Genomic DNA, 57,671 nt, shown 5'->3' with positions numbered 1-57,671 from the left:
TCCAGAACATGCGCAGCTACTTCCGCTACGGCGTCGGCGAGGGCATCGCCCAGGAGACCGGTGTCTTCACCACCCCCGCCGTACCCGTGCTGTGGCGGCTGTACGAGGCGTCTCGCACGCTCGTCGGATGCGCCCGGCACAAGGGGATCGGAGCCGCCGCCTACTACGCCCTGCTCAAGGCGGCCTTCCACACCGGCACCCTCTATCACCTGGCGCGCGACCCCTACGGCGTGCGGCCCCGCTATCCGGCGACCGCCGCCCGCGCCCGGATGCTGCGCGCGATCCCGCAGCACTGCGCCGAGCTGACGCCCGCCCAGCGCGAGCGACTGCGCCGAGCGCACCTTCGGGCCGGGCGGCGGATCGTGCGGCTCAGCGACCTCACCGTGCTCCGGCCCGACAGCGACCCGAAACCCGAACCGTCGTCTCAGGCGGCGTCGTGAGCGTCCGGGAGGCCGGGACGGACCGGGAGCAGCAGCCGCGAAGGCCGGCCCGGTCCGTGATGGACCCGGTTGACGGCCGTGACCACCGGGGCGTCCGCCAGGGTCAGCGGGGTTCCGCCGGTGTTGGGATTGGGGTCGAAACGCGGGAAGTTGCTGCTGGAGACCTCCAGCCGGACCCGGTGGCCGGGCCGGAAGACGTGCACGACGGTCCCCGCCTCCACGGGCAGCGCGTGCACCGTGTCCGGGAGCGGCGGCCGCACTCCGTCCAGCCGGGCTCGGTGCCCGGTCCGGACGATGCCGTCGCAGAGGATCTCCGCGCGGCCGTCCGGATGCACGTCGACCAGCTTGGCGGTGAAGTCGGTGTCCGGAGCGGACGAGGAGACGTACAACTCGGCGACCACCCGTCCGGACACCACGAGGGGCGCGTCCAGCCCGGGGCCGGTGTAGCAGAGCACGTCCGGGCGGTCCTCCACCGCGCGCTGATCCAGGGGGCCGCAGTCGGCGCCGACAAGCATGCCGGTCATGCAGGTGGCCCCGCCGGCGGTCGGGACGGGGTCGCGGGGAGCGTAGTGGTAGATGTCCGTGACCTCCCGGCACGGCGGGCCGGGGCGCAGCGCGCCCGAGCCGTGCCGGGTACGGGCGTCGCCGTCGCTGTCCAGGTGCAGTGCGAGCGGGACGCTGTCCGCGCCGGGCGGACCGTTGGGGGCGACCCAACTGTCCGCCCCGCTCGCGAACACCTCCACCGGGAGCCCGGCTTCCTCCCCCACGCCCTTGAGGTGCCTGTCGAAGAAGGCGAGATGGGCTGCTGTCATGTCGAACTCCGCCTCGTCGGCGGCGAGTCCGTAACGCCGCTCGGGGAACACGCCGCCGGTCACGCAGTGCGACCAGGGGCCGATCAGCAGGCGGTCGCCGGACCGGGGCGAAGGGATGCGCAGGCTGCCCGGCAGGAAGATGTCGTACCAGCCGCCGACCACCAGCGCCGGGGGACGTTCCCTGTCCGGGGCGGCGGTCAGCCCGCGCCAGTAGGCGCCGGGGCCGGGGTGCTCCAGCCACTCGCGGTAGTAGGGCGCGAGCCGGTCCAGCAGGGGCAGTGCCCGCCAGGGCGCCCGGTAGAGTTCGTCGATGCCGTCCAGCGCCTCGGCCACCGCGCGGACGTCCGCGGTGGTGCCGCCGGCCCGCTCGACCTGTCCGTGCAGCAGGTCGCCGAGCACCCAGTGCAGACAGAACCCGAGCTGGAAGGCGCCGCCCAGGTACGTCCAGCCCTCGCGGGGGTCGGCAGTGGCCACGTGCGGGGCGAGGGCCCGCAGCGCGGGCGGGGCGGCTGCCGCCGCGTGCCATTGCGCGAGACCCTCGTAGGACCGCCCGATCATGCCGACGGTTCCGTCGCACCAGTCCTGGCCTGCGGCCCACCCGACGGTGTCCCGGCCGTCCGCGGCGTCGTCGGCGAACGGCCGGAAGACACCGTCGGAGGCGTACCGGCCACGCACGTCCTGGACCACGAGGCAGTAACCGCCCTCCACCAGCCGCATCCAGTCCAGGGAGCGACCCCCGGCCGAGGGCCCCTTGCCGTACGGGGTCCGCTGCAGGAGAGCCGGCAGCGGGCGGGAGGTGTCCGGGCGGTACACGTCCGTCCGGAGCACCACGCCGTCGCTCATGGGCACCGGCACGTCGCGTTCGATCACGAGTCGCACGGGCATCTCCTCTCAGCCGGCGGACCGGGTGTAGGTGGGGTAGTGCAGGACCTCGCCGCCGAACCCGAGCTTGAACCGGTTGATCCCGGCCGTCTTCTCGTCCGCCTCACCGGTGGATATGCCACTCAGGTCGAAATGCTCCAGTCCCTCGGCGGCCGCCCGCCTGATGGTCTCGAAATGCACGAGATTCATCGAGCCGTCGACGCGGTGGTCCGGATGTGTGGCCACGAAGCGGGCCTCCAGCGAATTCCGGTTGCGGAAACATATGGAACCCGCCGCCACTCGATCCTCGTGCAGCGCGGTGAAGAGGTGGACCGACGAATGCTCCAGCAGATCGTGCAGCAGGTCGAGGGGGGCGAGGTCGGGTGAATCAGCGCGGATCATCGCCGGTGCATAGAAATCGTAGAACTCGTCGATCCGGCCGGGATCGTCGACGAATTCCAGTCCGCTGCGCAGCGCCCGGCGCACCCGGCTGCGGGTGCTTGGGCGCATACGGGCGAGGATCGCCTCGTCGCCGCCGCCGGTGGGTACGAGAGCGGTGGCGTAGGGCGGGCCGGGCCGGTACCCGGCTGCTGCCAGGACCTCGGGGTAGTCCCATTCCGGGAGCAACACCAGGGTGGCCGAGCCGAGCTGGGCGATGCCCGTGAGCAGGGCGGACAGCAGTTCTGGGTCCGGGTGTCCGGCCGGTCCCTTCCACATGAACCAGCCGTCCTGACCGCCGTCCTCCAACAGCGTCGCGGCCCACCGGCCGCCCGGGCGGCCCGCACGCAGCAGCCGTACGGGATCGCCGCGCCCCGACAGCAGCCGGTATCGGCCGGCGCTCTGGTGGAAGTCCTCGGCCGGGACGTCGGCCTCGTCCGTATCGTCGGCGGTGCTTTCCGGATGCATGATCAGACGAAGCATGGCGTGCCCTTTCTTCTGGTTTCTCGCGCGTGGAAATCAGAGATGTCCAGCGGTTTTCGAGGCATGCAGAAAAGCGGGTGACGGCTGAGAGTCGAACGAGCTGACCGGCGGGTTTCCGCCCGGTGTGGCATCGGAGAAGGAAAGAGGCCGACGCCTATTTCTTCGGCGCGGTATCGCTGCTAATTTCTAGCGCACAGGTCGTCGTCCGTCAATTACTGGGCCCACGGTCCGTACGAAGGGAATGACTTGCCATGCGAATTCTTGGTGTGAATGGCTGGCCGGGCGCGAGCCACGACGGGTCCGCCTGCCTCCTGGTCGACGGGAAGGTGGTCGCGTTCGCCGAGGAGGAACGCTTCACCCGGCACAAGCACGGCTACGGCGAGGCCCCGCTGCACGCCGCCGCCTTCTGCCTTCAGGAGGGCGGTCTCACCCTGGAGGACATCGACGTCATCGCCCACGGCTGGGACATGCCCTCGCTGCTCACCCGGCGCGGCCTGGACTGGTTCCCCGACAGCGCGCGGGCTCTGGACTTCCTCTTCCCGCGCGCGTACTTCCCCCGCGGCCGCGACCCCGAGCTGGTCTTCGTCCCGCACCACACCGCCCACGCGGCCAGCGCGTACTACTTCTCCGGCCGCGACCAGGGCGCTGTCCTGGTCCTCGACGGCCAGGGCGAGTGCGAGAGCGCCACGCTCGCCTCGGCCGCCGACGGGGAACTCAAGGTCCTGGAGTCCGTCCCGCCCGGCTGGTCCCTCGGATACTTCTACGCCGCCGTCTGCCAGTACGCGGGCCTCGGCGCCGACGCCGCCGGCAAGACCATGGGCCTCGCCCCCTACGGCACCCCCGGCGACCTGACCTTCGGCGGCGGCCTGCGCTTCCTCGACGACGGCTACGCCGTCGGACCGGTGTCGCGCACCCTGCTGTCCACCGGCAGCACCGACGAGGAGGCGGACACCCTCCGGCTGTGGCTCGCCCACCTGGAGAAGACCAGCGCGCTGCCGCCCAACCGCACCAGCCGCCACTACGACCGGGGGAGCGGACGCTACGTCCGGCGCACGGAACGCGACCCCTACGAGTACCGGGACCTCGCGGCCACCGCCCAGGAGGCCGTGGAGCGCTCGGTGGTCGCCATGGCCCGCCGGCTGCTGCGCGAGACCGGCCAGGACACCCTGCTGGTCGCCGGCGGTGTCGGCTTCAACGCCACCCTCAACGGCAAGCTCGCCCGGCTGCCCGAGGTACGCGACCTGTTCGTGCAGCCGCTCGCCGGCGACCAGGGCGTCAGCCTCGGCGCGGCCGGCTGGGTGGCCGCCCAGCACGGCGAGGCCATCACGCCGATGACCGGCACCCTCGCCTGGGGCGAGCAGTGGGACGCCGACGCCGTTCGCCGGGTGCTGCACAAGCAGGGCGTCCGCCACACCGAGCACGAGGACATAGCCGACACGGTGGCCGGGCTGCTGGGCCGCGGCCAGATCGTCGGCTGGCACCAGGGACGCGGCGAGGGCGGTCCCCGGGCCCTGGGCCACCGCTCCATCGTGACCGCGCCGTTCCCGGTGGCCAAACGGGACCGTATCAACCTCACGGTCAAGGACCGGGAGTGGTGGCGGCCGTTCGCGCCGAGCATGCGGCTGGAGGAGGCCCCCGCTCTGCTCGGTGACGGCACACCGCTGCCCTACATGATCGTCACCACCCCCGTGCCCGACGCGGGGCGGGCCGCGATGCCCGCCGTGATCCACGTCGACGGCACCACCCGCCCGCAGACCGTCACCGCCGAGGACGCCCCGCTCTACCACCGGTTGCTGGGCCGGGTCGCCGAGCACACCGGACACGCCGTCGTGCTCAACACCTCGTTCAACGGCCGCGACGAGCCGGTCGTGTGGACCCCCGCCGACGCTCTCGCCACCTTCGCCCGCAGCCCCCTGGACGCGCTGGCCCTCGGCCCGTTCCTGATCCGCCGCACCGGCTGAACACCGATGGCGCACGCACCCGACCGTCCTGCGGGCCGGGCACCTTCGTGCCGGCGTCTTCCGACACCTCGGCAGGTCCGCTTGCCCCGGCCGCCGTCCGTGGCCCTTCCCGGGCCGGTCCGGTGTACCTGTACACGGCGGCGGTTCACCGCGACGGCGATGATCGACAGGACGCGCGCCTTCCGGACCCGAGAGCCGGGGTGCTCGGCTACCGGACGGCCGCAGGTACTCCAAGGGCCGCGACGACGATCAGGCGGGGATCCGCGGTCACCGTGTGCGGCTCGGCGGACGCGAGCAGCGGCTGCCGGCCCTGCGGGGCGCCCGGGAGCGCCACGAGGGCCGGGGCCCCGCCCTCTTCGACCCGGCGGTGGCCCGGGCGGCGGTCGGTGGACGAGGTCCCGGAGGCGCTTGCTGCCCGCCGGACTCGTCGTCCTGGATGCCCTGCCGCGGCTGACCGGCGGCGAGACGGACCGGCGCGCCGTGCGGGCCGCGTGCGAGGTCGCCGCCGACGGGGTGGACGGGCCGGCCGGCGGGCCGCTGCGTGGACGTGACTCAGGTCCGGCGACTGCTGGACACGAGCGGTGAAAGCCCCGAGCACACCGGCGACACGCGACACGCGACACGCGACACGTGACGCGGGCTGCGGGCTGCGGGCTGCGGCGAGGACCGCCGTACAGGAGCTGCCGAGTCGGCACGTGCCACGGTCGCGGCCGTGGCCGTGGCCTACCGGGCCGGGTCGCGCAGGTCGCTGTTCCCGATGTCACCGGTCGGCGATCGCTCCGTCAGCCGGGCGCGGGCGGCGAGCACTCCCGCCTGGAAGCGGCTGTCGGCGCCGAGCTCCTCCATGATGTCGGCTATGTGCCGGCGGGCGGTGCGCAGCGACATGCCGAGGCGGCGGGCTATCGACTCGTCCTTCAGTCCGGCGGCGAGCAGGTGCACGATGGTCTGGTGGATCTCCTTGGCCACCCGTTCCAGGCCGTCCTGGGCGGCATCGGAGAACGGGGTCGCCCGGATCCAGTGCTGTTCGAAGATTGAGTGCAGGTAGCCCACGATGGTGGGTTCGCGCACCGCGACCGCTCCCCAACTGCCGGTCCGCTCGGGGAGGAAGGCAAGGTTCTTGTCGTAGATGATGACGCGCCCTATGGGTTCGTGCGAGGTCCGGTACTCGGCGCCGAGCGCCGTCGCCGCCGCCACGTACGCCTGGCTGGGGGCGTTGAACCGGGCCGTGTGGTGGTAGAGGGTGCGCATGCGCACGTTCCTGGAGAGCAGGGCGTGGTCGCGGCCCAGGGCCTCCTCCATCGCCTCCGGGACCCGCCCGCTGCCGCCGGGCTGACTGCTGACCACTTCCTCCCGGCACTCGCTCGACGCCCGGTTCAGGGCGGCCCTGACTTCCTGGAGCGTGGGGATCACCTCGACAGTGACGTCGCGGTTCCCGGTGCGGCCGGTGAAGAAGTGATCGCGTAAGCGGTCTATCTTCCCGTGAATCAGATCGAGTTGTTCCTCCTGGTGCCGGATGGCGGCCCGTAACGGCGCGGTCAGCGTGGCTGCCACCGCGTCCGGGTTCACGGCCGCCACCTCGTGCGGTGCGTTCCGCACGAACCTCACAAGACCGAGGACGGCCAGCCGCCTCAGTGCGGCAGTTGCTCTTTCCCGGGGGAGTCCGAGCTCCGAGGCCGCCTGTTCGGCCTGACCTGTGCCTCCGTCGACAATCCATCCGTAGACGAGGATGTCGTCCTCGTCGATGGAGGCGGACCTCGGTGAACTTTTCTGCTCGTTCATTCGTTCAGTATTTGCATAGCCAGGGCGGAATCCAGGGTCGACCGGGTGTGGTTCTTTCCGAGGTTGAGTGATCTTCCACACACGGGTCTATGCGTGTAGAGGCATCGTTGTCACTCGATGATCTCCGGCGGCTGCTCCCTGCGGGCGTGGATCCTCCTTGCGGAGATGCCCGCCAAGGGCCGGGAAGTGACCGACCGTGAATCGGCCGGCGTCGAAGTCGACACGGTGAACACCGGCCGAATGCGCCAGTGGTGGCATGCGGCAGCCGTTCCTCGTGCCGCCGGACGCTCCGGTGCGAGTTCTCCGAATGTCGCCGGTCCGGCGCGAAGCCGGGGAGAAGATGGCGATGGTGGCGGGATGTGATGATGAGTCCGAATATACTTTTCGCCGAGCGTGCCCCGGATCTTGTCGTTCGACGATCTTCTTGCCCCACGCCTGCCAGGTAATCCCCTGCAAGATCTCTTTCCTGGACCATGGGACTGGAGCGGGCCGCGGCGGGTGCGGTCCCGACGGGTATTCGTTTCGCTGAGCTGAATTCGGCCACATCGAGGTTCGCCGCGGCACGCCACCGGAGTCGGTCCCGGTTGACCTCGCCCGCCTGCGCTCAGCCTGTCGTGGCGCCTTCCAGGTCCGGGGCGCCGCTTCCCCGCCGGCCTTGTGTCACGCGATCGCGTGACTGTCCTCTGATCCGGATCGACCCTAAGCTGAAGGACGCAGAAAGTCGCGGAGGGTTCACGTCCGCGGCGACAGCCGAAGACGGGGCCCGCGGAAGGTGTGGCATGGGGAGTCCTCCGCCGCACGGCGGAGACCGCCGGCTCCTTCGCGGTCCGGGCCGTGGCGCGAACCGGGCTCGAGCGCCCCGGCGCCTCTGTTCCGTGCGCTCCCCCGTATGTCCCCGTGACTCCCCGCCGGCCGTGCGGAGAGCGGTCCAGCAGCGGAACACGGGTGCCCGGCGGCTGTTCCGCGGGCGCGTCGGATCCGGAAGCGGTACGGCTCGGACCGTGGCGCCGTCGGCGAACCGGTCACCACGGCCGTCCCGCCCCGGCCCCTTCGCCACGCGTGTGCTGCCGGCGGTCGCCTGGACCGCCGGCAGCCGGGCACCGGCAGGGGAATCACTCCGCCGGGGGGTGTTCCGGGTGGGCCGACAGGCCGCTCGACGGGGGAGCGTAGTAGTAGCGTCGGCACGCCCGGACCAGGGTCTGCCCGGACAGGGTGAACACGTCCGCGAAGTCCACGCCGTACGCCGCCCCTCGGACAGCGCCCGGCGCCTGGCGCACCACCCGGCCGAGAACCACCACACGGCCCTCGTCGGCCACGACGGTGTCCAACTCGTGCCGCCTGAGCAGGGTCGCCTGCGCCGCCTGCGCGCTGAGCACCGCGTCCCGGCCCCGGTACGGGGGCGCGCCGGGGTGGTCCAGTGTCACGTTCTGCTCCGTCAGGGAGGCGTACCCGTCGATGTCCCCGATGTCCAGGTAGTGATAAGTGAGCATCGCATGTTTCACACCGGCTGCCATCACCTTCGAATCGGTTGGGGACATACGGAATCTGTCGTTGTTCATCACTGGATGACTGACCTCTCGCTCTCGGTGGACGGGCCTGGCCGCGCCGACGGCTTCCACCAGGCGATCGTCCGGCCAGTCGCTGTCCCGCCGCTATCACCGCGTTATCCCGCCCCGGTGACCTGGTCACCCGTCGCTCGGAAGGGTGGCCACCACCGGCCGCCCCGGGACGCCGCGGCGGGCGCTCCGGTGGCGGCCCGGGCGGTGTCGGGCGGGTCGTGTCACACCCCCGATCAGGGCCCTGGTCCACCCCCTGGTCACCGCTGTTCAGCTACCCCTCGGGACGGTGGGCAGCTGAGTTCGGGCCGTAGACTTGGCGGTCAGGCGAGCTGTGGCCTGCCGTATGTGATGGGGAGGGTTCATGGCCGGAGTGCACCTGGAGCCGCGTGAGCGGGCAGTGGGATTCACCTTTCAAGTGCTGGGCGAGCTGAAGGTGTTCGACGGTCAACGCGCGGTGCCGGTCACGGCGGGCAGACAGCAGGTCGTCCTCGCCGCCCTGCTCCTGGAGAGCGGACGGCTCCAGAACCGGGACCACCTCATCCGACTGCTGTGGGCCGAGGACCCCCCGGAGACAGCCCGCACCCAGGTGCAGATCTGTGTGTCCAGGTTGCGCAAGACCCTGGCCGCCGCCGGCGTCGAGGCCACCATCGAGACCCGGTCACCCGGCTACGTCCTCCAGATCGACGACGCGGCGCTCGACCTGAACGTCTTCCGGCGCAACGTCGTCGAGGCCGCCGCGCTCGGCGGCGGGGGCCGCACCGCCGAGGCTGCCGCCCTGATGCGCGCGGCGGTCAGCCTGTGGTGCGGCCCCTGCCTGAACGGCGTCCCCAGCGACGAGCTCGCCCGGATCGCCGAACACATCGACGAGGAACGCCTCGCGGCCACCGAGTCCTTCATCGAGCTCGAGCTCGCGCTCGGTCGCCATCACCAACTGACCGCCGAGATAGCCCGGCTGGTGGGGGAGAATCCCTTACGGGAACGTTTCCGCGGGCAGTTGATGCTCGCCCTGTACCGCTCCGGCCGGCAGGCAGAGGCCCTTGAGTCCTACCGGCAGGGCCGCACACTGCTGATGGACGAACTGGGCCTCCAGCCCGGCGAGGACCTGCGCCGACTGGAACAGGCCGTCCTGACGGAGGACCCCTCCCTGCGGCTGGTGCACACGGCCGGCATTCACCTGCCCAGTGCCGAGCCGGCGCAGGGCGCCCCCGCTACGGACCTCGAGCCCGACGCTGCCGCGGACGAGGACGCCCGCACGCAGGCCAACGCAGTCGTTCCACGCCAACTCCCGGTAGATACCGCGGACTTCGTCGGTCACCAGCAACTCGTCGCCGACGTCGAGGGCGTCCTCACGAACACCTCGCGGGTAGGGGCTCCAGGCATCGTGGTCGTCACCGGCCGCTCCGGCATCGGCAAGAGCACCTTCGCGGCCCGGGTCGCGCACCGGCTCGCCGAGTCCCACTTTCCCGACGGTCAGCTCTACTGCCAGCTGCGCGGTGGCCGGGCCGATCCCGTCGACCCCCGTGAGATCCTCGGCCGGTTCCTGCGCGCCCTGGGGCTGCCCGGTCCCGCCATCCCGGACTCCCTGGAGGAGCGGAGCGAGATCTACCGCAGCATGCTCGCCGACCGGCGCATTCTGGTCGTCCTGGACGACGCCGTCGGTGAGGAGCAGATTTTTCCGCTGCTGCCCGGCGGCCACTCCTGCGGAGTGCTCGTCACGACCAGGGCCCGGCTGACCGCTCTCCCCGGAGCCCACCGGGTCACTCTGGACATACTCGATGAACAGCGTTCACTCGAACTCATCGGCAACGTTGTCGGTGCCGACCGGGTCCGCGGCGAACCCGAGGCCGCCAGGGCGCTGGCCGCCGCTGTCGGCGGGCTGCCGCTGGCCCTGCGCATCATCGCCGCCCGGCTGGCCGCCCGCCCGCACTGGCCGCTCGCCTCGATGGTGCAGCGGCTCGCGGACGAACGCCGCCGTCTGGACGAACTGACCCACGGCGAGATGACCGTGCGGGCCAGTCTCGCCCTCACCTACGACGGACTGGCCGAGAGGGACCGCACCCTGCTGCGGCTGCTCAGCCTCACCAAGGGCTCCACCTTCCCCAGCTGGATCGGTGGCGCCCTGCTCGACGTGCCGGACGCCTACCCTTACCCGTCCGACCTCATGGAATCCCTGGTCGACGTACAGATGCTGGACGTCGCCGGCGTCGACGCCACCGGGGAACTGCGCTACGGCTTCCACGACATCATCCGGCTGTTCGCCCGGGACCGGCTGGCCGCCGAATCGGACGAGACCGAGCGGCGGTCCGCGACCCGCCGGGTGGGCGGCGCCTGGCTCACGCTGGTCGGCGAGGCGCAGGAGCGGGTCCTCGGCACCCGCTACATCGAGGGGCCCGCCGTCCGCTGGAACCCGCCGGCCGACCATGTCGAGACCGTCCTCGGCCGTCCCCTGGAATGGCTCGACACCGAGCGCGAGAACCTCAGCCTGACCGTGGAGAGCCTCGCCCAGGGGGGCGAGGACGGCTACGCCTGGGAACTCGCCGTCAACCTCGCCCCGTTCTACGAGGCCCGCGGCTATCTCGACCACTGGGCCCGTACTCACCGCAAGGCGTTGACCGCGGTACGCCGCAGCGGCAACCTGCTCGGCCAGGCCGCCCTGCTCGCCTCGCTGGGCTCACTGCACCTGAACCGCCGTAACCTGCCCGAGGCCCGTCGGTCGCTGACCACCGCCGTCGGACTCTTCGAGGAACTCGGGCACACCAAGGGCCTCGGGCTGTGCCGCCGCGACCTCGGCCTGCTGGAACGGCTGGCCGGCCACGACACCGCCGCGACGGAGCTGTTCGAGCGGGCAGAACGTGACTTCGGTGACGACGACCCCTGGGCCCGTGCCTCCGTCCTCGTCCAGCACTCGGTCATCCTGCTGCGGCGCGGCGACGTCCGCCGGGTGGAGGCCGAACTCGACGAGGCGCTGGAGATCTGGCGCGACGTCGGATACCTCGGTGGGCAGGCCCGGGTGCTGCAGCGCGCGGGTCAGATGCACCTGTACCGGGGGCAGCCCGCCGACGCCCGCAAGGCGCTCACCGAAAGTCTCACCATGGTCCGGGACGACGGCGACGTGATCGGTGAGGGGTACATCCTCCACGATCTCGGCCGGGTCCACGTCCGCCTCGGCGAACTCACCGAGGCCGCCTCGTACTTCGCCCGAGCCCTCTCCGTGCGTGAGGACATCCTCGACCAGGGCGGCGCCGCCTCCGTACGCGTGGACCTCGCCGACCTGTCCCTGCGCGACGACGACACCGCGAAGGCCGGCGTGCTGCTCACCGACGCTCTGGAGGTGTTCGGCCGGCTCGGCATGGCCGAGGAGGAAGGCCGGGCCACCGGACTGCTCGCTCGGATAACCACCGACGGCGCCGCCGAGAGCCGATGACGCGGACTCCGTAGCCGTACGCGTGCCCAGGAAGGGGTCCTGACCAGAGGTACCGGTCATCACATGAACCCGTACAGCGCTCGGGCGCCCCGGCGGCCGGACCCCGACGCTCCCGCCCGCGGCCGAGAAGAGACATCCCCGCGCCTCTTCGTCGGCCGGAAGAGCGAACTGGCCCGGTTCCCGACGCCCTGCTCCGGCCAGGCCCCGGCCCTCCGTGCGCAATGCCCCGAAGGCCACCGAGGACCCGCTGCGGGCCCTTGTGCCGGAACAGGCCACGATCGTCGACTGGCCGCGCCGCCAGTGCTACGCCACCGGCGGCCGCTCCGGACCGCGGCTGCCGTCCGTGTGGTCGCCGGGGCTCTGACGCGCGGCTCGTGAATCCACCACGGCGTCCGCACTGGCGATCGACCGGAACCCCCGGTGAAAAGCCGGCGAGCCGCCGTGAGGGGAACGCAGGTCCGGGAGGCGACGTACGCCGCACAGGCTGCCGTACCCTCCCACGCGGCCGCCGAGAACCCCGGCCTGATAGCTGCGGAAGCGAGAACCCGCAGGCCACGGCGGCTATCCACGAGGGATAGCGGCGGCAAAGTGGCGTGATTGCAGCGCTCCCTAACTTTCCTTCCAGAAGCCCGGCAGAAAGCTGGAGGAGAGGAAGGAAACCACCATGAACAGCAGTCTCGCACCGGTCGTGAAGCCCGTGAGGGCCACCGTCGTCATCATCACCGCGGCCGCCGTCCTCCTGGGCGCGGTAGCGGCCGAGACCGCGACGCACCCGCAGCGGACGGTGAGCGTACTGGCCGACGACGGCTCCTCCACGGACGACACCAACCCCTGGAGCTGACGACGCGACGGCCGGGGGCGGGCGCCGACGCGGAAGACACCGCGAGTGCCCCGCCCCGGCCGCGTCCGGGGAGCACCCGGCAGCCACCGGCGATGTTCCGCACGACACCGGGTAACGGCACCGGGCGACCAGTTCGGACGGCGTCCCGCCCACCGGCTCCACCAGCACCTCGTAACGGCCCACCGGAGCAAGTCATGAACGACATCCGAACTCGGCAGGACCTCGGCCTCCGACTGAGGGACCACCGCCAGCGTGCCGGACTCACCCAGCGGCAACTCGCGGACCTCACCACCGTGAGCGTGCGCGCCATACGCAACCTGGAGCAGGGCAAGGTCCTGTCCCCCCGGCCGGACACGGTCCGGCTGCTGGCAGACGGACTGCGGCTCGGCTCCGCCCAGCGTGAGGCACTGCTGGACGCGGTCCGGCGCCGGCCCGGCACCGCCGACCACCGCGATGAATACGACTGCGTCCCCGTGCCGTGGCTCGCCCGGGGGCCGCTGATCGGCCGGGACGCCGAACTCACCGCCCTCATCGACCTGTTGGTACGACCGGGCGGACGGCTGGTGTCCGTCGTCGGCGTAGGAGGAGTCGGGAAGTCACACCTGGCCGCCGAGGCCGTGCGCCGGGCCGCGGCCAACGGCACCCGGGCGCTGTGGCGGGCGCGCGGCGAGGGGATACCGGTTGATGAACTGGCAGACCGTCTACCGCGGGAGACGACCGTCCTGGTGCTGGACGACGTCGAGCCCGCGGACGGCGCCGACCGGCTCGGCGCGTTGATACGCGCCCACCCGCAGCTGCGCATCCTGGTCACCGCCTGTGCGCCGTGCGGGGTGTCCGGCGAGCAGATCCTGCGCCTCGCCCCGCTGCCGGTGCCCGCCCCTGGCGCCGAGTCGGTCCCGGAACTGTTGGCCCAGGTGCCGTCCGTACGACTGCTGTGCGAGCACATCCGCGCAGGCAACCCCCTGTTCCGGCTCGACGACTTTGATGCGGCGGTCGTCGCCGAACTGTGCCGGAGCCTCGACGGACTGCCCCGGGCGCTGGAGTTCGCCGGCCGCTGGACTGTGGTGCGGGCGTTGGCGGAGCTGCTGGACGAAGTGAAACGCAGCCCGTTCGCCCTGACCGCGCCGCCCATGACCGCCGAACCCTCACGCCACCTGATGGTCCGCCTGCGCCGCACCCTGGGCCGGCTCAGCCCGGCAGGGGTGTCCTTCCTCGCCACCGTCGCCCGCGACCACCGCAGCTGGTCGGTGGCCGAAGCGGCCAAGGCCGTCGGGACCTCCGGTGCCGAGGCCGCCGTCATCGTCTTCACCCTGGTGACGTACGGCCTGGTACGGCCGGAGAGCCCCGGCGGTGAGGAGCCCCGTTTCTCGGTGCTCAACCACGTCCGCCATCTGTACCCCGAGGCGCGCCGAGACCCCCGGCGCTGGGGCGCGACGGTGGTGCACCGCGTCGCGCCCGAGGACCGCGTCCACACGGTGGCGGTGGGCGAGAGCTGACGAGTGGCCGTGGACTGTGACCCGCCGGTGGCATCCGGCGGGTCACAGTCCACGGCCACTCGTCGGTCCGGCTCGGGCCGGGCACCGGGGCTCACGAAGAAGTCCACGGAGTCGTAGCTGTGATGGTCGGGCGCGGTACGGGGGTGCCGGCGGACCGAGGTCCGCCGGCACCCCCGTACCGGTGTCAGGCGGCGGTGGAGCGCAGGCTCAGCGGGCGCATGTCGGTCCAGGTGCGCTCGATGTGGTCGAGGCAGTCCTCCTTCGGACCGCTGACCCCGACCGCGCGCCAGCCCTGCGGGATGTCCCGGTCGGCGGTCCAGACGGAGTACTGCTCCTCGTCGTTGACGACGACGAGCCACTGCTGGGAGTTCTGCTGCATGACGGTTCTCCGATCGTGTGGTGGAACGGTTTCAGGGACGGGTTCGAACGGGTGGAGCGGGTGAAGCGGGTGGTCGCGGTGGTACGGACGGGACCTGAACAGCCCACAGGAAGCAGGCCGTCGGCAGGTGACGGTCGGTGTCGGGGACGGGGTCAGGCGGCGACGGTCCGCGGCAGCAGGAGCTCTCGGAAGACCGCCAGGGCGCGGTCGACGTCGGCATCGTCCACCCCCGCGTGGGTGACGGCCCGGATCCGGCCATGGCCCAGCTCGGCGAGGCGTACGCCCTCCTCCCAGGCCCGTTCGATGAACCGGGCCTGGGGCAGACCGGGGGCGTCGACCCGGAAGAAGACCATGTTGGTCTCGACCGGCTCCACCACCACCCCAGGCAGCGCGGCCAGTCCCTCAGCCAGCCGGCGCGCGGTGGCGTGGTCGTCGCCGAGCCGCAGTGTCATCTCGCGCAGCGCGACCAGCCCGGCCGCGGCCAGGACCCCGGCCTGCCGCATTCCGCCGCCGAGCATCTTGCGGATGCGCCGGACCGACCGGACGAACTCGGCGCTGCCCGCGACCATTGAGCCGACCGGCGCGGACAGCCCCTTGGACAGACAGAACTGCACCGAGTCCGCGTAACCGGCGATGACGTGCACCGGCACGCCGAGAGCGAGCGCGGCGTTGAAGAGACGGGCCCCGTCCAGATGGACCGCCACGCCGCGGGAGCGGGCCAGCGCCCGGACCTCCGCCAGATACTCCAGCGGCAGCACCCGCCCCCCACAGCGGTTCTGCGGGTTCTCCACGCAGAGCACGGCGGGCAGCGCGAACTGCGGGTCATCGGAATCCTCCGGGAAGCCGGCCTCGATGTCCGCGAGCGCCATGGTGCCGTCGGTCCGGTTGGGCACCGGCTCGACGATCACGCCGCCGCAGTAGGAGGCCCCGCCGGCCTCGTAGACGTAGATGTCGGACTCGGCTCCCGCGAGGGCCTTGGTGCCGCGCGGGCAGTGGGCCAGCAGAGCCGCCAGGTTGCCCATGGTGCCGCTGGGCATGAAGCAGGCGTCCTCCATGCCCACCAGCCGGGCGGCCAGCTCCTCCAGCTGACGCGCGGTGGGATCCTCTCCGTACACGTCGTCACCAAGTGGAGCCCTGGTCATCTCCGCCAGCATCCGGGGTGTCGGCAGGGTGAAGGTGTCGCTGCGCAGTTCGACGACGGGCGCCCGGGCGGCGTCGCGGTCAGTGCTCGTCATGAAAAGTCCTCCTCGGAATCGGGTGCGGCGACCGCGGCGGTGCCCCGCGTCCTGCTGTGCACCTGGGCCACGGCGTCCCACAGGCGCTCGTCGGCGTCGCCCCAGCAGGCGGCCTCCTTGGCCGGCCGGGCGCGATGCTCCTCCCAGCGCAAGGCGAGCGGTTCGTGGCAGCGGCGGAACGAGGCCGGGCCGGGGCCGCCTCCGAACTCCGCCGCCCACCACACGGCCTCCGGCCTGAGGCCGGCGGACTCGCCGGCCGGCAGCCGGCCGTTCGCCACCAGGGCCGCGCCGAGGGAGGAGGACCGTCCCTCCGCGACGGCGAGCGCGGCCTCCCCGACCTGGTAGTGGGCCCGTCGGAACGGCACCCCCTGGCGCACCAGCTGTTCGGCGGTGGCGGTCGCGTGGGTCAGCCCCGCCGTCGCCCGGTCCGCCATGGCCCGGGGTACGGGCCGGGCCCCGTCGTAGGCCAGCCGCAGGATCTTCACCGCGTCGATCGTCGCGTCCAGCGCCGGCATCACATGGGTCATCGCCTCGGTGCCGACCGCGATGGAGTTGGTGAACGGAGTACCCCGCATCGCGCTCGCCGCGCCCATCAGCCCGCCGAGGGCGGCGGCCGACTTCCCCTGCACGTGCTCCAGGACGAACGCGTTGCGTTTCTGCGGCATCATCGAGCTGGATCCGACCAGCCCGTCCGGGATCGTCAGCAGCCCGAACTCCGCGCTGGACCACATCAACAGGTCAAGGGCGGCCCGGTCGAGGGTGACGCCGAGGACCACGGCCGTCGACAGCAGCCGCAGCGCGGTGTCCCGACTGGCGATGGCGTCCACCGAGTTGCGCACCGGCTCGCCGAAACCGAGGAGGTCGGCCGTGCGCCCCGGGTTGATCGGCACGGTCGTCCCGCCGATCGACCCGGCGCCCAGCGGGCACCGCTTCAGCAGTTCCCCGGCCTGGGCCAGGGCGCGGGCGTCCCGCTCGAAGGCCTGCGCCAGCCCGAGCAGGTAGTGGCCGTAGGTGACCGGCACGGCCGCCTGGAAGTGGGTGTAGGCGGGCATCAGCACCTCGCGGTACTCATGGGCGCGCTCCAGCAGCACCCGGCCCAGTTCGGCCAGCTCCTCCGACAGCCGCCGGTACGGCTCGCGCAGCGCCAGGTGGAGGCAGGTGACGCCGAGGTCGTTGCGGGAGCGGCCGGTTTGCAGGACACCGCCCGTCTCCTCGCCGAGAAGATCAATCAGATAGGACTCGTAGGCCAGGTAGAGGCCGCGCGGGGCGGGCAAGGCCTCCAGGGCCTCGTAGTCTCGCTCGCGCAGTTCGGTGATGGCCGCGAGCAGGGTGGAGGCGGTCCCGGCCCCGACGATCCGGCGCTCGGCGAGCATCACGACGTGGGCGAGGTCGACATGGGTGATCCGGTCGAGTTCGGCCTTCCAGGGGGGCCTTGGCGGTTCCCGCCGCTCCAGGAGCATGCGGCGGATCTCGGGGGACGCGGCGTTGCGCAGGCGGCCTGAATCCGTCATGCCGGCACCCCCTCCCGACGGACCACCAGGGACGGGGTGATGCGGCCCACGCCCTCCTCGGCGGCGGCGGCCGCCTCGGCGGCAGTCGCGCCCCGGGCCAGCACGTGCCCGATCCGGTCGCGGAAGTCACCGCTCACGGTGATCTCCGTGCCCGGCTCCCGGTAGGTCTCCACGTCGACCACACCGGGTACCGCGCAGGCCCGCGCCACCCCGTCGATACGGCGCAGCCGGCCGCTCTCGGCCGGTACCACGAACCGGATCGCCGCTCCCCTTGCCGCGGTCACGGCCACCGGGGACGGGAGTCCACTGAACGCGGCGACCGTCCCCAGGATCAGGTCGGTGCCGGTGGCCTCCTGCACCAGCCGGGGGATCCAACCACCCGCCAGCCGCGGGTTGACCTCGATCAGGACCGGGCCCGCGGGGCCGAGGCGCAGCTCCACGTGGGCCGGGCCGAGGACGATGCCGAGCGCCCGTACGGCCGCCTCGGCCGCCTTGGTGACCGCCTCCCGCACGGCCGGGGCCAGGGCGGCGGGGAAGTCGTGCCCGGTCTCGACGAACAGGGGCTGTGCGCCGAGGTGCTTGGCGGTGATCCCGGCCGCGGTGCCGTCGAGGACCTCGACCGAGTACTCCCCGCCGCTCACGAACTCCTCGACCGTGACCCGGCGCGGCACCGGCCGGCCGCGTTCGTCGGACTCGCGGAAGAGCACGGCCCGGGCGTGTCGGGCCGTCTGCTCGGGGTCCGCGCACAGCCGCACGCCGAGGCTGCCGCTGCCGGTGACGGGTTTGACGACCACGGGGTAGCCGATCTCCGCCGCTGCGGCCAGGACCTCCTCGACCGTGTCGGCCACAGTGAACCGGGGCACCCTCACTCCGGCCGAGGCGAGCCGGGCCCGCTGCGTGCCCTTGTCGCGGACCGCGGCCAGGTCGGCGGGGGAGTTGGCCGGCAGGCCGAGCGCGGCGGCCGCCGCGGCGGCCGTCTCCACGTAGTAGTCGGAGCTGGTGGCGACGCCCGCGACGCGCCGCCCGACGGCCAGGCCGCGGCAGGCGTCGACCACCGCCCGCACGTCGTCGGTCTCGGTACGGACCACCTCGGCGCCGCCGACCGACGCGTACCGGGACGGGTCGGCGGCCAGCAGCACCGGGTGCAGGCCGAGCGCACGGGCCGCCGCGGGGAAAAGCCGGCCCGTTCCGGTGGTGTTGCTCTCGACAAGGACGAACACGTCCCGGGTCATATCACCGCTCCTTCCGCGAGGGCGACGACCTCGTCGCGGGTGCGCCGCTGCCAGGAGTACCGGGACCAGCTTCCGGCGGTCTGGGCGGGGTGGTCCAGGGTGCGTGGCGCCGAAGGCGGCGGTGTCAGGAAGCCGCCGCGGCGCAGCCACACGTCGTTGTGCACGGTGTTGGTGTAGCGGTGGCCCTCGTCCGGGAAGAGCGCCATCACCCGCAGCTCCGGATGCCGTTCGGCGTACCACCGGGCCACGTGGTGAGCGGCGCCGCTGGTCGGCCCCATGTACAGGGCGTGCTCGGCGTGCAGCCGCCGGGTCGCGGTGAACGCTGTCCCCGCGTCCAGCCAGTGGATCTCGTCGAACAGCTTGTGCTCCAGGACCGGCGGTACCAGCCCGTTTCCGAGACCGCGCAGCTGTCGGGGGCCGGCCGGGGCGCCGAAGAGCACGCTGCCGGGCGTGTCCACCCCGATCAGCTTCAGCTGCGGGTTCAGCGCCCGCAGGAACGAGCCGATCCCGGAGGAGGATCCGCCCGAGCCGACCGGACAGACCAGCGCGTCGAACGTGCCCATGGTCTCCAGCAGGAGTTCGGCGACCGCTCCGTACGACACCGGGTTCAGCGGATTGTCGTATTGGCCGGGGGTGTAGTAGGAGCCGAGCCGGGACTGGATGCGGGCCACCCGATCCAGACGGGCCTGCTGCACCCCGCGGGTGCGCAGTTCGGGACCCGAGACGATGCTCACCTGGGCACCGAGCGCCGTCAGCCGACGGCGCAGCGGCGGCTCGATCGCAGGGTCGCCGACGAGGACCAGGGGGATGCCCTTGAGCCGGCACACCATCGCCAGACCGAGCCCGAAGGTGCCGGACGTGGTCTCCACGACCGTGGTGCCCTCGGTGAGCTCGCCGGTCTCGATGGCACTGGTGAGCATGAACTGCGCGGGCAGCAACTTCATCAGATGGAAGGCGGCCCCGTACACGTTGGGCCCGACCTGGATGACCTTGGGCAGGACGTGGCCGTCGACCACGCTCGTGAACGCCCTACGACTGGTGTGCGTACGGGACATGTGTCTCGCTCCCGGCTGTGTAGCGCCAGTGGTCGGTGATGCGCAGTTCCGCGAGCCGGCGGGCAGCCAGCGCCGTGCGCTGTTCCAGTTCCGGCTGGTGGGGTGCGAACAGGAGGGCGGCGACCGTGCCGCTGTGGGCCACCTGCACGCCCAGTGCCTCGGTTTCCTCGGCGATCTCCAGCACTCGGTCGAAACGGGGCACCGGCAGGAATCGCTGATTGATGCGGGCGCTCGCGGTGGAGACCCGGCCGAGTTCCTGGTGGTCGCCCCGGGCCACGGCCCGGCGCATCAGGCCGCGCAGCGCCCGGAAGCATTCGATCTCCCAGGCGTTGTACCGGGCGCGCGGCAGCGCCAGGGTGTCGATCTCCTTGCTCGTCGAGGAGAAGCCGAGCACCTCGAGCGGCGGCACCGGCCGGTGGAAGTCCTCGATGACCGCACCCTCGCGGTGGGCGAACAGCAGCATCCGGTCGAAGTAGATCAGGGGGTCGGTGGCCATCTCGGCGGCGACCGCGATACGGGCTATCCGCTCCGGCGCGAGGCTGCGGCCGGCCGCGGCCAGCACCGCCAGGATCGCCGCGGTCACGTCGCTGGTCGACGAGCCGAGGCCGCAGCCGACGGCGACATCGCCCCGCATCTCCAGCTCCCCGCCGTAGTCGCCCATGCCGAGCACCTGCAGGGTGGTGCGGGCGGCGTCGAGGGCCTTCGTCTTCCACCGCGGGGTGACCGTGAGTTCCGGCTCCCAACGGCTCAGCCGCACGGTCGCGTTGCTGGCGAACAGCGGGCAGGGCAGCGTCACCAGACCGCGGCGGAGCCTGCCGTCGTCCTCGAACACCCCCTGGAGCAGTTCACCGTGGTGGCTGGGGGCTGTTCCGGTGCCGATGAGCACGCCGTGCTCCAGGTGCGGGGGCACCGGCCTCATCTGTACCTGGTCGTGCGTGCCCTGTACGGACAGCACGTCCTGGCCTTGCACGTCGATCTTCACCTACGCCTCCTCGGACGTTCGGGTAACGGAGGTCACGCGTTGCGCCGCGTGGGCGGCGGGGACCGGGAGAGCGAGGCCGTGCGGGCCCCGCTCCGGGCCGGCTTCGTACCTGGTCAGGTGTCCGCGCGACCGGCAGGGCGGCCCGCGGCCTGATACGGGCGGACGATCTCGGTGATCCGCGCGGCCAGTTCAGCGACGTGTGGCGGGTGCACCATGTCGTGGTGGTTGCCCGGCACCGGGACGGTGGAGACCCGGCCGCGGGTCAAAGCCCGCCAGGCGTCAGGATCGACGTCGGGACTCTTCAGGGTCGGGTGGGACTCGGAGACGGTGAGCAGGTGGACGTCCGCGTGGACCACCGCGTCGGGCCGGTAGCGGCCGGCGGCCTCCCCGTTGGCACGGGCGACCTCGACCATGCGGCGCACGGCAGTCGACTCGATCCGGTCCGGCAGACGTCCGTGTCGATGGGAATGGCGGACCAGAGCGGCGATGAGCGCGCTGTCGTCGAGCTCGTCCATCTCGTCGGACGACAGTCCGGCGTCGGCCCCCAACCGGGACAGCACGTCCTCGTCGCCGACCAGGTCCGCCGAGCCGGGCACCGGCGAGTCCAGCAACACCAGCGCGCCGACCTCGAGGCCCGCCCGCTCCAGGCGCACCGCCATCTCGAACGCCACCACACCACCGAACGACCAGCCGCCCAGCAGCACCGGGCCCTCGGGAGCCAGTTCCGCCATCTCCGCGAGATAACGCTCGGCGATCTCCTCGACGGTGCGCAGCGGCGCCGCGTCCGTGTTGTAGCCGACCGCCTCGACGCCGTACAGGTCCACACCGCCCTCCAGCTCCCGCGCCAGGCCCATGTAGGAGCTGACACCGCCGCCGTGCGGATGGACGAGGAACAGCGGCGAGCGGCCGGCGGGTGAGGCCGTCGACAGCGGGACCAGCAGTCGCTCGGACACCGCGGTCAGTCCGGGCAGCGCGCCGCACAGCGCCTCGATGGTGGGCGCCCGGAAGAACGTGCTGAGCGGCACGCTCACACCGAGCTCCCGCCGTACCGCCTCGACCAGTTCGAACGCGCTGAGCGAGTTGCCGCCGGCGGCGAAGAAGTCGTCCCGCACACCCACCGGGGACCGGCCGAGGACCCGCTCGCAGATCGAGGTGACCCGCAGCTCCAACGAGTCGCGGGGAGCGACGGAGCCTGCGACGGCCTCGGCGGCCGGCTCGGGCAACTGCTTGCGGTCCACCTTGCCGTTCGGCGTCATCGGCATCCGCTCCATGCCCACCAGCACGGCCGGGACCATGTACTGCGGCAGGTGCTCCCGCAGGAAGGCGCGCAGTCCGGGCTCGTCGGGCTCGTCCCGCCAGGAGACGTAACCGACGACCCGCCGTGCCATGTCCTCGCCCGTGGTGACCACGGCGACCCGGTCCACCGCGGGGTACCGCTGCAGAACCGACTCGATCTCGCCGAGCTCGATGCGGTAGCCGCGGATCTTGACCTGGGTGTCCTCCCGGCCGATGAACTCCAGCCTGCCGTCGGGCCGCCTGCGGGCCAGATCACCGGTGCGGTAGAGCCGGCCGCCGTCCCCGAACGGGTCCGGGACGAACCGTTCCGCCGTGAGGGCGGGCCGCCCGGCGTAGCCGCGGGTGACACCCGCGCCGCCGATGACCAGTTCGCCGACGGCGCCGATCGGCATCAGCCGCATCCGGTCGTCCACCACGTGCACCTGGGTGTTGGCGATCGGCAGACCGATCGACACCGGCTCCCCGGGAGCCTCGGGGGCGATCAGCTCAACGGTCGAGTAGACACTGGTCTCGGTGGGGCCGTACGCGTTCCACAGCCGGGACACCCGCGGCGCCAGCTCCTGGGCGAGTTGCGCGGAGAGCGCCTCGCCGCCGGTGACGGCCTGGACGGCGCCGCCCTGCCAGCCGCTGAGCAGCAGCAGATGCCAGGTGGCCGGCGTCGCCGCCATGACCGTCGCCCCCGACTCCGACATGACCCGGGCCAGGGCGGCGCCGTCCGCGGAGGTCTCCCGATCCACCAGCACCACCTTGGCGCCCCGGACGAGCGGCACGAAGAGTTCCAGCACCGACGCGTCGAACGCCACGGTGGTCACCGCGCACAGCACGTCGTCGGCGGAAAGGCCGAGGGTACGGCCGAAGTCCGCGGCGAAGTTCACCAGGCCGCGGTGCGGGACCATCACGCCCTTGGGTCGGCCGGTCGAGCCGGACGTGTAGATCACGTACGCCAGGTCGTCGGCACGGACCTGTGCCGTCGGCCCGTGCTCGGCGGGCACCTTCGCGGACCGGCCCACGTCGATGAGCCGCACGTTCGGGGCCGGATCCAGCCGGGCCGCCAGCTCCGGGCGGCACAGGAGCAGCCGGGCGCCGCTGTCGGCCAGCACGTACGCCAGCCGCTCCGGCGGATAGCCGGGCTCCAGGGGCAGATAGGCCGCGCCGGACTTGAGGACCGCCAGCAGTGCCACCAACAGGTCAGGGGAACGCTCGACCATCACGCCCACCGGGGCGTCCCGGCCCGCACCCTCCGCGCGCAGCACGGCGGCCAGGGCTGAGGCCCGCCGCACCAGTTCGGCGTAGGTGAGCCGCGCGCCGTCGAGCCCTTCCACGGCGACCGCGTCCGGGGTCAGGACGGCGTGCCGGTCCACCAGGTCCGGCAGGAGCAGTGGAGGCTCGGAGTCGGCCGGGTTGTTCCAGTCCGACAGCAGCAGCCGCTCCTCCTCGGGCGCCAGCAGGGCGAGGTCGCCGATCCGGATGTCGGGCCGCTCGACCGCGTGCGCCAGGATGCGGCGGTAGTGATCGGCGAACCGGGCTACGGTGCCGGCCTCGAACAGCTCGGTCGCATAGGCGATCAGCACCTCCATCTGCCGGTCCCGGGTCACCACGGTGACGTCCAGGTCGAAGCGGGCGGTGTCCGCCTCGACCGGCAGCGACACGGCCGAGACCTGGGGCAGCCGCAGATGCGAGGCCTGCTCCTCGACCAGGTTGAACAGCAGCTGGAACAGCGGGTTGCGGCTCAGGTCACGCTCAGGCCGCAGCTCGTCCACGAGCACGTCGAACGGCACGCCCTGATGCTCGTACGCCTCCAGGGTGGTGTTCCGGACCCGGGACAGCAGCTCGGCGAAGGTCGGGTTGCCCTCCAGGTCGGTGCGGAGCAACACCGTGTTGACGAAGAACCCGATCAGGCCCTCGGTCTCCTGGAGCGTACGGCCGGACATCGGCACGCCGATGGTGACGTCCCGGCTGCCGGAGTGCCGTGACACCAGCGCGGCGAAGGCCGCGAACAGCACCATGAACGGCGAGACACGATACCTCTGCGCGAGCTCCCGCACCCCGTCGGCCACCGCGGGGTCGATCACGTACGAGACCCGGGCACCCGCACTGCTGCGGACCGCGGGCCGGGCGCGGTCGCCGCGCAACTCGGTCGGGGTCGCCCCGGTCAGGGTCCGCTTCCAGTACTCGACCTCGGCGGCCGCCTCGGGCGTCTCCAGCTGCCGGGCCGCCAGCTTCGCGTAGTCCTCGTACTGGATCGGCAGCGCGGGCAGCTCCGGACGGCTGCCCGCGGTGAACGCCGCGTAGGCCTGGGAGAGTTCCTGCCAGAAGATCTGCATGGACGTGGCGTCCACGGCGATGTGGTGCACGACCACGGTGAACAGGTAGCACTTCTCCGGCAGTTCTGTCAGCCGGGCGCGCAGCCAGGGGCCGGCGGCCAGGTCGAACCGACCGTTGATGTCAGCGTCCCGCAGCCGGTACGCCTCCTCGTAGGCCGGCCCGACCGCCAGATAGCTCAGATCGGTCCGCTGGAGCCGTACCGCCGACGCCGGTTCCACACGCAGCCGCGGTCCGCCGGTGGCGTCCTGGACCACACGGGAGCGCAGGATGGTGTGCCGTTCCACGACCAGCCTGAGGGCGGCGGAGAGGGCGTGCGCGTCGAGCAGCCCGTCCAGTTTGAAGACCTGCGCCATGTTGTACTCGACGAGGTCGGGACGGAGGTGCTCCAGGAGCCACACCCGGCGTTGCGCCGCCGACAGCGGCGCGTCCATGGCGGGACCGGAGCCGGTTCCCCGCGGTGCGGTTTCCACCGCGCGTTCCACGATCGGACTTGTCGTCACAGGGACGTCCTCCCGTCGGCCGTACCGGACGCGGGCATGAGGTGTCCGATCGCTGTGGCCATGGTGTGGATGGTGGGGTTGTCGAAGATGAGTGCGAGGGGGATGTCGGGGGAGAGGGTGGTGCGGAGTCGGGAGATGATGCGGGTGGCGAGGAGTGAGTGTCCGCCGAGGGCGAAGAAGTTGGCGTGGATGTCGAGGTCGGGGCGGTTGAGGACGTCGGACCAGGTTCTGGCGATGAGTTCTTCGGCTGGTCCGTTGGCTCGGGTGGTTGGTGTGTGGGTGTCGGTGGTGGGTCGGGGGAGTGCGTGGTGGTCGGTCTTGCCGTTGGCGTTGACGGGGATGTGGTCGAGGACGGTGAGGGTGGAGGGGATCATGTAGAGGGGGAGGCGGTCGGCGAGGTGGGTGTTGATGTCGGTGGTGAGTGTGTTGTTGTCGGTGGTGGGGTGGTGGAGGGTGATGTAGGCGGCGAGGCGTTGGTCGCCGGGGGTGGGTTCCCATTTGGTGACGACGGCGTCGCGGATGGCGGGGTGGCGGCGGAGGGTGTGTTCGATCTCGGCGGGTTCGATGCGGATGCCGCGGATCTTGACCTGGCTGTCGGTGCGTCCGAGGAAGGTGAGTCGGCCGTCGTGTCGTCGTATGCCGCGGTCGCCGGTGCGGTAGAGCCGTTCGCCGTGGTGGTAGGGGTGGGGGAGGAAGGCCGCGGCGGTTTTGCGGGGGTCGTGGAGGTAGCCGCGGGCCAGGCCCGTGCCGCCGAGGTAGAGCTCGCCGGGGACGCCGTCGGGTACGGGGTTGAGGTGTTCGTCGAGGATGAGTACCTGGTTGTTGGCGATGGCGTTGCCGAGGGATACGTCGGGGGCCTGCTCGTCCTGTGGGGTGCAGGTGTGGCTGGTGGAGTCGATGGAGACTTCGGTGGCGCCCCATTGGTTGTGGAGGTGGGCGGGGGTGTGGGCGAGTCGTTGGTGGAATTTGGTGACGAGGTCGGGGCGGAGGGCTTCGCCGCTGGAGATGACGTGGCGCAGGTGGGTGAGGGGTTGGCGGGTGGGGGTGATCTCGTCGAGGAAGAGGTTGAGCATGGAGGGGACGAAGTGGAGGGCGGTGATGTGGTGGTTGTTGCTCCAGTCGGCGATGGCGCGGGGGTCGCGGTGGAGGCCGGGGGGGAGCATGACGACGGTGGCGCCGGCGATGAGGGGCCAGAATATTTCGACGGCTGAGTCGTCGAAGCTGAGGACGGTTTTGTGCAGGACGGTGTCGCCGGGGGTGAGGGGGTACTGGGCCTGCATCCATTGCATGCGGTTGGTCCAGCCGGTGTGGGTGGAGGCGACGCCTTTGGGGGTGCCGGTGGAGCCGGAGGTGTAGTAGACGGAGATCAGGTTGTCTCCGGTGATGGTGTTGTCCGGTGGGGTGGGTGAGGATTTGGTGAGGGTGCCCGGGCCGCAGTCCAGGACGGTCGGTGCCCCGGTTGCTTCGGTGGGTGTGGTGGTCAGGGCTTGGGCGCGGTGGCTGTCGACGCAGATCAGGGGGGCGCCCGCGTCGGTGAGGAGGGTTTTCACCCGGCCGACGGGGAGGTCGGGGTCGAGGGGGAGGAAGGCGCCGCCTGCTTTGAGGATGGCCAGCAGGGTGATGGTCATCTCGGCGGAGCGGTCCATCCAGAGGCCGACCGGGGTGTCGGGGGTGACTTTGGCGTCACGCAGCCGGGTGGCCAGGTGGTTGGCCCGGCCGGTGAGTTCGGCGTAGGTGAGGGTGGACCGGGAATCGGTGACCGCGGGTGCGTGCGGGGCCCTCGCCGCGACCGCGTCGACCAGATCTGTCAGCAGACCACCGGAGAACTCCACACGCTCACCCGACCCCGCCGCCAGCAGTCGATCGCGTTCGGCCGCGTCGACCATGCCGACACCGGAGACCGGACGGTCCGGCTCGGCCAGCGCGTTGCGCAGGAAGGTCACGAAGTGCCGCATGAGCCGGCTGATCGTCGCCTGCTCGAACAGGTCCGCCTCGTAGTAGGCGATCCCCGAGAACGTGTCGCCGGAGCGGGTGAGCGCCACGTTCAGGTCGAACCGCGACTTTCCGTCGACCAGCTCCACGCGCTCGGTCGTCAGACCGGGCAGCACCAGGTCATCGGTCTCCTCGTCGCCCAGCGCGAAGAGCACCTGGAACAGCGGGTTGCGACTCGGGTCCCGCTCCGGCTGGAGCTCTGCCAGCAGGGCTTCGAAGGGGAGTTCCTGATGCTCGTAGGAGGCGAGGGTGTTCGCGCGGGTGCGGACCAGCAGCTCCTCGAACGACGGGTCGTCGGCCAGCTCGGTACGGATCAGCAGGGTATTGACGAAGTAGCCGATCAGTCCGTCCAGTTCGGGACGCCCCCGGCCGGCGATCGGCGTGCCCAGGGTGACGTCCCGGGTCGCCGAGTGCCTGGCGAGGACCACGCTGAACGCGGCCGTCAGCGTCATGAAGGCGGTCGCGTTGTGCTCCCGCGAGAAGCGGTTGACCGCCGCCCCCAGCTCGCCGTCCACGGTGAAGGAGAACTGGGAGCCGTTGCCGGTCCGCACAGCCGGCCGGGGTCGGTCCGTCGGCAGTTCGTCGGCACTCGCACCGGCCAGCCGCTCCCGCCAGTGCTTCAGCTGGTGGCCCAGCCGCTCCGGCGTCTGATGGGTCCGGCTCCACGCCGCGTAGTCCCCGTACTGCAGGGGCAGCGGCGGCAGTTCGGGCTCGCGGCCGGCCGCCAGGGCCGCGTAGGCCCGGGACAGTTCGGACCACAGCACCCGCATCGAGGTGCCGTCGATCGCGATGTGGTGGACCACCAGTATCAGCAGCGCGTCGTCCTCGGCCAACCGCGCCACGGCGACCCGGAAGACGGGCCCGTCGGCCAGGGAGAACGGCTCGCGCATCAGCTCACGGGCGAACTCCACGCCCGCCGCGTACCGTTCACCCGCGTCGTTCCCGACGACATCGTGGACCCGTACGGTGACCGGCGCGGCCGGCAGCACCCGGGGGACGGGGGCACCGTCCCGCTCGTCGAAGACCGTCCGCAGTACCTCGTGCCGGCCGGACACCACCGTGAAGCTCCGGGCCAGCACATCGGTGTCGAGCACGCCCCGGACCCTGATCACGGTGGAGGTGTTGTAGCCCGGCATCATCTGCTCCAGGAGCCACATCCGCTCCTGCGAGTAGGACGCCACCCGCGCCTCCGGTCCGGCCGCCGGAATGGCCGTCACCGCCGTGTCGGCGCGCTGGGCGGCACTGGCGCCCAGGAGCAGTGACCTGACCTGCGCGCGCCTCGCCTCGTGCGGGTCTGTCTGAGGAGTCGCGCTCGTGGTCATGAGTGGCTCCTCTCGGCGGTCGCGCCCTCGACCAGGTCCGTCTCCGGCTCGCCGACCGCGTCCAGCAGCAGGTTCTCCAGGGCTGTGGCCATGGTGTGGATGGTGGGGTTGTCGAAGATGAGTGCGAGGGGGATGTCGGGGGAGAGGGTGGTGCGGAGTCGGGAGATGATGCGGGTGGCGAGGAGTGAGTGTCCGCCGAGGGCGAAGAAGTTGGCGTGGATGTCGAGGTCGGGGCGGTTGAGGACGTCGGACCAGGTTCTGGCGATGAGTTCTTCGGCTGGTCCGTTGGCTCGGGTGGTTGGTGTGTGGGTGTCGGTGGTGGGTCGGGGGAGTGCGTGGTGGTCGGTCTTGCCGTTGGCGTTGACGGGGATGTGGTCGAGGACGGTGAGGGTGGAGGGGATCATGTAGAGGGGGAGGCGGTCGGCGAGGTGGGTGTTGATGTCGGTGGTGAGTGTGTTGTTGTCGGTGGTGGGGTGGTGGAGGGTGATGTAGGCGGCGAGGCGTTGGTCGCCGGGGGTGGGTTCCCATTTGGTGACGACGGCGTCGCGGATGGCGGGGTGGCGGCGGAGGGTGTGTTCGATCTCGGCGGGTTCGATGCGGATGCCGCGGATCTTGACCTGGCTGTCGGTGCGTCCGAGGAAGGTGAGTCGGCCGTCGTGTCGTCGTATGCCGCGGTCGCCGGTGCGGTAGAGCCGTTCGCCGTGGTGGTAGGGGTGGGGGAGGAAGGCCGCGGCGGTTTTGCGGGGGTCGTGGAGGTAGCCGCGGGCCAGGCCCGTGCCGCCGAGGTAGAGCTCGCCGGGGACGCCGTCGGGTACGGGGTTGAGGTGTTCGTCGAGGATGAGTACCTGGTTGTTGGCGATGGCGTTGCCGAGGGATACGTCGGGGGCCTGCTCGTCCTGTGGGGTGCAGGTGTGGCTGGTGGAGTCGATGGAGACTTCGGTGGCGCCCCATTGGTTGTGGAGGTGGGCGGGGGTGTGGGCGAGTCGTTGGTGGAATTTGGTGACGAGGTCGGGGCGGAGGGCTTCGCCGCTGGAGATGACGTGGCGCAGGTGGGTGAGGGGTTGGCGGGTGGGGGTGATCTCGTCGAGGAAGAGGTTGAGCATGGAGGGGACGAAGTGGAGGGCGGTGATGTGGTGGTTGTTGCTCCAGTCGGCGATGGCGCGGGGGTCGCGGTGGAGGCCGGGGGGGAGCATGACGACGGTGGCGCCGGCGATGAGGGGCCAGAATATTTCGACGGCTGAGTCGTCGAAGCTGAGGACGGTTTTGTGCAGGACGGTGTCGCCGGGGGTGAGGGGGTACTGGGCCTGCATCCATTGCATGCGGTTGGTCCAGCCGGTGTGGGTGGAGGCGACGCCTTTGGGGGTGCCGGTGGAGCCGGAGGTGTAGTAGACGGAGATCAGGTTGTCTCCGGTGATGGTGTTGTCCGGTGGGGTGGGTGAGGATTTGGTGAGGGTGCCCGGGCCGCAGTCCAGGACGGTCGGTGCCCCGGTTGCTTCGGTGGGTGTGGTGGTCAGGGCTTGGGCGCGGTGGCTGTCGACGCAGATCAGGGGGGCGCCCGCGTCGGTGAGGAGGGTTTTCACCCGGCCGACGGGGAGGTCGGGGTCGAGGGGGAGGAAGGCGCCGCCTGCTTTGAGGATGGCCAGCAGGGTGATGGTCATCTCGGCGGAGCGGTCCATCCAGAGGCCGACCGGGGTGTCGGGGGTGACTTTGGCGTCACGCAGCCGGGTGGCCAGGTGGTTGGCCCGGCCGGTGAGTTCGGCGTAGGTGAGGGTGGACCGGGAATCGGTGACCGCGGGTGCGTGCGGGGCCCTCGCCGCGACCGCGTCGACCAGATCTGTCAGCAGACCACCGGAGAACTCCACACGCTCACCCGACCCCGCCGCCACCAGCGCCCGGTCGCGGTCAGTGTCGGCACCGGACTCCAGTCCGATGCGGTCCATCGGCCGCTCCGGGTCGGCGACCGCGGATCGCAGCAGGGTGATGTACTGGTCCACCATCCGCCGCACGGTGTCCTCGTCGAAAAGCGACGAGGCGTACTCCCAGATCAGCGTGATGCGGTCGCGGTCCGGGTGGTCCTCACGGCCGGCCCTCTGCTGGGACCGCGGCACCACGACGATGTTCATGTCCATCTTGGACGAGCCGTTGTGCCTCTCCAGGACGGTACCCCGCACACCCCCGAACTCCAGATCCGGGACGATGGCGTTGTGGAAGCTGAACATCACCTGGAACAGCGGGTTGATGGAGGGGACCCGCGGCGGGGCCACGGCCTCCACCAGCCGGTCCAGCGGCACGTCCTGCCAGTCCGAGGTTTCCACCAGAACGTCGCTCACCCGGCGCCGGAGACTCCCGAAACCCGGGGAACCCGAAGTGTCGAGCCGCAGCGGCAGGGTGTTCACGACCATACCCAGCATGCGCTCGGTCTCCGCGAGCCTGCGGTTGGCGGCACCAGTGCCCACCACCAGGTCGCTCTGGCCCGAGTAGCGGCTCAGCAGGGCGGCGAAGCCCGTCAGCATCGAGGCGAACAGCGTCACCCCGGAGCGCTCGCTGGACTCCCGCAGCGCACGGCTGAGTTCGGCCGGCAGCTCCACCCGCAGGGCCGCGCCGTGGAACGACGGGACACGCGGCCGCGGCCGGTCCGTCGGCAGGTCCAGCACGAGCGGTGCGTCCTTCAAGTGGTTCTTCCAGTACTCCAGATGACGGTCCAGCACCTCGTCGCGCATCCAGGCGCGCTGCCAGGCGGCGAAGTCGGCGTACTGGATGGGCGGTTCGGGCAGCGGTGACGGGCGTCCGGCTGCCAGCTCGGGGTAGATCGCCCGGATCTCGTCGAGGAGCACACCGAACGACCAGCCGTCGTGCACGAAGTGGTGCTCCACCTGGACGAGAGTGTGGTCGTCGGCCGCGTGGCGGATCAGCAGCCAGCGGGCCAGCGGCGGGTCGGTGAGCTCGAAGGGGCGACGGATGGTGTCCCGTACGACTTCCTCGGTACGGCGCTCCTGCTCCGCCTCCGGCACGTCCTGGAGGTCGACCACGGGCAGCGGGACCGTCATCGGCGGACGGACCTCCTGCACCGGGGCCCCGTCGATCGTGGAGAAGGCGGTGCGGAAGATCTCGTGCCGGCGGACCACCTCGGTGATCGTGGCGCCCAGCACCTCGGCGTCGAGCGGGCCGCGCAGCCGGATGGTGGCCTGGGCGTTGTAGGCGAGGTTGCCGGGGGAGAGCTGCTCCAGGAACCAGATCCGTTCCTGCGGGAAAGACAGAGGCAGCGGACGGTCGCGGGGCACCCGGACCACCGGGGGGAGGGCCGGCGCGCTGAGGCCCAGCCGGTCCAGCTCGGCGGCCATCCGGGCCACCGTACGCTGTTCGTAGATGCTCGATATCGGCAGCTCGGTGCCGAACTCCGAACGGACCCGTGCCGCGAGGCGTCCGGCGAGCAGTGAATGCCCGCCCAGCAGGAAGAAGTCGTCGTCGACACCGACCCCGTCGATGCCGAGGAACTCCGCGGTGATGTCGGCCAGTCGGCGCTCGGTATCGGTGCGGGCCTCGGCACCGCCGTCGCTCAGCCCCAGCGAAGCGCGATCCGGGGCGGGCAGCGCGGAGCGGTCCAGCTTGCCGTTGGGCAGCAGCGGCAGCCGGTCGATCAGCACGACCGACGGCACCATGAAGTGCGGCAGCCGGCCGGCGGCGAACTCGCGCAGCTCCAGAGGGTTCGCCGACGGTGCCACGACGTAGCCGACCAGCCGGTCCTCGTCGCTGACCCGGCCGACGACCACTGCGACGTCCCTCACGGCGGGGTGGTCGCGCAGCACGGCGGCGATCTCGTCCAGCTCGATGCGGAAGCCGTTCAGCTTGACCTGCTGGTCGATGCGGCCGAGGAACTCCAGTTCGCCGTCGGGCGTCATCCGTACCAGGTCACCGGTGCGGTAGGCCCGTTCGCCGGGGGCATCCGGGTCCGGTACGAAACGGTCGGCGGTCAGAGCCGGGCGGCCGATGTAGCCGCGGGCCACCCCCTCACCGCCGACCACCAGTTCACCGGGCTCGCCGGGCACCACCGGACGCAGCGACTCGTCCAGGACGTGAAGGCGCACGCCGTCGACGGCCCGGCCGATCACCGGCTTGCCGCCGCCCGGCGCGGTCCGGGACACCGAGGCCCACACGGTGATCTCGGTGGGGCCGTACGCGTTGAACATGGCCCGGCCCGGTGCCCACCGGTCGACCAGCTGCTGGGGGAGGGCCTCACCCGCGCAGACGATCGTCTCCAGGTGCGGCAGTTCCCGCTCCGGCACCATGGCGAGCACGCTCGGCGGCAGGGTGATGTGGGTGATGCGGGCCTCGGCGAGGAAGTCGCCGAGGCCGGGCCCGTACAGGACGTCGCGGCGCGGCGGCAGGACCAGGGTGGCGCCCGAACACAGTGCCATGGCCAGCTCGAAGACGGACGCGTCGAAGCTGGGCGAGGCGAACTGAAGCACCCGGTGGCCCGGATCGACGGTGAACGTGGAGCGCTGGGCGTCGGTCAGGTTGGCGAGTCCGCGCTGGGTGAGCGTCACGCCCTTGGGGCGGCCTGTGGAGCCGGAGGTGTAGATGACGTAGGCCGCGGACTCCGGGCGCAGCCGGGGCAGCGGGAGGGACTCGGCGGGGGGCGTGTCGTCGGCGGGGTCCGCGAGCGGGATGCCGAGGGAGCGCAGCCACCCGGGCGCGTCCGTGTCGGCGATCACCAGCATGGCGCCCGAGTCGCTGATCATGTACGACAGCCGGTCGGCCGGATAGGAGGGGTCCAGCGGGAGCCAGGCGGCGCCGGCGCGGGCGACGGCGAGGACCGAGGTCACGAGATCGAGGGACGGCTCCAGGAGCACGCCGACCGTCGCCCCCGGACCCACGCCGAGGGAGTGCAGGCGAGCGGCCGAGGCGGCGGCACGGGCGTCGAGTTCGGCGTATGTCAGGTGCCGGTCGCCGAACTCCACCGCGGGGAGGTCGGGGGTCGCTGCTACTTGCCGGAGGAACTTGTCGAGGAAGTGTCCGGAATCTGCTGAGGTCACGGAAGTCTCCATGAGGGGCGGTGACGGACGGGCGAGGACCGGGGGACGGGGGCGACTTCGGCCGGCCCGGGAGTCTGCCGAAGTGCGTCCGCCGTCCCGGTCGCCCTGCTTCGACGGTTGTGGGCAGACGCGGGCGGACGTCCGGGAAACGGGGTGCGTACGAGCTGCGTGCGCGGTACGTGCGACGGCGATCATCGATCGGTACAGCCACGCTAACCGCCCTGCGACGGCCGGAACGGCACTGTCACAGGCAGCCTCGGCGGCACTTTTCGCTGCCGGTTGTGCCGCTCAGGACTCATGGACGGCGTCGGGCGGGGTCCTGCGGGACAGCGGTGAGGGCAGGATCCACAGACAGGCGGTGAGGGCCCCGGCCGTGGCGATCCACAGCGTCGTCCGCAGCCCGAGCGGCCCGGCGGCGGCACCGGCGAGCAGGGCGGCGAGCGGCCGCATGCCGAGGTTCACGCCCTGGTAGGCGCCGAACACGCTGGAGCGCATGGCGTCCGGGACGTGCGAGGTCAGCAGGGTCGCGGCGGTGATGTCGATCCAGATGACACCCATGGCCGAGCCGAACTGGGCGCCGACCAGCATCAGCAGCATCGTGCGTTTGGCCCCGTGGGCCGCCGGAATCAGCAGCAGCGGAGCGGTGGACGCCAGGCAGCCGAGCAGGAAGGTCCGGCCCACTCCCAGGCCTCGGGTCAGCGGAGTCGCCGAAACGGCGCCCACCACCGCGCCGACGGCCCCGGCGCCCAGCACCGTGCCCAACAGGCCCGCGCCGAGACCGAGCGAGGTAGTGGCGTACAGCACGAAGAGGGTGGTGGTCACGAAGCAGAAGAAGTTGACCGTGGCGGTGGCGGCCAGTGCCGCCCGGAGGGTCCGGGAGCGGACGATGAACCGGCAGGCCGTCCGCAACCGGGCACGCTCCGTCGAGGGTGGTGCCTCCTGCGGGGCGATCCGCGCCAGCTGCACGGCCGAGACGAGGTACGACACCGCGTCCACCAGCAGGGCGGCAGGCGCGGAGAGCAGCTGCACCAGGAAACCGCCGGCGCTCGGGCCGACGATCTTCGCCATGGCTCGGCTGCCGCTGCTCAGCGAGTTGCCGGACACATAGTGCTCGGGCGGCACCAGGGCTTTGAAGAGCGGGGGGTTGCACACCTCGAAGAGGACCGACAGCAGCCCGACGCCGAAGGCCATCGCGAACAGGACGGTGAACGTCAGCGTGCCGAAGGCGTAGAAGAGGGCCAGGCCGAGCAGCAGCGTGAAGCGGCCCAGATCGGCGGCGATCATGACACGGCGCCGGTGGCTGCGGCGGTCCGCCCACAGCCCGGCGTACGGCCCGAACAGCAGGTGCGGCAGCCAGGCCGCGGCGCTGAGACAGCCCATCTGCACCGCGCCCGCGTGCACCACGGTGACGGCGATGAGGGGGAGGGTGAGGGCGGACACCTGGTCGCCGAGGTACGACACGGTCTGGGCGGTCCAGTAACGGCGGAAGGCGGTGTCGCGCAGCAGGTCGGGTGTCCAGGACAGGGCGTGGGAGCGGTCGGCCGGTCGGGGCGCGGGAGCGACGGTCTCCTCGGGGGCGGACGGGTGCACGGGAGGACCTTCCTGTGGTCGTTGGTCATGGCGTGCGGCAGGATGCCCGTGGACGCACGGCATGCCGGGACCGGAAGGGACCGACCGGCGCGAGGGGCGGGTCGGCCGAGGCTGCGGCATGGCACACGGCCACGACCGTTCGACGACCCGGCCGCCCGGGAGCGCGTGACCCGGCCGGGGGAGGTGTGGACCGCCCGTCCCACTCTTCGGACCCACCGACCGAACGCTTACGATAGCGCGCCGCCCCGAACGGCAGGGCTGATCCGCACCGAGTGGGACACACTTCCCCGGCCCCGCTTCGCACTTCGATCCAGGCGCGCTTCGCGAGGGACGGCCTCGGTCCCACGGCCGGGGAAGTCGTGCGGCCTCTGCGCCGACCTCGGCGGAGCAGAGGCGAGTTCGCCGCCGCTGTCTGCCTGCGCGGTCATGGCCGTCGGTCTGCCGATCGCGCTCGGACCAGGGCGGTGACGCGGAGCGGTGGTCCGAGGGACCGGCGGGGCCCGTCGCCGGTCGGGTCGGCCCGGACCGAAGGCCGGCAGGCCGGCGCTGTCTCGGTGCGGGCCGGGCAGGACGTCCTCGTGCAGGGGACGACCGGGGCCATCGGCCGCAAGGCCGTGACAGGACATCTCCGGTGTGTGGCCGGCGTGTCGAGGGCCGAGCGGGCGCGCGGCGGGAACGGCGGGCCGCACGGGCGGCCGTGGGCGCCGCGGCCGTCCGAGGGTCCTGGCCGTGGCGGTTCGCTGCTGTACCGACGTGACGATGCGGGCTCGGGCCGGTGGTCCTGCCGGCCGATGCCGCGGACCGGCCACGGATCGTGGACGGCACCCGCGCCCGGCCGGACCAGGACCGGGGGTGCCGTCCCGCCGCGTGCCCGCGTTCCGTCCGGTTCGGATCACATGCCGCTGTCCGGGAGGGACTCCAACGGCGCACCGATCGCGGTGAGCACCTTGCGCACTGCTTCGAGATCCAGCAGGGAGCGGCGGAAGACCGCGGAACAGACCAGCTCCGAGCCGGTGTCGGTGACCCAGACACTGAGATCGAACATGGCGGAGGTGAGGTCGGGGACCCGCGTCGTGGCGGAGACGCCGTCGAGCGTGAAGCGGTCGGGCTCGTTGCCCGCGATGAAGATGGAGCGGCGCTTCTTCGGGTACTGCTCACCCGTCGGGTCGACCTCGCGCACCTCGTCGAGCACCGTGGCGAAGGGCAGCCCCTGATGCTGGAGGGTCCAGAGCATCGCGTTGCGGACCGCTTTGAGCGTGTTCGGCGCGTCCGTGCCGCGCGGTGCGTCGACCACCACCGGCAGCAGGTTGACGAAGTTGCCGACAGTACCCGTGGCCTCCGGCACGAAGCGTCCGGGGAACGGGCAGAAGAAGGCGAGTTCGTCATTGAGCAGCACGGGCCGCAGGGCACGCAGGATCTTCGTGATGGCGACCATGAACCCGGTCGCCCGGTGCTGCCGTGCCTCCGCCAGGTGCCGCTGGTACTCCTCGCCGCGCAGCACGATCTGGACGTTGCTCCCGTGGGGCGGGCACTTCGACCACGGTGTCGTGTCGTTGATGAACATCTCCGGTACACCCCGAGGAAGGCGGGCGCGCCAGGCTGCGCGCAGTGCCTCGGTGCGGGTGTCTTCGAGCGCGATGCGCTCTGCGACGGCGACGTCCGAGAGGGCGGCACGAGTGTGGCCGGCCTGGAACTCCCGTTCGTCGTCCGTCGCGTAGGCATCGCTCATGTCTTTGAGGAAGCGGTTGAAGGACAGGCCGTCGCACACCGAGTGGTCGATCCTGATCACGAGCGCGAAGCCGGCTCCGGGTCCGTGCACACAGGCCACGTAGAGCGCTTGCCCTTCACGTACGTCCAGGTCGCGCACGATCTCCTCACTGGCGATCTTGTCCGCGACGCGCCGCACCGTCTCCCAGTCGTCCGATGCCGTCCGTACCAGTTCCACCAGTCCGGGACGGGGCGGGCGGGGCCGGTACAACGGGCCGTGTGACGCGTCGATGCGGTATTCGGCTGTCAGCGAGGGATTGGCCGCCGCGGCCCACCGCACCGCACGGTCCAGCCGGGGTGGGTCGACACGGACGCCGGGGAACTCGAAGACCTTGCAGATGATGCTCTCCGCGGGAATGACGCCGTCCGGCCGCTGCTCCCGGCTCAGTCCCAGGGCCATCCGGTGGGGCAGGGGCCGCCAGTGCGCATCCGCGTCCTCCGCGCGGCCCGCCTCGGGCTCGCTGTCCACCGACTCGGCCCGGGGGGCACCCAGCACCTGCTCGGTGAAGTCCGACAGCCGCGGGTAGTCGAACAGCGTGCGGAGCGAGACCTCGACGCCGAAACGTTCGCCCACGGAGTGGATCAGTGACTCGGCCAGCAGTGAGTGCCCTCCGAGTTCGAAGAATGAATCCCGCCAGTCGATGTCAGGGACGCCCAGCACCTCCTGCCAGACCTCGATCATGCCTGAACGCTCAACGGTGGCACCGGGGCCGGCCTCCGGCCCGGACTCCGGCTGCGGCCCGGCCAGCGGGTGGCCGGCCGCCGGATCGGTGGACGAGGCGAGCGGGGCGGCGACTGTCGAGCCCGGGCGGTCCGCGATGTCCGCGAGCACGTCGAGGTAGTCCGAAGCCATGGCCCGCACCTGGGCGAGCCCGAGGACACCCTCCGGGTCCTTCCACAGCACGTGGGTGCCGGAGCTGTCTTCCCGCACCATGACGGCGAGTGTGAACCCGGCACTGCTCTCCACGTCGGACATCCGCAGTACGGCACCGTCGAACTCCAGATGCTGCAGATCTGTGCCGGAGCGCAGTCCCGCGTTCCAGTACTGGAACAGCGCCTGGTGGGTCCGGGCGTGGGCCTGCGGGCCGGAGAGCCCGGCCGCGCGCATGATGCTGGGCAACGGCAGCTCGCCGAACCGCAGGGCGTCCTTGACCTCCAAACGCACCCGCGTCAACAGATCACGGTACCGGTCAAAGGCGCGGATCCGATGCCGGACTGGGAGCGGATTGACGAAATAGCCCACCTGATCGGCGAGTTCGGGATCCGTCCTGCCGTGGAAGGGCACGAAGGCCAAGAGGTCGTCGGAGGCCGAGTACCGGCGTAGCAGCGCGAAGTAGCCGGTGAGCAGGACCGTGACGTAGGAGACGCCATGCTCCTCGGCGGACGCCCGCAGCCGGATCTCGAGTTCCTGGGGTATGTAGTCGCCGAGCATCGTGTAACCGCCCGGCTCGGTGTTGCGCGGCAGCTCGAAGTCCGGGCCGCCGTCGCCGAGGATCGCGCGCCAGTAGGCACGGTGCGCCTGCCCCGAATCCCCGTCGGCGAGTTCCCTGGTGCGCTCGGCGTGGAGGCGTGCCGCTCCGAGAGGGGCCACCGTCCCGTCGGCGACCGATCCGTCGTTGTACGCGGCGCGCAGCGCCTCCATCATGATCAGGACGCCCGCGCCGTCGTTGACGAGGTGGTGCGCTGCCACCAGCAGGGTTTGCGAGTCTTTGTCGTTCAGGACGTCTATCCGCAGCAGCGGACCGCTGCGCAGGTCGAAGGGCCGCTGCCACAGCTGTCGCAGAGCCTCTTTCCGAGCGCCGGCCTGTTCGGTCTCGCGCACCGGTATCGCGGGAGCATCCGACCAGTCCAGTACCGGGCCTTTCGGGGTGGCGACGACTCGTCCACGCAACTGCGGATACCTGGCGGCGAGCGCCCCCACGGCCCGGCGCAGCCGGGGCAGGTCGAGACGCCCCTCCACCTCGAACGGGAGCGGGATGATGTGCGACCGCTGCTCGGGGTCGCGCTGCCACGCGACCCACATGGCCTCCTGATTGACGGAAAGCGGAAGGCGTTGGGTCTCGTCGGTCATGCGAACCTGCTTTCGGTGAGTTCCTCGCTCAGCGCCCTGCGATCGCTCTTGCCTGACGCGGTGCGGGGGAGGTCGGCCATGCGGACGAACGCGCCGGGCACGAGATGGGCGGGTACCTCGGCCGCGAAGAGTTCGCGCAGCCGCTCAGGGCTCAGTCCGGACTCACTGGTGTAGTGCGCGGTGAGCATCGGCTCGCCGCGGCGGCTGTTGCCCGCGGTGACGATGGCGTCGAGCACCCCGGGGATACCTCGCAACGCCACCTCGATCTCTCCCGGTTCGATGCGAAAACCGTTGATCTTGACCTGGAGGTCCGCCCGGCCGACGATGCGGTATGTCTCCTTCGCGGCGCGGACCGCGAGGTCGCCGCTGCGGTAGAACAGGCGGGGAGGCCCTCCCGCTGGTTCCAGCATGCGAAAACGCTCCGCGGTGAGGTCGGGACGGTTGACATAGCCCTCTGCGACTCCCGCGCCGGCGACCCAGATCTCGCCGGTCTCCCCGACCGCGACGGGTACGCCCTCGTCGTCGAGCACCGCTATCTCCCACCCGGGAATCGGGCGGCCGAGTTCGGTGGCGAACCCCCGCTCGTCCCCGGTCGCGTCGAGTTCGGCGTCGGTGAAGGTCCGGGTACTGACGTAGACGGTGGTCTCGGTGATGCCGTACGTGTTCATGAACTCGCAGCGGCTCCCGGCGGTCGCGCGCCAGATTCTGACATCGGCCGCGTCGACCGCCTCGCCACCGAAGACGACGCGCCGCAGCGTGCTCGGCCAGTGTCCGGACGTGCGCACATGGGCGGCCAGATACCGGAACACCGTGGGTACCACGCTCGTGATCGTGACGCGGTGACGGGTCATCAGGTCGATCGTGGCCCGCGGTGAGCGCACAACCTCGGTGGGTACCACCACCAGGGTGGCGCCGCTGGCCAGCGCGCCCCACATCTCCCAGACGGAGACGTCGAAGCAGTAGGAGTGCAGCAGCGTCCAGACGTCATCGCTGTCGAAGTCGTACTGGTCCAGCATGCCGCGGACCAACGCGGTGACCGACCGGCGGCGGACCGCCACGCCCTTGGGCCTGCCGGTCGAGCCCGATGTGTAGATGATGTACGCGGTGGAGTCCGGGGACGGCTCCGGAAGCTCCTCCCGTGGCTGTGTCGCGGCGTCCTGGTCGTACTCGTCGATCCGCAGCACCTCGATCCCGGCCAGACCTCCGGGCAGGACGCGGTCCGAGACGATCGCAGCGAGACCGCTGTCCTTCGCCATGAAGTCCAGGCGGGACTCCGGGTAGGTGGGATCGAGCGGCACATAGGTGTATCCGGCTGCGGCGACCCCGAGCACCGCGGTCACCAAGTCGACCGTGCGCCCGCAGTAGAGCCCGATCCGCACATCGTCGTCGCCGAAGCGCTCACGCAGTGAACCGGCGATCGCTCCGGCGCGGTCGGCCAACTCGGCGTAGTTCAGAGTTCGTTGCTCGTCACGGACGGCGGGACGCGTGCCGTGCCTGGCTGCCTGGTCACGAAAGAGGGAGTACATCGCACGTCCATTCGTCGCGATTCATAGGTGCAGGTGCACACGGAGGCGGCGCAGCCAGGCGTCGAGGTTGAGGGCGAACTCGACATCCGCCCGGCCGAACCAGCCGCCGCGGTCGAGCAGGTCGGGATCGGCGGCGATCCGGTGTGCCGCGGCGATGTCGAGCAACGGCAGTACGGGGGCGTCGGAGTCGTCGAGCAGGCCGCGCAGCCGTGCCGCCAGCGCGGCCTTGTACTGCGGCGCGTAGGTGATCGGATAGGGCACCTTGGGCCGGGTGAGCACCGATTCCGGAACGAGGGTCTTCGCGAGGGTACGCAGCAGGCTCTTGCCCCGCCCGTCGTACCACTTCATCTCCACGGGCACGTTGTAGAGATAGGAGAAGAGCCGGTGGTCGCTGAACGGGTAGCGCAGTTGCAGCCCGGCGGCGGCAGCGAGGCGCTCGGAGTGGTTGATGGCCTGGTCGAGCATGCGCGTGACAGTGAGGTAGTCGTACTGCCGGCCCAGGCGGTTGCGTTGAGGGTCGCCGGGCAAGTGCGGCACCTCGTCGAGTGCCTCCCGGAATCTGAGGTCGAGGTAGGACTCCGCCCCGATCTCGGCCAGCAGCTTCGGATCGAACAGCCTGGTGCCGAGTCCGCTGCGCGCACCCCATTTCCACGCTTTCTCGACCCATGGGAAGGTGCTCAGTTCGTATCCGGTCTTGATCTGGCCGCCGAGGCTGCCGAAGACGGTGTCGGCCGCTTCACCGCTGAGCGCCACCTCGGTGTGCTCGGCGACGCGCCTGCTGAACAGGAAGGGGGTGATGTTCTTGTCGCCGAACGGGGACGGGTAGTCCTTGGCCGCGAGCACCGCGGCGAGCACGACCGGGTCCGAGAGCTCCTGGGGACGGACGAGGATCTCACGGTGATCGGTGCGCCACATCCGGGCCACGTCCTGGGAGTAGGGGCGGTCGGGTACCGCCGACGCGCCGTCTCCGAAGGCCACGGTGAACGTGAGCGGCGGCTGAGCGGTGAGCTTCGTGGCCCAGCCCGTCAGCGCACTGGAGTCGAGGCCGCCGGAGAGGAGCACCGCCGGGTGGGCGCCGCGCACATCGCGGGTGATGGCGTCCTCCACCAGTTCGCGCACGCGGGTCAGGGTGACGTCGAGGTCGTCCTCGTGGGGACGGGCCTCCAGCGTCCAGTAGCGGCGCACTTCCTCGTTCGCTCCGGAGAGCACGACGACACAGCCGGCGGGAACCTCCCGGACTCCGCGCAGGGCCGATCGGCCGGGGGGACGGATCTGCGTGATGAGGGCGCACAGGCCCTCCTTGTCCATCTCGGCCCGGAGCATCGGATGGTCGACCAGCGCGGCGAGATCCGAGGAGAACAACGTGCCGTCACCTGCGCGCGCGTAGTGCAGCGGCGTGATGCCGATACGGTCGCGCCCCAGGACGAGCCGCCGGGCGCGTGCGTCCCAGACGGCGAATGCGAAGTTGCCCTCGAGACGCTCGGCCACGGCCGGCCCCCAGGCCAGGTATCCGTGCAGCAGTACGTCAGCCGGTGCCGCACCGCGCCCCACCCCGAGGACGCCGGCCAGTTCCTCGGTGTTCTGGAGGTAGCCGTCGAGAACAGCGACCGCGATGGTGCGGCCGTTGTCCCGGAGCTCGGCGAGTCCGGTGCCTTGGGGACACGTCGGATCGGCGCGATGGGCGAGCATCGTCTCCCGGTCCGACCACAGCGATGCGGCGCCCCGCGCGCGGGGGGTGAGAGCCGCGATCAGCTGAGCGACAGTGGCGTCGGCCTCGCGCAGATCGCGCGCCGGGTCCGTCCATCCGGTGATTGCGGCCACGGTCAGTCCTTGTCCGACGACTCGGTGGTCCAGGTCAGTCGATCCCCCACACGGATCCCGTGGCTCTGGGCGAAGTTCCCGCGCACCATGCCGATGTCGGTCATGTCCGGGAAAGAGGTGGAGCGATAGGCGACGATCTTGCTGGACTCGGGCTGTAGATAGATCTGGTTCGTGATGTGCACCGCCTCGCACAGGGCGGTCCCGTTCAGGGCGAGTGCGAGCGTCTTCCCGTGCGGCAGTTCGCCGAGATCTTTCGTGACCTTGACGTTGCCGAAGTTGTCGACGTGCGCGACGGTTCCCTCGACGAACGGCGTGTCGTCGATCTCCGATTCCTCGTACGGGTACGTGGTGAGGCTCGCAGTGTCGTCAGCCGCGATCCGTGCCACGATCGGAGGGATGAAGCTCTTCCCGGAGAAATTCATCTGCGGCACGTCCCGGATCTCGTACACGTGCTTGATGCCGAGGTCTCGCGCAAGCCAGCCGAAATAGCCGAAGTTCGAACCGACAAAGATGTGCCCCGAGCGGGTCTCGCCCCAGATGACGTCATGCAGCGGCCGCACGTTGGAGGACTTCGAGACGAGCGTGTAGATCACCGTCCCCGCCGGGTAACTCTCCGCCACCAAGCGGGTGAGAAAGGCCGCGTTGAATTCCGAGAAGTTCTCCACGGCCACGATCGGCTCGATCGTGATCGGGTGCCCTATCTCGTCCGCCTCTTTATGGATGGCGCCGCAGATTTCGCTGAAAGCGACATCTCTGCAATCGGTAACCATGACGATTCGGGTCATGCAATACCTCCTCTGCCGAGCTCGATTATGTCAGCGATTAGATCATCGCTCCAGATTCCGCGGTCTTCACCAAGCTGTTTGGCATCATGAGGACAGGGGCCCATTGCTCCGCATATCGGTCATGTGCGGCCATAGGTGCGAGGGGTGATCACGGCGCCTTGAGGATGAATTGGTGGATGGCTTTCAGGGCCGACTGCCGGAAGTCGGCGAAGGCGTGGCGGACATACGTTGCTCGGAACCTCGCGTAAGGATATGCCCGTCGGTCGACCGGGTCGACGAACCGGTGCGGGCCCGCGGAATGCCTGAGCGCCGGCTGCCCCGGAACACCCGGTCACACGCCGAGGCCGTCCGACTCCCGGGACGGTGCGAGCGGGCGGTCGAGGCCCGCTCCGCGCGAGACCACCTCGACCCGTTCCACCCCGGAATCGACCGACCGCAGCGTGGCCTCCAGGACCCAGTGGGTGACAGGGTTGCCCCGGCTCCACAGGAGGCGTCCCGTCAAGAGGGTGTCACCTCGTACGACCAGGGTGTTGTACCACCGCTGGAACTCCGGCGACAGCCACAGAGCCAGTGGTATCTGACGCTCGGCACCCGCGCGCCGGGTGCTCGGTCCGGCCAGCCTGAGCGCCTCGGTCACAGCGTCGGGCAGGTTGTCCGTCACGGGAACCGCCAGCGCGTTGGCGAAGTGCAGCAGATACTCGTTGCGTTGCGCCGTCGGCGGAGAGCAGAGAACGACTCGGCCACAGTCGTGCCAGGCGCCCCACTTCACGTTGCTGACGAGACCGGGCAGCGTGGCGAGGTCCCGCGGCACATGAAACAGAATGGCGTCGGCCGCGTGCATGGCGGCCTCTTCCCAGGCGACCTGCTGCGCGTAGGGCGGTTCGGACTCGCCCTCGAAGGCTTCGGGCAGGAACACGGCGAGCCGGCCGTCTCCGCCCCACCGCTCGCGCAGCAAGGACTCGGCGTGTGGACGCCAGGAGGGAGTCAGCGGATCGCGGGGGGTGGGGCCGCACAGGTAGATGGACACCGACCAGTGCGCGGGCCAGGGCCGGCCCGCATGGATGACGGTGACATCGCGTGTCATGGATTCTCCTCGGCAGCATCGGTGGGTCCTGGGGGGTCGGCACGTGGGGCGACGACGCCGGGATCGGGGAACTGGTCCTGGACGTACGCAGCCGCGCGTCCTGGCCCGCGCACCGGTCAGCCGAGGCTGTCGGAGGTGCGTACGGCGCTTGCGGCGAGGGCCTGCATGTCGGGGAGATCGAACACGTCGTCCACCGTGAGCTGGAAGCCCTCACCCTCGACCAGAGCGATCAACCGAAGTGCCGCGAGCGAGTTTCCACCCAGATCGAAGAAGTTCTCGGCGGGCCCGATCGGCCGTTTGAAGATCTCCTCCGCCGCCGCCAGGATGGCGGAGAGTGCCGGGTCCGGGTCCCCCGTGCCGGCGTCGAGGTGCGCCAGCGCATGCCGGAACGAGTGCTCGATCAGCGACGCGGGATACTCGTCCATCAGTGCGTGATGGACGAGTACGACCAGCTCGGGGCGTTGTCCGCCCAGGTCCAGGCGGGCCTTCAACAGAACCGGCCCGAAGGGGGCGAAGCCATCGGCGTCGTCGTCATCGCCCACACTCACGAGGGTGGTCTCCTGGGGCAGGTCGTCGTAGTCACGCGGCTCCTGCAGCAGCCGGCCGGGGGTGTCGTGAAAACGCACGCGCAGTGCCGCCGACGAGCGCAGTACGGCCGACCAGGCCTGCTGCACCGCGGACGGGCTCACCGCCGCGCCCGCTTTCCCGAGCCCGGACTCGTCCAAGGCGATACGCACGGACAGTGTGCCGGCGTGGTGGTGCCCGGGCCGGGCCGAGGCGGTCAGTCGGGCCGCCTGATATTCGGTCGCTGCCAGTGTCGGGGCCGGTGCTGGGGTGGAGTTCATCGTGTCTCCTTGTCGCTGAGTAAAGAGCCGATCAGTTGGTGTACGAGGCTCAGGCGTTCATTCCGGGGGAGCGGGGTGATCAGGCGGAGCCACTGGTCCAGGTCCGTGCTCTCGGTGCCGTTCACGGGACGTGCTGCCGAGTCCCGCGGAGGATCGGTGCGGCCGGCCGGACCGGTGGTGTGCGGCCGGCCGCTCTCGGCGAGGTCGGCGAGCAGCCGCCGGTCGACCTTTCCGCCGGCGGTGCAGGGCAACGCCTCGAGGTGATGAACACTCAAGTGGCCTGCTGAGTGGTGCAGCCGACCCCCGCTGTCCACCCGGACGATGTCGCCGGTGCGGTAGACGAGCGCACCGTCCTCGGTGTGCGGATCGGCGACGAAGGCCGAGGCGCTCCGCTGGGGGGCTCCCGTGTAGCCGGCGGCCACACCGTCGCCGCCGACCCACAGTTCGCCGGGCTCGCCGGGGGCCGCCGGAGCGCCGGAGCCGGTCACCACCCGGACGTAGCCGTACGGCAGAGGACGGCCGATCGGGGGGAGCGCGGTGTCGCCCGGTTCGATCCAGCCGGCCGTGGCAACCACCGTCGTCTCGGTCGCGCCGTACATGTTCAGCACCTCGAACGGCGCATCGCCGGGCAGGGCGTGCAGCCGGTCCCCGCCGGTGGAGACACGGGTCAGTCGGCTGCCTGCCGGCTTCGGCACCCGCGCGAGGAGCTCGGCGATCGGGGTGGGCACGAAGGCGTACTCGACGTCGGCCTCGGCGAACCAGGTCGCCAGCCCCTGAGGGTCGGAGCGGACTTCGAAGGGGGCGAAGCAGACCCGGGCTCCGGCGTACAGGGCGGACCAGACCTCGAAGGCGGAGGCACCGCAAGCCGCGTTGGCCGACTGGCCGACGACAGTGGCCGGGCCCAGGCGTAGTTCGCGTACGGCCCAGTCGGCGAGCCGGTCCAGAGCGGGGCGCGGCACCATGACGCCCAGGGGGTCGCCGGTGCTTCTGGAGGTGAACATCACGCAGGCGGGCGCCGCGCTCTCCAGGCCGTGGCCGACGACGGCGCGGGTGGGCCCGGTGTGCAGTCCGGCCGACAGCTCCGCCCAGTCCAGCAGTCGCCGAGGCGGGTGGTCGGGCCTTTCGAGGGCGTCGGCGAGCGTGTCCGGCACACCGGGGAGCCGGACGATCGCCCCACAGCGCGCATGGTCCGCCATGGAGGCGAGCCGCGCGGCCGGCTGTCCGGCCTCCAGCGGAAGATAGGTCCCGCCGGCGTCCAGGACGGCGTAGGCGCAGGCGAAGAAGTTCGGGGACGCCGACCCCAGGAGACCTACGACCTCCCCGGGCCGGCCCACGATGTGCCGGACGGATTCCCCGAGAGCCGTCAGCCGTCCGTAGGTCACCTGGTGCGTGCCGTCGTCGAGAGCCACCGCGTCCGGGTCGGTCGTGGCCCGGGCTCGCACCCGCTGTACCAGCGTGGGCACCGACGGGGTTCGCATCTTGGGCAGCAGCTGGACCCAGGTGCGCAGCCAGTCCAGGGTGTAGGTCCACAGGGCCCACAGAACGTCCCGGTCGACCGCGCCGCCCTGGGCCTCCATCAGCAGTTCGACCCGGGTGTCGTCGCCCGTTCCCGACGTGAGGGCCACCACGTCGACCGGGAATGTGGGAGCCCCGTTGAACACGCCGAGCTGGACACGGGCGGTGGCACCGCCGAGCCGGACCTCGCGGTCGCTCTGCTGGTGCATGCTGAAAGCGGCCCGCACCACGGCACTGTCATCGCGTCCGGCCGTACCGCCGAGGGCCTGGACGATGTCCGGCAGCGGGACCGCGGAGTGGTCCATCGCCTCGCGCAGGGCTCCCTTCGTGCGGCGCAGGGTGGCCTCGGGCAGTTCGCCAGGACGCCGCTCGACCACCACTGGGATGATCGAGACGAACCTTCCTACGGTGTCCTCGTGGCCCGGTGGACGGTTCTCCACGGCACTGCCCAGGACGACGGCGTTCACGCCCTCGTACCGCGTCAGTGCTTGGGAGAAGGCCGTGAACAGCGCCGTGAACAGGGACACCGACGTTCGCCGTGAGGCGTCCCTGACCGCTCGCAGGAGAGCGGCGGGTACGGGCAGGCGCAAGAAGGTGCTTCGGACGGCTCCGGGGGTTTCCGCGCCCGGTATCGGGCCGGTGATCCGCGCGGCTCGGGCAGCGGCCTCGCGGACCTCGGCAGGCTCCGCCGGCGACTGGGCCGAGGCATGGGCGAAGTAGCGCAGATCCGGGGCGGTGTCGCCGTCGGCCAGGCTGTCCAGCAGGGCGACGAAGGACTTGCCGTCGTGGATCATGTGGTGCTCGGTGTGCACGAGCACGCCCCGGCCGTCCGGCAGCCGTACCAGCACCCAGCGCAGCAGCGGGCCCGCGGCGAGGTCGAAAGGACGGTCGGAACCACTGAGCCGGACCAGTTCCTCCGGAGAGACGGCGTCACCCGGCAGGTCCACCACGGTCAGGTCGACCTCGGCGTCCGTGACGTCGGCGGGCGGCACCACCTGCCAGGGGTTGCCGTCGTCGATGACGATCCGGGTGCGCAGGACGGGGTGCCGGCGCAGCAGCCGACGCAGTTCCGCGCGCAGGGCGGACGGGCGGGGCGCCCCGGTGAAGTGGAACAGTGCGTGGAAGACGTACCGGGAGGAGCCGGGGTCCAGGACGGACCGGTACCAGATCACCCGCTGCTGCCAGGTGAGCGGCGCGCGGCCGGTGGGCGGCGCGTCGACCGGGTGCCCCGCGGGCTCGGCGCGGGGGCGGGTGACGAGTTCGTCCAGCAGACGCTGTACGTCGGCGGCGTCGAGGAGTTCATGTGCGCCGAGGGTCAATCCCCGCACGCGGCGCAGGCGGAGGCTGAGCTGCGCGGCTTCCATGGAACTGCCGCCCAGACCCGCGAACGACCTGTCGAGCGGTTCCTGGGGAGCGAGGCCGAGGGCCTGCCGTACGTCGCCGGCCAGGCTCTCCACGACGGAGGTGATCGTCTTGCCCGTCATGTGTCGCTCTCCCCTGTGGGCGCCGATCGGTCCTCACGGAGGTCGGCCTGAGGTGCCGGTCCGGAAACGGACACAGGCGGAACGCCGCCAGGGCCGTCCTGTGCGCTCTGCGCGGTGGCTGTGGAAAGGTGCCGCGGACGCAGGAGGAGCAGTGTCGCGGTCAGGAACACCGGGATGGACGTGAGGGCGACCAGCATGGAGGCGGAGACCCACCGGGCGCAGAGGGCGGAACCAAGGAAGATCATGAGTGACACCGTCTGCGCGCCCAGCCCCGCGACCGAGGAGACCGTCGCCCGGGCCGGGCCGGTGATGGCGTGTTGCAGGCGGGCGCCCATGACGACCTGGAGCATGCGCAGTACCCAGTAGAAGACGGCGATGCCCAGGAACCCGCCGGGGTGGCGGCTGAGCGCGCCCAGTGCCAGGGCCGAGCCGCCGAGGAGAAGCAGACCGGCCAGGGCGCGGTTGCCCGCCTTGGCGAGCCGCCATCCCATGAAACTGCCGAGAGCCATCGCGCCCCAGGGGAGCAGCAGAAGCAGCGGGATGACGGCCGACGGAGCGTTCCCCTCCTTGGCGAGCACGGGAAGGTACTCGTCCACGACACCGAGTCCCGCCAGGACCGAGATCATCAGCAGGCAGGATCGCACCTGGGGTGTGTCGCGTGCTTCGGCCAGACCGGCGCGCAGCAGGAACAGCCAGCCCTTTGCCGGGGAGGTGTCGGTACCGTCCGTGACAGGGGTGTCCGTGGCGGGGATGTCCTGTCGGCGGCGGCCCAGGGCCAGCGCGGTGGGGACCGCGAGCAGGGTGAGCACCGCCGAGATCCAGCCGGCGGCGCTGTAGCCGCCCAACAGCACTACCGGCGAGGCGACCAGCGAGCTGACGGCGATCGAGCAGGCCTGGACGGTCGCCATCCGGCTGCTGACCCGCGTGTACTCCTCGGATCTGCCGTCGGCGGCCAGTCCGTCGTAGAGCAGGGACTGCAGGGTTCCGGAGGTGAGGGCGGTGGAGAGGCCCCATAGGACGAAGCCCGCAGCGAACGAGCCCAGTGAAGGCAGCGCCGTCCACAGGACGAAGCCCGTGCACTGTGCGAGCGCCGCGGACGCCAGGACCCGATGGCGGGGGAAGCGGTCGGCCACCGCTCCGGAAGGAATCTCGAAGAGGAAGGTGGTCACTGTCCACAGGGCGAACAGGAGTGACAGTTCCGAGGTCGAGACCCCGTGCGAAGCCATCAGCAGGGCGTAGACGGCGTGCAGCGGGAGGAGTTCGGTGAGGCCGGTGTACAGGTACACGAAGCCCACGCGGAAGGAACGCGACGATGAGTGCGGCATCTTGACCTAAGGAGGCATAGGAGGATGTTAACAGATGTTGCTCAACTCGCTGACGGATCAGCCCTGTTGAGGAGGACCGGCGAGGGCGGGGACAGTCGCCGCTCCGCCGCTGCCGGCCAGTGACGCCGGCGGAACCGCACGACACCGGGCGCCCCGGCGCACGGCGGCCGGGCGCGCCACCGCAGGGCGATCGCCATTTCTGAGGGACATAGGGACATAGGGGCATAGGGACATGACGTCCGAAACATTACCCGGCCGGTCCCTTGTGAATGCCGAAAACGCGTTTCCGCGGCGATCGGGAGCGCCTCACGCGGCCGAATCCACTGCCTTTTCGGTGGGCCTGCTGATCTGCTCGGTCACGGCCATGGCGGGGATCTCCCATGTCCTTCATGCGGATGAGTGATCTGCCCGTCCCGGGGTTGATTTCGCAGATGTCAAAAGTCTCGGGCGCCGGTCATTCACCATATGGCGAGGTGTTCGACGAAGTCGCTCGGGGGAGCCCGCGGTACGGCGGCCCCGACCTCGCGCAGCAGGTCCGACGGCCGGTCCATCGCCGCCGGCCGGCCCAATCGGCCGGTCGGCGTGAACGGCGAAGTGCCGGTGCGGCAGTCGAGGCCCAGGTGCGACCCGGTGCCCGCCCTGTAGAAGGAAAGCAGTTCGGAGAGGTTTTTCGCTACCCCCTTCGGTGGAGCCATTGTAAGGCGCCTCCACGTGCATCTCGGCGTAATCTCCGAAGAAATTATCGCGTGACCGTATTGCATCGGCAGCATTCCCTTCAGTAGTCTCGGTTCTCATTCCGGGTGCCTTCGCATCCGGCGTGTCATGATTTTTCCGAAGGGAGAATTCACATGCACACCGTGAACGAGGGAGGCCCTTTCGAAGGGCTTCCGCTGCTGTCCGACCAGGCGGACCGCCTGGCGATTCAGGAGTGGGTGGAGCAGCGCGGTCTGGGCGTCGAGGTCCGCATGATCAGCAGGGCGTTCAGGCTCGGCGGACCGCTGCGGTCCGACGCGCTGCACTCGGCGCTGACCGCGCTCGTCGCCCGCCACGAGGCGCTGCGCGTGGCGTTCCCGGAACGTGGCAAAGCCGGGCGCCAGGAGATCCGGCCGGCCCGGTCCTTCGTACCGGACGAGGAGGACCTGCGGGATCTGCCCGAGGCGGAGCGGCTGGACGAGGCGCTGCGCCGGGCCGGTGCGTACCTCAGCCGCAATCCCGACCTCGACGGCGGGCTGCTGTTCAGCGCCGTCGTATACCGGCTCGGCGACGAGGATCACCTGCTCGGCGTCGCCGTCGACCATCTCGTAGCCGATGGCCAGTCGTTCGAGATCCTCGCGAACGAGCTGTGGGAGCTGTACGCCGCGGAGGTGGAGGGCCGGGAGGCGAAGCTGCCCGACCAGCCCTTCACCTACTCCGACTTCGTCCGCTGGGAGGCCGAGTGGCTCGGCCGCGATCCCGAGCCCAGGCAGCTGATCGCTCGCTTCGCCGAACTGCTCGACGGGATCGGGACCAACGCCCCCGTCTTTCTGCCGGAGATGCGGCGCGAGACCAACGACCGCTACGAGGTCGGCACCTTCGACGTCTCGCTGCCTCCGGAGACGTTCCGGCTGCTCACGGAGTACTGCCGGTCCGCCCGGACGACCCCGTTCATCGTGCTGTTCTCCTCGTACCTGTGCGCACTGCACGCCCGCAATGGTCGCGCCGATCTCACGGCGCTCATCCCGGTGACCCGCCGCACCCAGGAGCACCTGCTCAACCTGGTGTGCTTCCTGTCCACCTACGTCACCGTGCGAGTGAAGCTGGACACCTCCGTCTCGTTCCGTCAGCTGACACGCCAGGTGCGTTCGGCGGTCATGGAGAGCCAGCGGTTGGGGCAGGTCCCGGCGCCCGAGGTGACGTCGGCCCTCGCTCCGCACATGCTCGGCAGGCTGCTGGAGCGCCCCTGCACGTTCTTCGACGTGGCACCCGGAGGCTGGACCGGCGGCAGCCGCCGGGCCGCCGGCCTCGCGGTGGAGCCGGCCGAGGTCCCCGGACAGCTGCAGCAGATAGAGAGCCTGGAGCTGTTCGCCTCGGCCGACGAGGAGAGCGTGGACTTCACCGTGCTGTTCCCCGCGGATGTCTTCGGTGAGGCAGGGGTACGGGAACTGGCGCATGTTTTCACCTCCTTGGTGCACAGCTTCCTGAGCTCTCCGGACACCGCGGTCGAGGAACTGCTGCCGTCGGTGGCTCGGGTCGACTGAGCGGGCAGGGTGAGCGGCTCCGCGGCTCAGGCCGGGGAGCCGGACACCCGGATGACACCGAGGGTCTCGCTCCACCGCCGGCCGGTGCTCGTGACGGCCCGGCAGGAGGCCAGTTCGCGCACGGCCTCGTCCCGGGCCGCGTGCCGCGACCGGGAGCAGCAGCACCTCATGGCTTCCGCCTCCACATCGATCCGCGCGGTCACGTCCTCGGTGTACTGGACCTCTCCCAGCGGGACCCGGATCTCGTAGCCGAGCACCAGGGACGGAGGCGGGACGGGCGGCCCGGCCTCCTCGAGACCTCCGCGCCGGACCGGGCGGGCTTGGCGATGGAGCCACCGCACCCGATGACCTCGTCGTCCGGGTGCGGGGCGATCACCAGGACCCGGCTCCTCGGCCGACTGTCGCGCTCGGTCGCGAGTAAGGGGCAGGACATGGTGGTGATCGGTGCCCATTGAGGATGAGTCCTTCGCTGCTGTCGGGGGAGGTGAACGCCCTACCGCTCGGGAGCGTTCCGGCTGCGGCCGGTCCGGGCGGCCACCCAGTGAGCCAGCCGGCGCGGGGTGGGATGGTCGAAAACGGTACTCGTCCGCAGTCCGGGTGTGCTGGGGAGAGTCGCGCGCAGCTCGGTGACCAGACGCATGGCGAGAATCGACTGCCCGCCGCCTTCGAAGAAGTCGGAGTCGGGCCCGAACCCGGGGTCGCCCAGCAGCACTCGGAAACGCTCCAGGACGGCGGCCAGTTGGGCCGGTCCCTCCCCGGGTTCCTGGCCCCGCTCGCGGGACGTGTCGGCATCGGCTGCCGGGGCGGTGGCCTCGGCGGTGGGTCGGGACGCGGCGGCGAGCATGGTGTCGAGGGAGTGGCGGTCGAGCTTGCCGTGTGCGTTCTTCGGCAGCTCAGCCGTCCAGAACAGCCGACGGGGAACGGCCCAGTCGGGCAGCTCCGCGCCGAGAACGGCCAGCAGTTCCTCGCGTCGCTCCCCTGTGACGGGCAGCACACGGTCCCCGGTCACTCCCGGAACGGGTCCGGCCGGGACGAGGCAGGCCGACAAGGTGGTCCGGGTGTTCACGTCGAGGAGGACCACGGCCTGGGCCACCCCGGGGTCCGCCGTGAGCAGTCGTTCCACCGACGCGGGCTCCAGCCGGTGCCCCCGTACCTTGAGCTGGTCGTCCAGGCGGCCCCTGAACTCCAGATTGCCGTCCGGCAGGATCCTGCCGCGGTCCCCGGTGACGTACAGGTGCCGCTCCGGTGAACGGGGATCCGGGACGAACCGCCGAGCGGTCTGTTCCGGATCGCCTATGTAGCCCGACGCCAGTGAGGGGCCCCCGATGCAGATCTCACCGAGTTCGCCGGGCGTGACCGGTAGCCTGTCGGCGCCACGTACGGTGACCTCGGCGTTGGCGAGCGGTGTGCCAATGGGTACTTCCTGGGCGTCCGCGGGCAGCCGGCCGTCGTACATGGTCGAGGTGACGGTGCACTCGGTGAGCCCGTAGACGTGCACCAGGGGAGCGTGTCCGGAGCGCTCCCAGCGGCGCCAGTCGTCGGGATCCATTCGTTCACCTCCGACGAGCACACGCCGCAGTCCAGGTGGTGTCGTCTCGTTCCGGACGTCGAGCCAACGGGCGTACTCGCGCCAGTACTGGGTGGACAATTCCACGATCGTGACACCCATGTCGCTCAGCATGGCGTGCAGTTCCTGCGGGTCCGGCGCAACGCTGTCGGGGCGACAGACCACTGTGCTCCCGGTCATCAATGCCGGGAAGACCTCCTCGATGAGCACGTCGAAGCCCAGGGAGGCCAGCTGCAGCCACCGGTCCCCGGGGCGGAGCGCGAGGCGGTCCGCAGCGGCGAGCGAGAAGCCGTGCAGCGCGTCGCGTCCGATCTCGACCGCTTTGGGGCGACCGGTGGAGCCGGAGGTGAACATCACGTATGCCGCCGGGCCCGGGCATATGCCCCCGGCGGGCACGGGTCCGTCCGGTTCTACGCCGTCCAGTTCCGGGGCCAGGTCGACCCACGGAAGGGGCAACGCGTCCGCCGGCTGTCCGCGTCCGGCCGACAGCACGGCGCTGACCCGGTCCATTCGGGCCGCCCGAGCCGCCTGCGGCAACCCGTCCTCCAGCAGGGCGAAGGCCGCGCCCGCTTCCAGCACACCCAACATGCTCATGACGGCATCGATGGGAGCGTTCACCTGGAGCATCACCTGCCGCCCCGGGGCAGCACCGGCAGCGGCCAGCCGGCCCCCGATCCGCTGTGCGACCGCGGCCAGTTGGCGATAGGTCAGGGTGCGCCGACCGTTGCTGAGGGCGATACGTTCACCGTGGCGCGCCACGACACATCGCCACGACTCAAGCAGTGCGTCGGACTCGGCGACGGGGCCGGGTGCGGTCATCGACGCGGTCCTCCTCCGGCTCGCAGCAGCTGGGAAAGAGACATCAGCCCGTCGGTGAAGTCCTTCTCGCCACCGCCGAAGCCGAGCCGGACGGTGCCCTCACGCCCGAACGCGGTACCGGGTACCAGCAACGTCCCGTCCTGCTCCAGGAGGTCGAGGCAGAACCGCTCCGAGTCCGTGACGCCGGAGAGTTCCAGCAGGCAGCAGACCCCTCCCTGCGGCGGCTTCCAGGTCACCAGCCCTTCGTGTTCCGCGACCCATCGCTCCAGTACGGCGAGGTTGGCACGAGCGCGGTCCCGCCTCGGCTCGACGAGGGCGTCCGCCGAGCGCATCGCCGCCGTGGCGATCGTCTCCACGATCGGGGACAGGAACAGGGTGCTGCGGTCACGCAGGGCGAAACTGCGCTCGATCAGTTCGGGAGGGGCGGTGCACCATCCCACCCGTAGCCCCGGCAGCCCGAAGGCTTTGGAGAGCGTGCCGTAGCTGATGGTGTCCGGATGTTCCAGACCTGGGTCCGGCAGGACCGGGCCGCTCCAGGAGATCTCCGCGGTCGCCGCGTCCCACACCAGGACCGCTCCCACCTCCCGCACCCGGTCGATGAGCCGTCGGTACGCGGCCGGAGTCAGCGTTGTACCGGTGGGATTGTGCGGGAAGTTGACGATGACGGCCCGGGTGTCCGGCGGGATCGCCCGGTCCATGGCCCCGGGGTCGGTTCCGGCAGCGGTGAAGTGGTCCAGAGGCAGGAGGCGCAGCCGGCAGCCGGCCAGTTCGGGATAGTGGACCAGTGCGTGGTACAGCATGTCCGGCAGTACCACGAGGTCACCCGGCTGTAAGAGTGTCGCCAGCGTGAGGGCGATCGCCTCACTCGAGCCATGGGTGACCATGACCCGTTCGGCCCGGCCCGACAGATAACGGTCGGCGATGGCCTGGCGCAGTTCGGGCGATCCCTGAGAGGTGCTGTCGTCGACCAGGAGGTCGTCGAGGTCTGTCGCACCGAGACCGGTCAGCCGACGCATCTCGGCGTACGTATAGGGAAGCACTCCGCTGGAACTGATGTCCCGTTCCGCTCGGTCGAGGTGACGCCGGTACCACTCTTCGAGCACCGGTGGTTTCTCGGACAAGGCTGAGTTGGAATACATTCGAGTCTGCGGCACGACGAAAACCCCGGGGTGTAAGTTTCCGGAAGAATGGGAGGGTGAGGGAATGAGCGAAGGGTGAGTCCGGCACTGGTGGGAGTGAGGCATGCGCCGGATGAATGCGGCATGAAACCGACATGGACCGGACCGAGTCGACCGGATTGATTAGATCCGCATCGGTGCGGCCGGCGCAAGTAACGCGAATACGTGACACAGTGGGCGTCGAACCGCGTCGTGCCTGGTGAGCGGGCTGAACCTGCCCCGTTGGCGAGGCATCGATGCCAACTCCGGGGGAGGGCGATCTCCGTGGAGGTGTGGAGCCGGTCGCATCCGTCGCGTGTGGTGACCGATTGGAATCGCCATGGCGCCGCAGCCGCCATGTGCCTGGGAATCCGGCCGATGCGATTCTCGGCCGGCCGATTTTCGCCATCTCCATCAGCCGGTTCCGCGCACGGGAGCTCACGATGGCCCTTCTCGCCGGCTGGGCGCGCTGACGGTTGTGCGAATCGCCCTGGTCGCGGTCGTTGGTTGCCTCTGGGTCCGCGCCGCGTGTACTCCTCGTCCGTCCGCGCGAGACGGCATTCGCTCGGGTGGCGGGAGCCCGTGTGAAGGCTCGCCGAGGGTGAAGTCCGGTACTGCGCTGGAGGCGCCCGCCCCGCCACGTCCGCCGAGCACCCCGACGGTCAGGGCCGGACGCGCACCGGAACCGGGCGCAGCCTGTGGCCTGGCACTGAGACAGCGCCCGCGGTGGTGGGCCACGAGGGCGTCGACGGGATCACCGCCGAGGAGGCGGTGTTTTCCGTGTTCCGTCCCTTCCTGCCGGTCGCCGTCCCGGCCCGGGAACGCGGCGACCGCTCACTGGTGATGTGCCGGAGTCCGCCTGGGACGCCGGCCGGAGCGGAGGATCCGAGCAGCCTTCGACACCACTGGCACCCGGCGTCAAGTGGCAGCCTGCCGGACGCGCGGTACGTGGCGTCGCCCGCCATGGACTCTCACCTCCACGCGCGGGGTAACCGTCCTTCCGGGCACTGAGGCGGAGGTGGCCCTCCCTCAACGCGGCGGCGCAAGGCAGGAGATGCGGCACACTGTCGAAGGCCTCCGTACGACATTCCCGCTCCCGGCGAAGTGGTCCGCGCACTGGAGCGGTGGGCTGGATGGCGACCGGCACCCGGCGCACCCGGCACGACTGACGCACGGAGACCGGGCTCCTGGCGAAGGTGCCGGATCCGGGCCGGTGCACTGCCGTCCGGGACGAGCTGTCTCCTTTGTTGGTTCAGCCGTTGCAGGCCTCATCGACAGCTGCGGCCCTTTGTTCCCTTTTCCCGTTACGTGTCTTGTCCTCTTGATGTCCGGCAGGTTGATGAGGGGGCGGCCGAGACCCCGCCGGCGGTTTCTCTGTGAGGATTCAACTCGCGAAGAGCGCGCGGAACGCACGACTCGCTTCGTGCGGCCTGCTCGGGTCCCCCTACCTCTACGTGCGAGAGGCGCGGTGTGTACGCCCTCCGTTGAAGGGCGATGACACTCACTCGACGACCAGGAAGACGGTATGCGAATGGGCGAAATCACCGATGGTGCCTGGACGTCGCTCAGCCTGCGGGAACGACAGGTGCTGGCGCATATGGCCAACGGGCTGACGTACTCCGCGATCGCGAAACGCATGCAGATCAGTCGGCATACTGTCGACACCTACTTCCGGCGAATTCGCGCCAAGACCGGCGTGCGCAACCGCATGCAGTTACTCATGTACGCCCTGCGTCTGGACGAGGACACCGAATGGGCGGCGGAAGAACCCCGTCCTCGGCCGGGACGGGCGAGGGACGGCAGTCACGAGAGTGCGCCACGCGAGGAACCTTCGACCCTGCCGCCCAACTCGGCATTCCTCCCGGTGTTCCGCCACCGCGGACCAGCCTTCACTTTGCGGCACGAGGGGCTCTCTTGATGCCACCGCGGTGAGGGCTTCTTTCCCCGAGGGTCGGGAAGTCACTGGCCTTCAGACCGTGATGTCGGTCGGGCTGACGGCTCGTGATTCCTGCCGCAGTCGCGCGTGCACGAGGTATGCGCAGGGTGGTGGCCCGACCGACGAACCCGGCGCCCGTCGGCTCGACCTGGGTCTGGAACCGGTCACGTTGTCCTGGACGGTGGCCATTCTCGGCTTCGTCGGCTGTCTGGCCGTCTCGCAAGGACGTCCGGCCGACGCCATGCCGTGACACGCGGGATCGTCGAGCGGGCCTGCCGTCCCCCGGCAGGCAGGCTGACCAGGAACCGTGTCCCGGGGGTGTGTCCGGGGTCGTGCGTCACTTCGCCGCCGGCGGAGTGGGCGAGGCGTCGAGCCGGCGTCAGCTCCAGGCCGGCTCCGCCGTGCCCGTCGTCGGGGTCGCCGCGTCGACCGGGTTCGAAGAGCTGTCCGGTGAACGCGGCTGGTACACCGGGGGTCCGTCGTCGGTGATCTCCACGCGTACGCCGTCGGGTGCGGAGCAGGCGCGGACGGCGACGCTGGAGCGGGCGTAGCGGCAGGCGTCGGCCAGGAGCGGGCTGACGACGCGTTCGAGGAGGGCGGGCGGAACTCCGGCCACAAGAGGAGGTCCGTCGGCGGTGAGCGTCACGTTGCCCGGCATGTCCAGGGATTCGGTGGGATGGCGCAGTGTGGGCAGCACCTCGGAGGAGCCCGGAGCGGTGAGTGTGCCGCCCCGGGTGTCGTCCAGGAGCGTGTCGCAGAGGGTGCGCATGGACTCGGCGGCATCCGCGATGACCTCGCGGGAAGCGCGGGTCTGGTCGGCTGTGCGGGGACGGGTCCGCCACCGGTCGAGTTCGGCGATGATCCGGCTCAGTGTGTACGCAGCTCGTGCGAGAGTTCCCCGGTGAGCTGCCGCTCGTGGCGCAGCAGGGTGCGGATGCGGTCCAGAATGGCGTCCGGCGACGTACCGAGGCGGGCGAGTTCCGCCGGGTGCCGCGTATGGCCGAACCGTCGGGGGCGAGGTTCATCCGCGTGCCTCCTTGGCCTTCGTCTCCGCCTTCGTGGCCCGGCGCGAGCGGTGCATCCCGGTGCACAGCAGGCTGGCTTCGGAGGCGACCGGAATCGTGGATGCGCGAGGTGCGCCGGCAGACCGGCCTGGTGATCAACTGGCGCTTCTTCAGCCTGGAGG

At 70.9% G+C, this 57,671-nt stretch carries 36 protein-coding genes and 2 pseudogenes (2 of these 38 only partly in view); 10 read left to right on the top strand and 28 right to left on the bottom strand.

Annotation, left to right across the window (positions count from 1 at the left end; translation table 11 throughout):
* Nucleotides 1-440: the 3' portion of a glycosyltransferase family 2 protein gene (locus QFZ64_RS03665; RefSeq protein WP_307062245.1), read on the top strand. Its footprint begins 631 nt before the window's first position; the window shows 440 of its 1,071 coding nt (coding positions 632-1,071); its start codon lies off the left edge, out of view; the stop codon is at nt 438-440.
* Here the strand turns inward: QFZ64_RS03665 and QFZ64_RS03660 are convergent.
* Together QFZ64_RS03660 and QFZ64_RS03655 are read right to left on the bottom strand one after the other, a co-directional pair.
* Nucleotides 425-2,131 carry a CocE/NonD family hydrolase gene (locus QFZ64_RS03660; protein WP_307062243.1) on the bottom strand — a complete coding sequence of 569 codons (1,707 nt, stop codon included), beginning with the start codon at nt 2,129-2,131 and terminating at the stop codon, nt 425-427. The two genes, QFZ64_RS03665 and QFZ64_RS03660, sit on opposite strands and share 16 nt — an antisense overlap.
* A 12-nt stretch (nt 2,132-2,143) precedes the next feature.
* Nucleotides 2,144-3,034, bottom strand: a complete 891-nt coding sequence (locus QFZ64_RS03655; RefSeq protein WP_307062240.1) for a GNAT family N-acetyltransferase — start codon at nt 3,032-3,034, stop codon at nt 2,144-2,146.
* 251 nt (nt 3,035-3,285) lie between these two features.
* Between QFZ64_RS03655 and QFZ64_RS03650 the strand changes: the two genes are divergently transcribed.
* Nucleotides 3,286-4,995 (top strand): carbamoyltransferase C-terminal domain-containing protein, encoded by a 1,710-nt coding sequence (locus QFZ64_RS03650; RefSeq protein ID WP_307062238.1) that lies wholly within the window; start codon nt 3,286-3,288, stop codon nt 4,993-4,995.
* 408 nt (nt 4,996-5,403) lie between these two features.
* A complete protein-coding gene (locus QFZ64_RS03645; RefSeq protein WP_307062236.1) occupies nt 5,404-5,580 on the top strand; it encodes a hypothetical protein in 177 nt (58 codons plus the stop codon).
* A 138-nt stretch (nt 5,581-5,718) separates the two neighbouring features.
* Here the strand turns inward: QFZ64_RS03645 and QFZ64_RS03640 are convergent, their stop codons facing one another.
* Both QFZ64_RS03640 and QFZ64_RS03635 read right to left on the bottom strand, forming a co-directional pair.
* Entirely contained in the window at nt 5,719-6,774 is a 1,056-nt protein-coding gene (locus QFZ64_RS03640) for a helix-turn-helix transcriptional regulator (protein WP_307062234.1), read from the bottom strand.
* 1,112 nt (nt 6,775-7,886) lie between these two features.
* Nucleotides 7,887-8,264, bottom strand: a complete 378-nt coding sequence (locus tag QFZ64_RS03635) for a nuclear transport factor 2 family protein (protein WP_307062232.1) — start codon at nt 8,262-8,264, stop codon at nt 7,887-7,889.
* Nucleotides 8,265-8,694: 430 nt separating this feature from the next.
* On the opposite strand from QFZ64_RS03635, the gene QFZ64_RS03630 reads away from it, so the two are divergent.
* From QFZ64_RS03630 to QFZ64_RS03615, 4 genes are all read left to right on the top strand, one after another.
* A complete protein-coding gene (locus QFZ64_RS03630; protein WP_307062230.1) occupies nt 8,695-11,757 on the top strand; it encodes a BTAD domain-containing putative transcriptional regulator in 3,063 nt (1,020 codons plus the stop codon).
* Nucleotides 11,758-11,971: 214 nt separating this feature from the next.
* Complete coding sequence (locus QFZ64_RS03625) at nt 11,972-12,121, top strand: hypothetical protein (protein WP_307062228.1); 150 nt, start codon at nt 11,972-11,974, stop codon at nt 12,119-12,121.
* Between the two features lie 300 nt (nt 12,122-12,421).
* Complete coding sequence (locus QFZ64_RS03620; protein WP_307062226.1) at nt 12,422-12,598, top strand: hypothetical protein; 177 nt, start codon at nt 12,422-12,424, stop codon at nt 12,596-12,598.
* 194 nt (nt 12,599-12,792) lie between these two features.
* Nucleotides 12,793-14,094: a helix-turn-helix domain-containing protein gene (locus QFZ64_RS03615; RefSeq protein WP_307062224.1), complete on the top strand. Its 1,302-nt coding sequence runs from the start codon at nt 12,793-12,795 to the stop codon at nt 14,092-14,094.
* A 184-nt stretch (nt 14,095-14,278) separates the two neighbouring features.
* On the opposite strand, the gene QFZ64_RS03610 is transcribed toward QFZ64_RS03615, so the two are convergent.
* The 19 genes from QFZ64_RS03610 to QFZ64_RS03520 form a co-directional block, all read right to left on the bottom strand.
* Nucleotides 14,279-14,473, bottom strand: a complete 195-nt coding sequence (locus QFZ64_RS03610; RefSeq protein WP_307062222.1) for an MbtH family protein — start codon at nt 14,471-14,473, stop codon at nt 14,279-14,281.
* 152 nt (nt 14,474-14,625) lie between these two features.
* Complete coding sequence (locus tag QFZ64_RS03605) at nt 14,626-15,708, bottom strand: GntG family PLP-dependent aldolase (RefSeq protein WP_307062220.1); 1,083 nt, start codon at nt 15,706-15,708, stop codon at nt 14,626-14,628.
* On the bottom strand, nt 15,705-17,219 hold the full coding sequence (locus QFZ64_RS03600; RefSeq protein ID WP_307062219.1) for an argininosuccinate lyase: 1,515 nt from the start codon (nt 17,217-17,219) through the stop codon (nt 15,705-15,707). Before QFZ64_RS03600 ends, QFZ64_RS03605 begins: the two co-directional genes overlap by 4 nt.
* A complete protein-coding gene (locus QFZ64_RS03595) occupies nt 17,216-18,451 on the bottom strand; it encodes an ATP-grasp domain-containing protein (RefSeq protein WP_307062217.1) in 1,236 nt (411 codons plus the stop codon). The genes QFZ64_RS03600 and QFZ64_RS03595 overlap by 4 nt, the downstream gene beginning before the upstream one ends.
* Nucleotides 18,448-19,506, bottom strand: a complete 1,059-nt coding sequence (locus tag QFZ64_RS03590; protein WP_307062215.1) for a pyridoxal-phosphate dependent enzyme — start codon at nt 19,504-19,506, stop codon at nt 18,448-18,450. The genes QFZ64_RS03595 and QFZ64_RS03590 overlap by 4 nt, the downstream gene beginning before the upstream one ends.
* Nucleotides 19,481-20,488 (bottom strand): GHMP kinase, encoded by a 1,008-nt coding sequence (locus QFZ64_RS03585; protein WP_307062212.1) that lies wholly within the window; start codon nt 20,486-20,488, stop codon nt 19,481-19,483. The genes QFZ64_RS03590 and QFZ64_RS03585 overlap by 26 nt, the downstream gene beginning before the upstream one ends.
* A 113-nt stretch (nt 20,489-20,601) precedes the next feature.
* Nucleotides 20,602-24,609, bottom strand: coding sequence for an amino acid adenylation domain-containing protein (locus QFZ64_RS03580; RefSeq protein ID WP_307062210.1), 4,008 nt, complete (start codon nt 24,607-24,609; stop codon nt 20,602-20,604).
* Nucleotides 24,606-27,923: an amino acid adenylation domain-containing protein gene (locus QFZ64_RS03575; protein WP_307062208.1), complete on the bottom strand. Its 3,318-nt coding sequence runs from the start codon at nt 27,921-27,923 to the stop codon at nt 24,606-24,608. Before QFZ64_RS03575 ends, QFZ64_RS03580 begins: the two co-directional genes overlap by 4 nt.
* Nucleotides 27,920-32,956: a non-ribosomal peptide synthetase gene (locus tag QFZ64_RS03570; protein ID WP_307062206.1), complete on the bottom strand. Its 5,037-nt coding sequence runs from the start codon at nt 32,954-32,956 to the stop codon at nt 27,920-27,922. Before QFZ64_RS03570 ends, QFZ64_RS03575 begins: the two co-directional genes overlap by 4 nt.
* A 288-nt stretch (nt 32,957-33,244) precedes the next feature.
* Complete coding sequence (locus QFZ64_RS03565; protein WP_307062204.1) at nt 33,245-34,546, bottom strand: MFS transporter; 1,302 nt, start codon at nt 34,544-34,546, stop codon at nt 33,245-33,247.
* Between the two features lie 892 nt (nt 34,547-35,438).
* Nucleotides 35,439-38,384, bottom strand: coding sequence for a condensation domain-containing protein (locus QFZ64_RS03560; protein WP_307062202.1), 2,946 nt, complete (start codon nt 38,382-38,384; stop codon nt 35,439-35,441).
* Nucleotides 38,381-39,910 carry an amino acid adenylation domain-containing protein gene (locus QFZ64_RS03555; protein WP_307062200.1) on the bottom strand — a complete coding sequence of 510 codons (1,530 nt, stop codon included), beginning with the start codon at nt 39,908-39,910 and terminating at the stop codon, nt 38,381-38,383. The genes QFZ64_RS03560 and QFZ64_RS03555 overlap by 4 nt, the downstream gene beginning before the upstream one ends.
* Before the next feature lie 21 nt (nt 39,911-39,931).
* The gene (locus QFZ64_RS03550; protein WP_307062198.1) at nt 39,932-41,731 is read right to left on the bottom strand and encodes an asparagine synthetase B; all 1,800 of its coding nucleotides are present in this window, start codon (nt 41,729-41,731) and stop codon (nt 39,932-39,934) included.
* A gap of 2 nt (nt 41,732-41,733) precedes the next feature.
* Nucleotides 41,734-42,516, bottom strand: coding sequence for an SAM-dependent chlorinase/fluorinase (locus QFZ64_RS03545; RefSeq protein WP_307062197.1), 783 nt, complete (start codon nt 42,514-42,516; stop codon nt 41,734-41,736).
* 331 nt (nt 42,517-42,847) lie between these two features.
* Entirely contained in the window at nt 42,848-43,600 is a 753-nt protein-coding gene (locus QFZ64_RS03540; RefSeq protein ID WP_307062194.1) for a nucleoside 2-deoxyribosyltransferase domain-containing protein, read from the bottom strand.
* Nucleotides 43,601-43,716: 116 nt separating this feature from the next.
* Nucleotides 43,717-44,445, bottom strand: coding sequence for a phosphopantetheine-binding protein (locus QFZ64_RS03535; protein WP_307062191.1), 729 nt, complete (start codon nt 44,443-44,445; stop codon nt 43,717-43,719).
* Complete coding sequence (locus tag QFZ64_RS03530) at nt 44,442-47,444, bottom strand: AMP-binding protein (RefSeq protein ID WP_307062189.1); 3,003 nt, start codon at nt 47,442-47,444, stop codon at nt 44,442-44,444. Before QFZ64_RS03530 ends, QFZ64_RS03535 begins: the two co-directional genes overlap by 4 nt.
* A complete protein-coding gene (locus tag QFZ64_RS03525) occupies nt 47,441-48,769 on the bottom strand; it encodes an MFS transporter (protein WP_307062187.1) in 1,329 nt (442 codons plus the stop codon). The genes QFZ64_RS03530 and QFZ64_RS03525 overlap by 4 nt, the downstream gene beginning before the upstream one ends.
* Before the next feature lie 458 nt (nt 48,770-49,227).
* A complete protein-coding gene (locus QFZ64_RS03520) occupies nt 49,228-49,464 on the bottom strand; it encodes a hypothetical protein (RefSeq protein ID WP_307062185.1) in 237 nt (78 codons plus the stop codon).
* A 153-nt stretch (nt 49,465-49,617) separates the two neighbouring features.
* Here QFZ64_RS03520 and QFZ64_RS03515 point away from each other — a divergent pair, with 153 nt between their 5' ends.
* On the top strand, nt 49,618-51,006 hold the full coding sequence (locus QFZ64_RS03515) for a condensation domain-containing protein (RefSeq protein WP_307062183.1): 1,389 nt from the start codon (nt 49,618-49,620) through the stop codon (nt 51,004-51,006).
* 26 nt (nt 51,007-51,032) lie between these two features.
* Here QFZ64_RS03515 and QFZ64_RS35285 read toward each other — a convergent pair whose 3' ends face one another.
* From QFZ64_RS35285 to vioD, 4 genes are all read right to left on the bottom strand, one after another.
* Entirely contained in the window at nt 51,033-51,209 is a 177-nt protein-coding gene (locus QFZ64_RS35285; protein ID WP_373430540.1) for a hypothetical protein, read from the bottom strand.
* Nucleotides 51,206-51,382, bottom strand: a complete 177-nt coding sequence (locus tag QFZ64_RS35280) for a PIG-L deacetylase family protein (RefSeq protein WP_373430721.1) — start codon at nt 51,380-51,382, stop codon at nt 51,206-51,208. The genes QFZ64_RS35285 and QFZ64_RS35280 overlap by 4 nt, the downstream gene beginning before the upstream one ends.
* A 117-nt stretch (nt 51,383-51,499) precedes the next feature.
* Nucleotides 51,500-53,392: an amino acid adenylation domain-containing protein gene (locus QFZ64_RS03505; RefSeq protein ID WP_307062179.1), complete on the bottom strand. Its 1,893-nt coding sequence runs from the start codon at nt 53,390-53,392 to the stop codon at nt 51,500-51,502.
* Complete coding sequence (gene vioD, locus QFZ64_RS03500; RefSeq protein ID WP_307062177.1) at nt 53,389-54,495, bottom strand: capreomycidine synthase; 1,107 nt, start codon at nt 54,493-54,495, stop codon at nt 53,389-53,391. The genes QFZ64_RS03505 and vioD overlap by 4 nt, the downstream gene beginning before the upstream one ends.
* Before the next feature lie 1,585 nt (nt 54,496-56,080).
* On the opposite strand from vioD, the gene QFZ64_RS03495 reads away from it, so the two are divergent.
* Nucleotides 56,081-56,467, top strand: coding sequence for a response regulator transcription factor (locus QFZ64_RS03495; protein WP_307062175.1), 387 nt, complete (start codon nt 56,081-56,083; stop codon nt 56,465-56,467).
* A 299-nt stretch (nt 56,468-56,766) separates the two neighbouring features.
* Here the strand turns inward: QFZ64_RS03495 and QFZ64_RS03490 are convergent.
* Nucleotides 56,767-57,493 (bottom strand): annotated as a pseudogene (locus QFZ64_RS03490) (sensor histidine kinase); the annotation flags it as partial.
* Between QFZ64_RS03490 and QFZ64_RS35275 the strand changes: the two are divergent.
* Nucleotides 57,482-57,671 (top strand): annotated as a pseudogene (locus QFZ64_RS35275) (hypothetical protein) (its annotated part continues 431 nt past the right edge of the window); the annotation flags it as partial. The pseudogenes QFZ64_RS03490 and QFZ64_RS35275 sit on opposite strands and share 12 nt — an antisense overlap.

The organism is Streptomyces sp. B3I8 (assembly GCF_030816915.1).
Classification (GTDB): domain Bacteria; phylum Actinomycetota; class Actinomycetes; order Streptomycetales; family Streptomycetaceae; genus Streptomyces.
The sequence above is the reverse complement of the archived record's forward strand: the minus strand, read 5'-3'. Positions and strand labels throughout refer to the sequence as shown.

What these genes read in the sequence shown, in the direction of transcription:
- QFZ64_RS03655 (WP_307062240.1), bottom strand. Translation starts at nt 3,034, where the DNA reads ATGCTTCGTCTGATCATGCATCCGGAAAGCACCGCCGACGATACGGAC.
- QFZ64_RS03650 (WP_307062238.1), top strand. Translation starts at nt 3,286, where the DNA reads ATGCGAATTCTTGGTGTGAATGGCTGGCCGGGCGCGAGCCACGACGGG.
- QFZ64_RS03640 (WP_307062234.1), bottom strand. Translation starts at nt 6,774, where the DNA reads ATGAACGAGCAGAAAAGTTCACCGAGGTCCGCCTCCATCGACGAGGAC.
- QFZ64_RS03635 (WP_307062232.1), bottom strand. Translation starts at nt 8,264, where the DNA reads ATGCTCACTTATCACTACCTGGACATCGGGGACATCGACGGGTACGCC.
- QFZ64_RS03630 (WP_307062230.1), top strand. Translation starts at nt 8,695, where the DNA reads ATGGCCGGAGTGCACCTGGAGCCGCGTGAGCGGGCAGTGGGATTCACC.
- QFZ64_RS03620 (WP_307062226.1), top strand. Translation starts at nt 12,422, where the DNA reads ATGAACAGCAGTCTCGCACCGGTCGTGAAGCCCGTGAGGGCCACCGTC.
- QFZ64_RS03615 (WP_307062224.1), top strand. Translation starts at nt 12,793, where the DNA reads ATGAACGACATCCGAACTCGGCAGGACCTCGGCCTCCGACTGAGGGAC.
- QFZ64_RS03610 (WP_307062222.1), bottom strand. Translation starts at nt 14,473, where the DNA reads ATGCAGCAGAACTCCCAGCAGTGGCTCGTCGTCGTCAACGACGAGGAG.
- QFZ64_RS03605 (WP_307062220.1), bottom strand. Translation starts at nt 15,708, where the DNA reads ATGACGAGCACTGACCGCGACGCCGCCCGGGCGCCCGTCGTCGAACTG.
- QFZ64_RS03600 (WP_307062219.1), bottom strand. Translation starts at nt 17,219, where the DNA reads ATGACGGATTCAGGCCGCCTGCGCAACGCCGCGTCCCCCGAGATCCGC.
- QFZ64_RS03595 (WP_307062217.1), bottom strand. Translation starts at nt 18,451, where the DNA reads ATGACCCGGGACGTGTTCGTCCTTGTCGAGAGCAACACCACCGGAACG.
- QFZ64_RS03590 (WP_307062215.1), bottom strand. Translation starts at nt 19,506, where the DNA reads ATGTCCCGTACGCACACCAGTCGTAGGGCGTTCACGAGCGTGGTCGAC.
- QFZ64_RS03575 (WP_307062208.1), bottom strand. Translation starts at nt 27,923, where the DNA reads ATGACCACGAGCGCGACTCCTCAGACAGACCCGCACGAGGCGAGGCGC.
- QFZ64_RS03560 (WP_307062202.1), bottom strand. Translation starts at nt 38,384, where the DNA reads ATGACCGACGAGACCCAACGCCTTCCGCTTTCCGTCAATCAGGAGGCC.
- QFZ64_RS03555 (WP_307062200.1), bottom strand. Translation starts at nt 39,910, where the DNA reads ATGTACTCCCTCTTTCGTGACCAGGCAGCCAGGCACGGCACGCGTCCC.
- QFZ64_RS03545 (WP_307062197.1), bottom strand. Translation starts at nt 42,516, where the DNA reads ATGACCCGAATCGTCATGGTTACCGATTGCAGAGATGTCGCTTTCAGC.
- QFZ64_RS03540 (WP_307062194.1), bottom strand. Translation starts at nt 43,600, where the DNA reads ATGACACGCGATGTCACCGTCATCCATGCGGGCCGGCCCTGGCCCGCG.
- QFZ64_RS03535 (WP_307062191.1), bottom strand. Translation starts at nt 44,445, where the DNA reads ATGAACTCCACCCCAGCACCGGCCCCGACACTGGCAGCGACCGAATAT.
- QFZ64_RS03530 (WP_307062189.1), bottom strand. Translation starts at nt 47,444, where the DNA reads ATGACGGGCAAGACGATCACCTCCGTCGTGGAGAGCCTGGCCGGCGAC.
- QFZ64_RS03525 (WP_307062187.1), bottom strand. Translation starts at nt 48,769, where the DNA reads ATGCCGCACTCATCGTCGCGTTCCTTCCGCGTGGGCTTCGTGTACCTG.
- QFZ64_RS03520 (WP_307062185.1), bottom strand. Translation starts at nt 49,464, where the DNA reads ATGGCTCCACCGAAGGGGGTAGCGAAAAACCTCTCCGAACTGCTTTCC.
- QFZ64_RS03515 (WP_307062183.1), top strand. Translation starts at nt 49,618, where the DNA reads ATGCACACCGTGAACGAGGGAGGCCCTTTCGAAGGGCTTCCGCTGCTG.
- QFZ64_RS03505 (WP_307062179.1), bottom strand. Translation starts at nt 53,392, where the DNA reads ATGACCGCACCCGGCCCCGTCGCCGAGTCCGACGCACTGCTTGAGTCG.
- QFZ64_RS03495 (WP_307062175.1), top strand. Translation starts at nt 56,081, where the DNA reads ATGGGCGAAATCACCGATGGTGCCTGGACGTCGCTCAGCCTGCGGGAA.